At 72.6% G+C, this 57,671-nt stretch carries 49 protein-coding genes (2 of these 49 cut by a window edge); 32 read left to right on the top strand and 17 right to left on the bottom strand.

Annotated features, from left to right (window positions below):
• The 9 genes from purE to BH708_RS06755 form a co-directional block, all read left to right on the top strand.
• Window positions 1-149, top strand: the 3' end of a protein-coding gene (gene purE / locus BH708_RS06795) for a 5-(carboxyamino)imidazole ribonucleotide mutase (RefSeq protein ID WP_076807624.1). It extends 370 nt beyond the left edge of the window; the window shows 149 of its 519 coding nt (coding positions 371-519); its start codon lies beyond the left edge, outside the window; the stop codon is at window positions 147-149.
• Between the two features lie 11 nt (window positions 150-160).
• Window positions 161-1,378 (top strand): acyltransferase, encoded by a 1,218-nt coding sequence (locus tag BH708_RS06790; protein WP_076807622.1) that lies wholly within the window; start codon window positions 161-163, stop codon window positions 1,376-1,378.
• On the top strand, window positions 1,371-2,057 hold the full coding sequence (locus BH708_RS06785; RefSeq protein WP_076807621.1) for an acyltransferase: 687 nt from the start codon (window positions 1,371-1,373) through the stop codon (window positions 2,055-2,057). The genes BH708_RS06790 and BH708_RS06785 overlap by 8 nt, the downstream gene beginning before the upstream one ends.
• Window positions 2,054-3,163 (top strand): DegT/DnrJ/EryC1/StrS aminotransferase family protein, encoded by a 1,110-nt coding sequence (locus BH708_RS06780; RefSeq protein WP_076807619.1) that lies wholly within the window; start codon window positions 2,054-2,056, stop codon window positions 3,161-3,163. Before BH708_RS06785 ends, BH708_RS06780 begins: the two co-directional genes overlap by 4 nt.
• 2 nt (window positions 3,164-3,165) lie before the next feature.
• Entirely contained in the window at window positions 3,166-4,185 is a 1,020-nt protein-coding gene (locus tag BH708_RS06775; protein WP_076807617.1) for a Gfo/Idh/MocA family protein, read from the top strand.
• On the top strand, window positions 4,178-5,668 hold the full coding sequence (locus BH708_RS06770; protein WP_076807616.1) for a glycosyltransferase: 1,491 nt from the start codon (window positions 4,178-4,180) through the stop codon (window positions 5,666-5,668). Before BH708_RS06775 ends, BH708_RS06770 begins: the two co-directional genes overlap by 8 nt.
• Window positions 5,669-5,708: 40 nt before the next feature.
• Window positions 5,709-7,673, top strand: a complete 1,965-nt coding sequence (locus BH708_RS06765; protein ID WP_076807614.1) for a DUF6541 family protein — start codon at window positions 5,709-5,711, stop codon at window positions 7,671-7,673.
• Between the two features lie 73 nt (window positions 7,674-7,746).
• Window positions 7,747-9,648 (top strand): ABC transporter ATP-binding protein, encoded by a 1,902-nt coding sequence (locus BH708_RS06760; RefSeq protein ID WP_083713342.1) that lies wholly within the window; start codon window positions 7,747-7,749, stop codon window positions 9,646-9,648.
• Window positions 9,645-10,772 carry a glycosyltransferase gene (locus BH708_RS06755; protein WP_083713341.1) on the top strand — a complete coding sequence of 376 codons (1,128 nt, stop codon included), beginning with the start codon at window positions 9,645-9,647 and terminating at the stop codon, window positions 10,770-10,772. Before BH708_RS06760 ends, BH708_RS06755 begins: the two co-directional genes overlap by 4 nt.
• A gap of 6 nt (window positions 10,773-10,778) precedes the next feature.
• Here BH708_RS06755 and BH708_RS06750 read toward each other — a convergent pair whose 3' ends face one another.
• From BH708_RS06750 to BH708_RS06740, 3 genes are read right to left on the bottom strand one after another with little or no spacing between them, the layout of a single operon-like run.
• Window positions 10,779-11,879: a glycosyltransferase family 2 protein gene (locus BH708_RS06750; RefSeq protein ID WP_076807612.1), complete on the bottom strand. Its 1,101-nt coding sequence runs from the start codon at window positions 11,877-11,879 to the stop codon at window positions 10,779-10,781.
• Complete coding sequence (locus BH708_RS06745) at window positions 11,876-12,970, bottom strand: glycosyltransferase family 4 protein (protein WP_216639509.1); 1,095 nt, start codon at window positions 12,968-12,970, stop codon at window positions 11,876-11,878. Before BH708_RS06745 ends, BH708_RS06750 begins: the two co-directional genes overlap by 4 nt.
• A gap of 11 nt (window positions 12,971-12,981) precedes the next feature.
• Entirely contained in the window at window positions 12,982-14,352 is a 1,371-nt protein-coding gene (locus tag BH708_RS06740) for a glycosyltransferase (RefSeq protein WP_157235794.1), read from the bottom strand.
• A 171-nt stretch (window positions 14,353-14,523) separates the two neighbouring features.
• Between BH708_RS06740 and wecB the strand changes: the two genes are divergently transcribed.
• Together wecB and BH708_RS06730 are read left to right on the top strand one after the other, a co-directional pair.
• A complete protein-coding gene (gene wecB / locus BH708_RS06735) occupies window positions 14,524-15,588 on the top strand; it encodes a non-hydrolyzing UDP-N-acetylglucosamine 2-epimerase (RefSeq protein ID WP_076807607.1) in 1,065 nt (354 codons plus the stop codon).
• Window positions 15,588-16,790 (top strand): glycosyltransferase, encoded by a 1,203-nt coding sequence (locus BH708_RS06730; RefSeq protein WP_076807605.1) that lies wholly within the window; start codon window positions 15,588-15,590, stop codon window positions 16,788-16,790. The genes wecB and BH708_RS06730 overlap by 1 nt, the downstream gene beginning before the upstream one ends.
• A gap of 176 nt (window positions 16,791-16,966) precedes the next feature.
• On the opposite strand, the gene BH708_RS06725 is transcribed toward BH708_RS06730, so the two are convergent.
• The 4 genes from BH708_RS06725 to BH708_RS06710 are packed head-to-tail and all read right to left on the bottom strand — an operon-like array spanning window position 16,967 to window position 21,761.
• Window positions 16,967-18,055, bottom strand: a complete 1,089-nt coding sequence (locus tag BH708_RS06725; protein ID WP_076807603.1) for an acyltransferase — start codon at window positions 18,053-18,055, stop codon at window positions 16,967-16,969.
• A 25-nt stretch (window positions 18,056-18,080) separates the two neighbouring features.
• Window positions 18,081-20,012 carry a DUF6541 family protein gene (locus tag BH708_RS06720; RefSeq protein WP_076807601.1) on the bottom strand — a complete coding sequence of 644 codons (1,932 nt, stop codon included), beginning with the start codon at window positions 20,010-20,012 and terminating at the stop codon, window positions 18,081-18,083.
• Window positions 20,009-20,431 carry a DUF2304 domain-containing protein gene (locus BH708_RS06715; protein ID WP_076807599.1) on the bottom strand — a complete coding sequence of 141 codons (423 nt, stop codon included), beginning with the start codon at window positions 20,429-20,431 and terminating at the stop codon, window positions 20,009-20,011. The genes BH708_RS06720 and BH708_RS06715 overlap by 4 nt, the downstream gene beginning before the upstream one ends.
• Before the next feature lie 4 nt (window positions 20,432-20,435).
• Window positions 20,436-21,761, bottom strand: a complete 1,326-nt coding sequence (locus tag BH708_RS06710; protein WP_076807597.1) for a nucleotide sugar dehydrogenase — start codon at window positions 21,759-21,761, stop codon at window positions 20,436-20,438.
• 170 nt (window positions 21,762-21,931) lie between these two features.
• On the opposite strand from BH708_RS06710, the gene BH708_RS06705 reads away from it, so the two are divergent.
• The gene (locus BH708_RS06705; RefSeq protein WP_076807595.1) at window positions 21,932-22,651 is read left to right on the top strand and encodes a glycosyltransferase family 2 protein; all 720 of its coding nucleotides are present in this window, start codon (window positions 21,932-21,934) and stop codon (window positions 22,649-22,651) included.
• 60 nt (window positions 22,652-22,711) lie between these two features.
• Here the strand turns inward: BH708_RS06705 and BH708_RS06700 are convergent, their stop codons facing one another.
• Window positions 22,712-23,632 (bottom strand): LCP family protein, encoded by a 921-nt coding sequence (locus BH708_RS06700; RefSeq protein WP_076807593.1) that lies wholly within the window; start codon window positions 23,630-23,632, stop codon window positions 22,712-22,714.
• A 571-nt stretch (window positions 23,633-24,203) separates the two neighbouring features.
• Between BH708_RS06700 and BH708_RS06695 the strand changes: the two genes are divergently transcribed.
• The 6 genes from BH708_RS06695 to BH708_RS06670 all read left to right on the top strand — a co-directional run bounded on the left by BH708_RS06695 (window position 24,204) and on the right by BH708_RS06670 (window position 31,239).
• Window positions 24,204-25,211, top strand: a complete 1,008-nt coding sequence (locus BH708_RS06695; RefSeq protein WP_076807591.1) for a glycosyltransferase — start codon at window positions 24,204-24,206, stop codon at window positions 25,209-25,211.
• On the top strand, window positions 25,208-26,077 hold the full coding sequence (locus tag BH708_RS06690; protein WP_253705498.1) for a glycosyltransferase: 870 nt from the start codon (window positions 25,208-25,210) through the stop codon (window positions 26,075-26,077). Before BH708_RS06695 ends, BH708_RS06690 begins: the two co-directional genes overlap by 4 nt.
• A gap of 111 nt (window positions 26,078-26,188) precedes the next feature.
• The gene (gene glf, locus BH708_RS06685; RefSeq protein WP_076807589.1) at window positions 26,189-27,346 is read left to right on the top strand and encodes a UDP-galactopyranose mutase; all 1,158 of its coding nucleotides are present in this window, start codon (window positions 26,189-26,191) and stop codon (window positions 27,344-27,346) included.
• 59 nt (window positions 27,347-27,405) lie between these two features.
• Complete coding sequence (locus tag BH708_RS06680; protein WP_076807587.1) at window positions 27,406-29,514, top strand: glycosyltransferase; 2,109 nt, start codon at window positions 27,406-27,408, stop codon at window positions 29,512-29,514.
• Complete coding sequence (locus BH708_RS06675; RefSeq protein WP_083713338.1) at window positions 29,511-30,455, top strand: ABC transporter permease; 945 nt, start codon at window positions 29,511-29,513, stop codon at window positions 30,453-30,455. Before BH708_RS06680 ends, BH708_RS06675 begins: the two co-directional genes overlap by 4 nt.
• Window positions 30,456-30,468: 13 nt before the next feature.
• Entirely contained in the window at window positions 30,469-31,239 is a 771-nt protein-coding gene (locus BH708_RS06670) for an ABC transporter ATP-binding protein (RefSeq protein WP_076807585.1), read from the top strand.
• 18 nt (window positions 31,240-31,257) lie between these two features.
• On the opposite strand, the gene BH708_RS06665 is transcribed toward BH708_RS06670, so the two are convergent.
• Entirely contained in the window at window positions 31,258-31,983 is a 726-nt protein-coding gene (locus BH708_RS06665) for a TIGR03089 family protein (protein ID WP_076807583.1), read from the bottom strand.
• A complete protein-coding gene (cofE, locus tag BH708_RS06660) occupies window positions 31,980-33,248 on the bottom strand; it encodes a coenzyme F420-0:L-glutamate ligase (RefSeq protein WP_083713336.1) in 1,269 nt (422 codons plus the stop codon). The genes BH708_RS06665 and cofE overlap by 4 nt, the downstream gene beginning before the upstream one ends.
• A 142-nt stretch (window positions 33,249-33,390) precedes the next feature.
• On the opposite strand from cofE, the gene BH708_RS06655 reads away from it, so the two are divergent.
• From BH708_RS06655 to BH708_RS06645, 3 genes are read left to right on the top strand one after another with little or no spacing between them, the layout of a single operon-like run.
• Window positions 33,391-33,720 carry a WhiB family transcriptional regulator gene (locus BH708_RS06655; protein ID WP_076807581.1) on the top strand — a complete coding sequence of 110 codons (330 nt, stop codon included), beginning with the start codon at window positions 33,391-33,393 and terminating at the stop codon, window positions 33,718-33,720.
• A 12-nt stretch (window positions 33,721-33,732) separates the two neighbouring features.
• A complete protein-coding gene (locus BH708_RS06650) occupies window positions 33,733-37,122 on the top strand; it encodes a hypothetical protein (protein ID WP_076807579.1) in 3,390 nt (1,129 codons plus the stop codon).
• The gene (locus BH708_RS06645; RefSeq protein ID WP_253705497.1) at window positions 37,115-38,752 is read left to right on the top strand and encodes a DUF5719 family protein; all 1,638 of its coding nucleotides are present in this window, start codon (window positions 37,115-37,117) and stop codon (window positions 38,750-38,752) included. Before BH708_RS06650 ends, BH708_RS06645 begins: the two co-directional genes overlap by 8 nt.
• A gap of 42 nt (window positions 38,753-38,794) precedes the next feature.
• On the opposite strand, the gene BH708_RS06640 is transcribed toward BH708_RS06645, so the two are convergent.
• Window positions 38,795-39,250, bottom strand: coding sequence for a metallopeptidase family protein (locus BH708_RS06640; RefSeq protein ID WP_076807577.1), 456 nt, complete (start codon window positions 39,248-39,250; stop codon window positions 38,795-38,797).
• 84 nt (window positions 39,251-39,334) lie between these two features.
• Between BH708_RS06640 and BH708_RS06635 the strand changes: the two genes are divergently transcribed.
• Window positions 39,335-39,736, top strand: coding sequence for a DUF3499 domain-containing protein (locus tag BH708_RS06635; protein WP_216639508.1), 402 nt, complete (start codon window positions 39,335-39,337; stop codon window positions 39,734-39,736).
• Complete coding sequence (locus BH708_RS06630; protein ID WP_076807574.1) at window positions 39,729-41,465, top strand: phosphomannomutase/phosphoglucomutase; 1,737 nt, start codon at window positions 39,729-39,731, stop codon at window positions 41,463-41,465. The genes BH708_RS06635 and BH708_RS06630 overlap by 8 nt, the downstream gene beginning before the upstream one ends.
• Window positions 41,466-41,497: 32 nt before the next feature.
• On the opposite strand, the gene BH708_RS06625 is transcribed toward BH708_RS06630, so the two are convergent.
• Window positions 41,498-42,349: an RDD family protein gene (locus tag BH708_RS06625; RefSeq protein WP_076807572.1), complete on the bottom strand. Its 852-nt coding sequence runs from the start codon at window positions 42,347-42,349 to the stop codon at window positions 41,498-41,500.
• A 116-nt stretch (window positions 42,350-42,465) separates the two neighbouring features.
• On the opposite strand from BH708_RS06625, the gene BH708_RS06620 reads away from it, so the two are divergent.
• Window positions 42,466-43,461, top strand: coding sequence for a stage II sporulation protein M (locus BH708_RS06620; RefSeq protein ID WP_076807570.1), 996 nt, complete (start codon window positions 42,466-42,468; stop codon window positions 43,459-43,461).
• 58 nt (window positions 43,462-43,519) lie between these two features.
• Complete coding sequence (locus BH708_RS06615; RefSeq protein ID WP_157235791.1) at window positions 43,520-43,969, top strand: trans-aconitate 2-methyltransferase; 450 nt, start codon at window positions 43,520-43,522, stop codon at window positions 43,967-43,969.
• Here BH708_RS06615 and BH708_RS06610 read toward each other — a convergent pair.
• From BH708_RS06610 to BH708_RS06590, 5 genes are read right to left on the bottom strand one after another with little or no spacing between them, the layout of a single operon-like run.
• Entirely contained in the window at window positions 43,936-45,234 is a 1,299-nt protein-coding gene (locus BH708_RS06610) for a DUF58 domain-containing protein (RefSeq protein ID WP_076807566.1), read from the bottom strand. The two genes, BH708_RS06615 and BH708_RS06610, sit on opposite strands and share 34 nt — an antisense overlap.
• 11 nt (window positions 45,235-45,245) lie before the next feature.
• Complete coding sequence (locus tag BH708_RS06605; RefSeq protein WP_076807563.1) at window positions 45,246-46,322, bottom strand: MoxR family ATPase; 1,077 nt, start codon at window positions 46,320-46,322, stop codon at window positions 45,246-45,248.
• Window positions 46,319-47,542, bottom strand: a complete 1,224-nt coding sequence (locus BH708_RS06600) for a DUF4350 domain-containing protein (RefSeq protein ID WP_076807561.1) — start codon at window positions 47,540-47,542, stop codon at window positions 46,319-46,321. Before BH708_RS06600 ends, BH708_RS06605 begins: the two co-directional genes overlap by 4 nt.
• Complete coding sequence (locus tag BH708_RS06595; protein WP_076807559.1) at window positions 47,539-48,231, bottom strand: DUF4129 domain-containing protein; 693 nt, start codon at window positions 48,229-48,231, stop codon at window positions 47,539-47,541. Before BH708_RS06595 ends, BH708_RS06600 begins: the two co-directional genes overlap by 4 nt.
• Complete coding sequence (locus BH708_RS06590) at window positions 48,228-49,370, bottom strand: glycerophosphodiester phosphodiesterase (protein WP_076807557.1); 1,143 nt, start codon at window positions 49,368-49,370, stop codon at window positions 48,228-48,230. The genes BH708_RS06595 and BH708_RS06590 overlap by 4 nt, the downstream gene beginning before the upstream one ends.
• A gap of 175 nt (window positions 49,371-49,545) precedes the next feature.
• Here BH708_RS06590 and mtrA point away from each other — a divergent pair, with 175 nt between their 5' ends.
• The 7 genes from mtrA to secA all read left to right on the top strand — a co-directional run.
• Window positions 49,546-50,241, top strand: coding sequence for an MtrAB system response regulator MtrA (gene mtrA, locus BH708_RS06585; protein ID WP_083713335.1), 696 nt, complete (start codon window positions 49,546-49,548; stop codon window positions 50,239-50,241).
• Window positions 50,242-50,257: 16 nt separating this feature from the next.
• On the top strand, window positions 50,258-52,036 hold the full coding sequence (gene mtrB, locus BH708_RS06580; protein WP_083713333.1) for an MtrAB system histidine kinase MtrB: 1,779 nt from the start codon (window positions 50,258-50,260) through the stop codon (window positions 52,034-52,036).
• Window positions 52,033-53,736 (top strand): LpqB family beta-propeller domain-containing protein, encoded by a 1,704-nt coding sequence (locus BH708_RS06575; protein WP_076807553.1) that lies wholly within the window; start codon window positions 52,033-52,035, stop codon window positions 53,734-53,736. Before mtrB ends, BH708_RS06575 begins: the two co-directional genes overlap by 4 nt.
• A gap of 123 nt (window positions 53,737-53,859) precedes the next feature.
• Window positions 53,860-54,708: a ComF family protein gene (locus BH708_RS06570; RefSeq protein WP_253705495.1), complete on the top strand. Its 849-nt coding sequence runs from the start codon at window positions 53,860-53,862 to the stop codon at window positions 54,706-54,708.
• A gap of 153 nt (window positions 54,709-54,861) precedes the next feature.
• Window positions 54,862-55,530, top strand: coding sequence for a ribosome hibernation-promoting factor, HPF/YfiA family (hpf, locus tag BH708_RS06565; protein WP_076807551.1), 669 nt, complete (start codon window positions 54,862-54,864; stop codon window positions 55,528-55,530).
• Between the two features lie 121 nt (window positions 55,531-55,651).
• On the top strand, window positions 55,652-57,007 hold the full coding sequence (locus BH708_RS06560; protein WP_076807550.1) for a winged helix-turn-helix domain-containing protein: 1,356 nt from the start codon (window positions 55,652-55,654) through the stop codon (window positions 57,005-57,007).
• A 99-nt stretch (window positions 57,008-57,106) separates the two neighbouring features.
• On the top strand, window positions 57,107-57,671 hold the 5' end (the start) of the coding sequence (gene secA, locus BH708_RS06555) for a preprotein translocase subunit SecA (protein ID WP_076807548.1). 2,435 nt of this gene lie beyond the right edge of the window; only the first 565 of its 3,000 coding nucleotides appear in the window; its start codon is at window positions 57,107-57,109; its stop codon lies beyond the right edge, outside the window.

Here is a 57,671-nt window from a genome sequence, read left to right as displayed (position 1 = left end):
CCCGCAACGCCGGGCTGCTGGCCGCCCGGATCCTCGCGGCAGGGGGCGATGAGCAGGCGGCCCGACTGCGCGAGCGCATGGTCGCCTTCCAGAACGAGCTGCGGGAGATCGCCGTGGCCAAGGGAGAGTCCCTCCGCGCCCAGCGCTGAGGCAGCCGCCCATGGACGCCTCGCCCGCCGTCCGGACGGGCCGGATCGCCTGGCTGGACCTCGCACGGGCGATCTCGATCCTGCTGGTGGTTCTCTACCACGTGGCGGTCTCGGCCGGACCCGAGCTGCTCGGCGGCAGCGACTCGCCGGCGGCCCGGTGGTGGAACAGGGCGAACGTCGCTCTGATCCCGCTGCGGATGCCTCTGTTCTTCCTCATCGCCGGTGCCCTGGCGACCCGCGCCATCCGGCGCCCCTGGCGGGCCGTGCTGCGCCCCCGGGTGCTCGATCTGCTGTGGCCGTACCTGCTGTGGTGCCTGCTGTTCGCCGTCACCGGCTGGCCCCGCTACGCTCCGGCCGACCCCGGAGGATTCCTGCTCGGCGAGGTCACCGGCATGCTCGTGATCGGCTCCCCGTACTGGTTCATCGCCGTGCTCCCGATCTTCTTCGCCCTCGCGCGGTTGGGCCGGGACCGGCCGACGGCGACGGTCGCCCTTGCGCTGGCGACCTATCTCCTGGCCCCGGTCCTGCACGCGGGGATGCTCGCCGCCGGCGCGGACGGCGACCTCACCTACGGCGTCTTCCAGCTCACCGACAATGCCCTGTGGTACCTCCTCGGCACCGCGCTGCACGGTCCGCTGCTGACGCTCGGGGCCCGGATCCGCGCCGTCCCGGGACTGCTCGCGGGCACGGGCCTGCTGCTCGTCTTCGCCGTGCTCGCCGATGCCGTCCTGCGCAGCGACGCCTCGCTGGCCGTGGTGCGGCTGATCGAGCTCGCGGCCTCGCTGACCGGTCTGGGTGCGGCCGTCGCCCTGGTGCCGCTTCTGGCCCGCTGGGGCGCGACGGTGCGCCTCGGCTCCTACCTCGGCAGCCGCACCCTGGTGATCTACCTCGTCCACCCGGTGCTGCTGAACGTCGGCGTGGTGGCGTGGATCCTGCTCGGGGTCGACGACCATCTCCCGGCGCCGGCCCGGCAGCTGCTGGTCATCCCGGCCGTCACGGCGCTCGCCGTGCTCGGCTCCCTCTGCCTGGACCGGTCGATCGAGCGGTGGGGCCCGGCCTGGCTGCTCGCGGCGCCCGGTGCGCCACCCGCCGCCGGTTCGCCCGCCGCCGGCCCGACCGCCGCAGCGCCGCGCGCGGCCGCACCGCCCACCAGCGATGAGACTCCCGACCCGGCGGCACGCCGGTGCGACCTTCCCGATCCGTCACGGTATCGTCGGAGGCATGAGTGACACACCCGCGTACCGGGTCGCACCCGGGGCCGACATCTCGCAGGACGCGACCATCGGGGACGGCAGCTCGATCTGGCATCTCGCCCAGGTGCGGGAGGGGGCCCACCTCGGCGCGCACTGCGTCGTCGGCCGCGGAGCCTACATCGGCAGCGGGGTGCGGATGGGCGCCGGCTGCAAGATCCAGAACTACGCCCTGGTGTACGAGCCGGCCGAGCTCGCCGAGGGCGTCTTCGTCGGCCCCGCGGCGGTGTTCACCAACGACCACTTCCCGCGCGCCGTCGCTCCCGACCTCACCCCCAAGACCGCCTCTGACTGGGACGCCGTCGGTGTGACCTGCGAGACCGGTGCATCGATCGGCGCCCGCGCCGTCTGCGTGGCGCCGGTGACGATCGGGGCCTGGGCGATGGTCGCCGCCGGTGCCACGGTGGTCAAGGACGTGCCGCCGCACGCCCTCGTCGCCGGGGTCCCCGCCCGCCGCCTGGGTTGGGTGGGCCGGGCCGGGCAGAAGCTCACCCCCGCCGCCGACGGCACCGACGCCTGGGTGTGTCCCACCACCGGCGAGTGGTACGTCCCCGACGACTCCACCGGCGGGCTGCTGCTCGCCTCCTCACCGCAGGCCGGCGCCCCGCGCCCGGCCGAGCTCCTCGATCCCGACGAACAGGATGGAACGTCCGCATGAACAGTGAACGAACGATGATCCCTCCGGCGAAGCCGATCATCGGGCAGGAGGAGCGGGACGCGGTCGATCGTGTGCTGGTCTCGGGCATGGTGGCGCAGGGGCCGGAGGTCGCGGCGTTCGAGCAGGAGTTCTCGAGTGCTCTGGCCGGGGGGCGCGAGGTCGTGGCCGTGAACTCGGGGACCTCGGGTCAGCATCTGGGGATGCTGGGCCTGGGTCTGGGTGCGGGGGATGAGGTGATCGTGCCGTCGTTCACCTTCGCGGCGACCGCGAACACCGTAGCGGTGTGCGGGGCCACGCCGGTGTTCGTGGATGTGGATCCGGAGACGTTCACGATCGATCCGGCCGCGATCGAGGCGGCGATCACGCCGCGGACCGTGGGGATCCAGCCGGTGCATCTGTACGGGCACCCGGCGCCGATGGATCGGATCTGCGCGATCGCTGCGGAGCACGGGTTGTGGGTGTTCGAGGATGCGGCGCAGGCGCACGGGGCGAGGTGGCAGGGGGCGCAGGTGGGCACCTTCGGTCAGGGCGGGATGTTCTCGCTGTATCCGACGAAGAACATGACCTCGGGGGAGGGTGGCATGGTCTCCTGCGGCTCGGGGGAGCTGGCGCGGCAGGTGCGGCTGCTGCGGAACCAGGGGATGGAGACGCAGTACGCGAACGAGGTCGCGGGCTTCAACAACCGCATGACCGATATCCATGCGGCGATCGGTCGGGTCCAGCTGGGCAAGCTGTCGGCGTGGACCGTGACGCGGCAGGCGAACGCGGCGTTCTTCGATGCGCACCTGGAGGGCGTGGTGACGCCGGTGGTGCGTGAGGAGGCCACGCATGTGTATCACCAGTACACGATCCGGATCGAGGGGGCCTCGGCCGCGGAGCGGGATGCGTTCGCGGCCGCGCTGCGGCAGGAGCATCAGGTGGGCTGCGGGGTGTACTACCCCACGCCGGTCCATCGGTTGGCGACGTTCGCCACGGAGGTCGATCTGCCGGTGACGGAGAAGCTGGCGGCCGAGGTGCTCTCGCTGCCGGTGCACCCCTCGCTCACGGACGCGGATCGTGACCGCGTCGTCCGTGCCGTCAACACCGTCGCTGCCGCAGGAGCATGACCATGCATGAGCAGAAGAACCTCCGGGCCGGGCTGATCGGGCTCGGGATGATGGGGCGTCACCATGCCCGCAACCTGCAGGCGCTGGAGGGCGTGGACCTGGTGGCGGTGGCCGATGCCTACGGGGATCCCCACGGGGCGGCTCCGGGCTTCGACGTGTTGCCGGATGTTGAGGCGCTGATCGCGGCGGGCATCGACTACGCGGTGGTGGCGGTGCCCACGCAGTTCCACCGGGACGTGGCGATGCGGCTGGCCGCGGCGGGGGTGCACTGCATCGTGGAGAAGCCGCTGGCCTTCGACATCCACGAGGCCGAGGAGATCACCGCGGCCTTCGAGGAGTCGGGGCTGGTCGGTGCGGTCGGGTACATCGAGCGGTACAACCCGGCGCTGCAGGAGATGCGCCGGCGCATCGCCGACGGGCAGCTGGGAGAGATCTACCAGATCGTCACCCGGCGCCAGGGCGGGTTCCCGGCACGGATCGCGGACGTCGGCGTGGTCAAGGACCTCGCCACCCACGACCTCGACCTCACCGCCTGGGTGGCCCAGTCACCGTTCGCCGACGTGGCCGCGACCTCGACCCGGCGCAGCGGCCGCCGCGACGAGGACATGGTCTCGATCACCGGCCGGCTGGAGGACGGGACGATCACCAATCACCTGGTGAACTGGCTGTCGCCGTTCAAGGAGCGCGTGACCGTGGTGACGGGGGAGAAGGGCGCCCTGATCGCCGATACCGTCAACGCGGACCTCACCTTCCACACCAACGCCGAGGCGACCACCAACCTCTGGGAATCGATGGCATCCTTCCGCGGGGTCAGCGAGGGCGACTCGATCACCTACTCGATCCAGCGTCGGGAGCCGCTGGCCACCGAGCACGAGGCGTTCCGCGACGCGATCGGTGGCGACGCCTCGAACATCGTCACCATGCGCGAGGGCCTGCACACCGTCCGCACCGTCGAGGCCGTGCTGGAATCCGCCGGGAACCGCAGCGTCGTCCACCTGGACGGGTCCGCGCCCGGTGATTGACCTCTCCCGACTCCTCGAGCGCGCGATCCGCGTCGGATCGCGGATCGCGCGCCGCCTGCCCGGGGCCGTCGGGGGGATGGGCATCTACTTCTCGGCGCAGCACCGCCTGGCCGACGACCCCGACCGCACCGATTGGCACGCGGACGTCGACGCCCTGCTGGCCCTCGCCGATCGCAGCCTGGCCCGCGGCAGGATCTCTGCGAGCCTGCGCTGGTACGACAAAGCCCTGCGCATCTGCTACGATCCCTCGCTGCACCAGGCCGGCAGCTCACCGCTGGCCGCCGATCCTGCGGCGTTCCTGCGACCGCTCCAGGACTCGGCCACGGGAACGATCATGCTGCGGAGCGTCGCGCCCGACGCCACCGTGCCCGAGCGGCCCGCGCCCCGCCCCTTGGAGCCGGTCGACACCACCACCCGCCTGCTGGTCATCGCCCAGGAGAACTGGACGTTCATCCGCCCGATCATCGCTGCCCTGCGTGCGACCGGACGGTTCGAGGTCCACGAGATCGAGGTCGACGGGCTCGCCGAGGCCGGCTTCCCGGATCGCGATCGGATCCTGCGCGGACGCTACGACCTCGTCACGACCGGTGAGCGGATGCCGACCCCGCCCGAGATGGCCGAGGAGTTCGAGTGGGCCGACGTGGTCCTGGTGGAGTGGAGCCATCACGTGCTGACCTGGGTCACGCTCCTGGACCGGGCGCCGCGCGCGCTCATGGCCCGACTGCACCGCTTCGAGGCCTTCACCCCCTTCGCCCTGCTGCACGACCACGCGCGCATCGACCGGATGCTGTACGTCTCGCCTCCCGTGTGGAACCTGGCACGGATCGCTGCCCCCGGATTCGTCGACGTCGACGCCGTGCAGGTGGGGAACCTGCTCGCGCGCGGACTCGGCCCGGATCCCGGCACGGATCACGATCCGCGTCTGCTGGTCCAGGTCGGCTGGCGGCGCGAGGTCAAGGACGTGCTGTTCACCCTCGAGGTCCTCACCCGGCTGCGTGCGCACGATACGACCTACCGCCTGCGCCTGATCGGCCCCGGTCCGCCCGCCTCCGCATCCCGGGACAGCACCTACCACCGCCGGGTGCGCGCCCGCCTGGCCGCGCTGGGGCCCGAGGCGGTCGAGCAGCTCGGCCGCCGCGAGGACGTGCCGGAGCTGCTCGCCGGATCCGGGATCATCGTGTCCTCCTCGCGCCACGAGGGCACCCACGAGGCCGTCATGGAGGGCCTGGCCGCAGGATGCCCCGCCGTCATCCGAGACTGGCCGGACGCCGCGGACTACGGCGGACCGGCCACGCTGTACACCCGTGACTGGGTCGTGGCCGACGTCGACGCCGCCGTGCAGCGCGTGCTCGACCTCGCCGCCCCCGAGCGCTATGCGGCGGCCGCCCGGGAGGCCCGGGACTTCGCTCTCACACATCGGGACCCGGAGACGCTGGTCGCCGTCTACGAGCAGGCGCTGACGTCGGACCCCGCCCCGGCATGAGCAGACCCGTCGGCGTCGCGCATCGAGCAGGGGAGCGCGGATGAGCTGGATCCTGCCCGTGCTCGGCGCCTGGGCCCTGCTCGGCCTACCCGGGCTGCTCCTGCTGCGAGCCGTCGGCGCACGGGTGCGGCTGGCCTGGGGATACTCGCCCGTCGTGACGGTCCTGACGATGGTGCTGCTGAGCGGTCTCTTCTCGATGGCCGGCATCGAATGGCAGCTGGGCACCGTGCTGGCGGGCGTCGTCCTCCTGGGCGTCCTCGCCGTCCTCCTGCGACGGTGGCTCGTGCGGTGGGACCGCTCGCGGAGCGGGGCCGGCCGGGACGCCGAGGAGCAGCGCGGCGGCAGGGACGGCGCCCCGCCCTGGCCCGGCGCGGTGGTCACCGCCGTCGGGATTCTCGGCGGACTGCTCGTCGTCGTCGCCGGCACCCGTCGGATGGGCGGGATCAGCACGTTGAACGGCAGCTACGACTCCTTCTTCCACCTCTCCGCGATCGCGACCATCCGCGACGGCGGCGACGCCTTCCTCACCACCGCTCTGGAGGACATCTACGGGGAGCCCACGTACTACCCGGTGACGTTCGACGCCCTCGCCGCGCTGCTGCCGCTGGAGACGATCAGCGCGGCGAACGCCCTGATGCTCGCGCTCCTGGCCGCTCTGCCCTGCGCCGTCGGGGCGATGGTCGCGGCGATCGCGCCCCGAGGACGCGCCGCCGGAGTGCTGGCGGCCCTGGCGGCGCTCGCCTCGACCCTTTTCCTCAGCACGCCTGCGATGGGGCTGGTCATGGGCCTGTGGCCGATCGTGCTCGGGGTCCTCTGCCTGCCGATCGCGATCGCCTCCGCGATCCTCCTGGTCGACCGTCGCCACGGACCGCTCACCCTCCCGGCCGCCGCCGGGTACGGCGCCCTCCTGCTCGGCACGACCCTCGCCCACCCCTCGATGCTCTTCTCGGTCGCGGTCGTGGCTGGACTGCTGGTCCTGGTCTCCGGCCTGTATCGGATCCGGGAGGGGCAGCGGCGGCGCGGGATGATCCAGGTGGGCCTCGCCCTGGCCGCGGCGGTCGCCTTCATGGTCGTCTCCGGGACGCTGCTCGGCGGGATGGACCTCACGCAGCCCGGCGCGCAGGGGATGGGGGAGGTGCTGAGGGAGATCCTGGTCGATTCCCCGCGCATCCCGGTGATCGGCGCACCGCTGTGGCCCCTCGCCGTGATCTGGCTGCTCGCGATCGTCGGCGCGGTCGCCGCCCTGCGGCGCCGCGAGGTGGTCGGGGTGACCGCTGCTCTCGGCGTGCTCGCCGCGATCGTCCTGGGCGTGTCCACCCAGATCGACAGCCCTCTGACCACCACCCTGGTGAACCCCTGGTACGGCGCCCGGGAGCGGATCGCGCCGCTGATGATGTGCCTGCTGGTGCTCCTCATGGCGCGCGGCGTGCTCGCCCTGAGTACGACGGGACGGGGCAGGATGCGCTCGATGCTCGCCCCGGGTGCGGCGGCGCTGGTGCTGATCACGGTCGTCGCCGGCGGCCTCGCCCCCGGACGGCTGCCGCTGCTGGGCTCGCTCGCCTACACGGCCTACGGCCTGCAGCTGTCCCCCTACGTCACCTCCGAGGAGCGGGAGTTCATCGAGCGCACCGCCGCCGCGCTTCCCGAGGACGCGGTCGTCCTCGCCGACCCCCTGGACGGGGCCCCGCTGTACTGGTCCGTGGGCGGGGTGGAGACCGTGTACCCGACCATGTCCCGGCCGCTGACCGAGGACACGGCCCTGATCGCCGGCTACGCCCAGCGCGTCGATCATCCGTCGGCGAATGCGTACGCGGAGATCTGCGCGGCGGTGGATCAGGTGGGCCCCACGCACCTGTACCGGGACACCTCGGAGCATTCCGGTGCCCGGATGAACCCCGAGGTCTCCGCGCGATGGAGTGGCGTCCACGACATCCCGCCGGATCGGCTGACCCTCCTCGCCCGGGAGGGACCGTACGCTCTGTACGAGCTGGATCTCGCATGCTGAGCGGATCCCCTGCCGCGCATCGGCCGGGAGACCGCACCGGCGGGCGGGGACCGACGACCGAGGAGAACACCACGTGAAGCAGACCATCCGGATCGTCCGACGCACCCTGTCGGTGCTGCCCGGGGACTCCCGGCGCTTCCTGGTGACGTTCGGCGTCGTCATGAGCGCCCTCGCGCTGCTGGACGTCGTCGCCCTCGGTGCGATCGCGCTGGTGATCCCCGCTCTCATGTCTCCCGGCTCCGTGGTCACCATCCCGCTGGTCGGATGGCAGCTGCACACCTTCGAGGAGATGATGGTGATGGTCGCGGCCTTCGTCGGCCTGATCATCATCAAGAGCTTCCTGAACCTGTTGACGATCCGCATCGCCACCCAGCGCTTCGCCCAGCACGAGGTCGCGATCGGCCAGACGCTGTTCCGCTCCTACATGTCCGCCTCCTGGGTGGACCGGACCTCGAAGTCGACCCAGGAGATCATCCGGATGGTCGACTCCGGGGTCGCCGCCGTGGTCGCGAACGTGCTCATGCCCTCCATGACCGTCGTCGCCGAGTTCGCCACGATCACCGTGATCAGCGTCGGACTGCTGGTCCTGGACTGGCAGATCGCGCTGGCGACCTTCGCCTACCTGGGCATCATCGCCATGATCCTCTCGCGCGTGATCACCCCGCGGGCGGTGACCAACGGGGCCAGCAACCGGGACAACTCGATCCGGGTCGTGCGCCTGCTGGGCGAGGTCCTCGCCTCCCTCAAGGAGCTGACCCTGAAGGGCAACGAGGGCGAGGTCACCGACATCGTCGCCGACCGCCGTGCGAAGGCCTCCCGCACCCGGGCCTTCGCCCAGTACTACAACCAGATGCCGCGCTTCGTGCTGGATGCCGGCATGGTCGGCGGCTTCGTGGTCGTCGGCGGCGTCGGCTACCTCACCGGTCTCCCGGATGACGGCGCCACCGCGGCGATGACCTCGGTCGCGCTGTTCGCCGTCGCCGGGTTCCGCCTGGTCCCCTCCCTGACCCGATTCCAGTCCACCCAGAACCGGATCCTGACCAACGCCGCCTTCGCCGACTACATCGTCGACGACATCGAGTTCGCCCGGGAGGCCGTCGAGCGCCAGGACGAGCCCGACACCGGCACCCTCGAGCGCGGTCTGCACGACATCGTCCTGCAGGACGTCACCTTCACCTATCCCGGACGGGACGAGCCTGCGGTCGACGGCGTCTCCCTGCGCATCCCGGCGGGATCCTCCGTGGCCGTCGTCGGCACCTCCGGAGCCGGCAAGTCCACCCTCGTGGACCTGCTGCTGGGTCTGCTCACCCCCAGCAGCGGCCGCATCCTGATCGGCGGGACCGACATGACCACCGTGCTGCGCCAATGGCGCTCCTCGGTCGGCTACGTCCCCCAGGAGGTCGCGCTGTTCGACGTCTCCGTCGGCGAGAACGTCGCCCTGACCTGGGACCCGGACCAGGTCGACGAGGACCGGGTGCGCACCGCCCTGGACCGCGCGCAGCTGCTGGAGGTGATCGAGGCGCGGCCCGACGGCATCCAGGGCCGCCTCGGGGAGCGCGGCATGACGCTCTCGGGCGGGCAGCGCCAGCGCATGGGGATCGCCCGCGGGATGTACGCCGAACCCACCGTGCTCGTGCTGGACGAGGCCACCAGCGCTCTGGACACCAAGACGGAGTCCGCGGTGACCGGTTCGATCCAGGACCTCGGCGACGACGTCACCACCATCACCATCGCGCACCGTCTGGCCACCATCCAGCACTGCGACGTCGTCTTCTACCTGTCCGAGGGCCACGTCGCCGCCTCCGGGACGTTCGGCGAGGTGGTCGCCGCCGTGCCGGCCTTCGCCGAGCAGGCGGCGCTGGCCGGACTCGTCTCCGGCGGCATGATCGACGGCCCCGAGGAGACCGGGCAGACGCAGGAGGAGGGTGCCCGGGAGACCCCAGGTGCTGTGGCGACCGAGGAGAGCGGCGCATGACCTCCCTGCTCATCATGTCGTTCTCCACGCTGACCCGCGATCCGCGCGTGCAGCGCCAGATCGATCTGCTGGCCGCGGAGTTCGAGGTCACCACCGTCGGCTTCGGCGCGTCCCCGCACCCCGGGGTCACCCACCTCGAGCTCCCCGAGGGCGCACGCGCCTGGCCCAGCAGCAAGAAATACCTGCTCAGCGGCAGGTACCGCCGGGCCTACTGGGACATGAGCGCCGTGCGCGCGGCCCGGGAAGCGCTCGCGGACCGGGTCGCCGCGGTGGACATCGTCCTGGCCAACGACGTGAACACCCTCCCGCTCGCGCTCTGGCTCGCCCCTCGCCTCGGCGTGCACGCGGACCTGCACGAGTACGCGCCCCGGGAGAAGGAGCACGTGCGCTCCTGGCGCTGGTTCATCGCGCCGTACCAGCGCTGGATCTGCCGCACCTGCCTGCCGGAGGTCGCCTCGATCACCACCGTGTCCCCGGGCCTGGCCGACGAGTACGCGGCCCGGTTCGGGGTCGCCGTCCAGGTGGTGACGAATGCGTCGGCCTACGAGGACCGAGCCCCGCGTCCCACCGGGGAGACGATCCGTCTGCTGCACACCGGCGTGGCCCGGGCCAACCGCCGCCTGGAATCGATGATCGATGCGCTGCGCGGCGCCCCGGCGTCCCTCACGCTCGATCTGATGCTGGTGCCCAGCGAGCCCGGGTACATCGAGGCGCTGCGCGAGCGGGCCGCGGACCTCCCGGCGGTGAGGTTCCGCGACCCGGTGCCGTACACCGAGCTGGTCGGCGCCGTCGCCGAGTACGACGTCTCGATCGTCGTCTTCCCGGCCACCACCTTCAACCTCGAGCACAGCCTGCCCAACAAGCTCTTCGAAGCGGTCCAGGCGCGCACCGCGGTCCTGGTGGGCCCGTCCCCGGACATGGCCGAGCTGGTGCGCGAGCACGGCCTCGGGACGGTGCTCGCGGGCGCCGACGCCGACTCCCTGCGAGCGGCGTTGGAGTCGATGACCCCCGCGGACGTCGACCGGTTCAAGCAGGCCGCCGATGCCGCCGCCGAGGAGCTCTCGGCAGAGCACCAGGTCGACACCTGGCGCCGGGCGCTCACCGCGATCGCCGCCCGGGGCTGAACCGGGTCAGGCGCGCCGGGCGGCGCGCAGTCGGGGGAGGTGGCGGACCGCCAGGGAGGCTGCCATGAAGCGCAGCGGCGCCTCCCGGTCCAGGAGATGCCCGGCCCCGCGGGTGAGGAGCGTCGCCGGACGGCCGTGCCGGCGGCGGTCCCGGGCACGGCGCACCAGCACGTCGGCCCCGAGCGTCGGGTCCAGGCAGGCCTCGACCAGATCGCGGTCGACCCGCGACAGCGGCGCCAGGCAGCCGGGGGCGCGCAGGATCACCTCTGCGGTGATCTCGGCCAGGTCGGCGCGCTCCTGCGCGGTCCAGATCTCGACGTCCTGGCGGTAGTAGACGGCGCCGAAGACGTGGATGCGCAGCAGCTTCACGCCGATCGCCCGCCGCGCCGCCCCGGGGAGGCGCTCGAACCAGTCCGCCTCCAGCAGGTCCGCGAAGAAGGCCAGCTGCTCGCGCATCGGACGCACCACGTAGGTCACGCGGTCCCCGGCGTCCTCCCCGATCACGTACGGCGGCCCGAAACGGTCGTAGGCGGTGGCCTGCGTGGCCATCAGCGCGGTGACCATGCCGACGTCGCCGCCGATCTGCGCTCCCTCGACGAGGTACCGGCCGGTGGATTCGAGCATCTCGCGCCGCAGCAGGCCCAGGGGCGCGGAACGGTAGCTGAGCCGGTCCGCGACCAGGTCGACGAGCCCGCCGCGTGCCATGCGCACCGCGGGGGTGGGCACCCCGGCGGAGGCCGTTCCGAGGGCGAGACGGGTGAGGACGACGTCGGCACCGGTGCGCTCCTGGACGGCCAGCCACGAGGCGACGGTCCCCGGGGCGAGGGTGTCGTCCGAGCCCATGATCGCGACGAAGGGGGCCGTGCTGCTGCGCATCCCGGCGTTGAACGGCCCGGACGCGGAGCGGTGCTCGTCGTGATGCTCGAGGAACCGCACGCGCTCGCGATGCTCCGGGCCGACGACCGCGGCGATCTCCTCGGCGGGCCGGTTGTGACAGACGACGGTCACCCCGGCGTCGTCCCCGTTGTCGTCCAGGACGGAGGCGACGGCGCGGCCGACGGGCCGGGTGGGCGTGTGGCAGGCGATGACGACGTCGACGGGTCTCATCGGCGACCTCGCGTGCGGGCGGGGAGCTGCCGGTACTGGGCGCTGTAGCCGCGGCCGACGGTCGCCGCGGAGAAGCGGTCCCCGATGGTGTCGGCGATCGCCCGGGCCGGCAGGTCGCGGGTGCGGGCGTCGAGGGCGAGGATCGCCTCGACGTACGGCGCGGTCTCCTGGACGTCGACGAGCTCGCCCACCGCGGGCTCGACGTACTCGCCCTGGCCGCCCGTGGCGCCGAGGACGACGGGGCGCCCGGCGACGATCGCTTCGGCGGCCGAGACGAAGAAGTTGTCGGCCCGGGTGGGCCCGAAGAACACGTCGGCGCGCGCGAGCGCGGCGCGGACCCCGGCCCCGTCGACGGTGCCGGGCAGGGACAGGCGCCCCTCGACCCCCCGCTCGGCGGCGCGCCGCAGGGTCTCCTCGCGCAGGGGCCCGTCGCCGAGCCATTCGAGGCGGGCGTCGATCCCGCGCCGGACGAGATCGGCGAGCACGTCCACGGCCAGCAGCGGGTCCTTGCGGGGAATCAGCCCGCCCGTGGAGACCAGGCGCAGGGTCCCGTCGCTGCGATCGCGGCGCGGCACCACCTCACCTGGTTCGACGATGCACGGGACGATGTCGGTGGGCCGGGCGCCGCGGACGGCACGGATCGGGCGAGCGAGGAACTCGCACACCGCCGTGACCCGGTCCGGGCGCGCCAGCAGCCGCGCCAGCAGGGGGAGCCCGGCGCGGGCGGGGGCCGGGAGGGTCCCGGGGGTGGTCAGCGCCGACCAGTGCTCGGTGTGCAGCCACGGGGCGCCCGGACGGCGCAGCACCAGCGGCAGCAGGGCGGAGAAGGCCATGGAGTGCACGATGTCGGCGCCGGCCAGCGCGCGACGCAGCTGCCGGGTGGCGGCGAGGACCTGGTCGGGCCGGCGGGGATCCATCGGGATCCGCAGCACATCCAGGCCCTCGTGGACCAGGCGGCGGGTGCCGTCGTCGTCGGACGGCGGGACGAGATGGACCAGCCGCACCTGATGGGCGGCGGAGATGGACAGCGCGTCCCGGACCACGAACGATCCGCGCGAGGGGGCGAGAGCGGTCGGGAACCAGGTCGTCACGAGCGTGATCCTCATCGGCGGACCCCCGGCCGGGCGGCCAGGACGCGCCGGTAGAGCGCGAGCATCGCCTCCGTCTCGTGCTCCCAGGTGAGCTGTGGGGCCACGGCCCGGGCCCGCTCCCGGTACTCCTCGGGCGCCTCGAGGACGGCCGCCAGCGCCTCGGCGAGATCCTGGGGGCTGGAGCCGCTGAACACCTCGCCGACCCCCAGCTCCTCGACGACCTGGCGCATGTCGGGCAGGTCCGCGGCGGCGATCGGCAGACCGGCCCGGATCGATTCGAAGAGCTTGTTCGGCAGCGCGTAGCGGTAGGAGAGGCAGATCGGCCGCACATGGACCACGGCGACGTCCCCGTCGGCCAGCGAGCGGGAGACGTCGTCGGGGGCGACGGCCCCGACCAGGTGGACCCGGTCGGTCACGCCGTGCCGGGCGGCCTCGGCCCGCACATGGTCCAGCGCGGCCTGCTCCCCGTAGCCGAGCAGCACGAAGTGGACGTCCTCGTCGAGGTGGGGGAGCGCGGCGATCGTCTCCTCGATGCCGCGGGCAGTCGTGATCCGGCCCCCGTAGGCGATCACGCGGTGCTGCTCGGTCAGCCCGGCGCGCTCCCGCAGCACCCCGGTGTCGCGCGAGGGCGGGGCGTCGGCGACGGGGACGTTGCGCACCAGGGTCGGTTCCTCGGCCAGGCGGTAGGTGTCCCGCAGCCAGGTCGCGATCGACGGGGAGACGGTGATCACACCGTCGGCGCGGCGGATGCCGATCGCTTCGGTCACGACCTCCAGCAGCGGGGCCAGCCAGCGGTCGCCCCGCACGTTGCGGTGGCGCCACAGCTCGTGGGAGTCGTACACGACGGCGACGTCGCCGCGGGAGAGCGCCTGGATGAGCAGCGCCGGGACGAGGGTGTTGCCGTCGTTGGCGTGGACCACGTCGGGCGCGGCGCGCACACCTGCCGCGGTCGCGTTCTTCCAGTAGGTGCCGAGCGCGGCCGTGCGGTAGGCGCGTTCGCCGATGCTGCGCAGACCGCGGAGCAGGCCCGCCCTCATCCCCGCCAGCGGGGTGGACGGACGGTGCAGGACCTGCGCGGGAGAGCTCGTCGGGGACCGCTCGGCGGTGTCGGCTCTGCTGATCAGCCGGCGCCAGTGCGGGGCGAGGGCCGGCAGGATCCGCTCGATGGCGAACTCCGGGACCCTCTCGAGGTGGAGCCGCTCGCCGAGGGCGGTCACGTCCGCGACGCGCCCGAGCTCGCGACGCTCGACGGCGAGGATCCGCACGTCGTAGCCCGCATCGCGCAGGGAGGCGGATTCCTTGAGCACCCGCGAGTCGTTGGCGGCGTCGTTGTACACGAGCACAGCGATCTGCGGGGTCGCCACACGCCGTCCTGACGTCATGCGATGTCCATTCCCGAGCGTGCCGCGGGCGGTCCCGCGCGCCCGTCCTCGACGGTGTCGTGATGTGCCGTCCGGTGCCGGCGGATGACTATTGTGGTCAGCGCTCACCATACCGTCGACCCGGTCGGTCCCGCCGCGGCCCGACCGGTGCCGAGAGGAAGAGATCCGTCCATGAAGATCCTGTCCGTCGTGGGCGCCCGCCCGCAGTTCGTCAAGCTCGCGGCCATCTCCGATGCCGCCGCCCAGCGGGATGACGTCGAGCACGTGATCGTCCACACCGGCCAGCACTACGACGCCGCGATGAGCGACGTGTTCTTCGCCGATCTGCGCATCCCGGCCCCGGACGTGAACCTCGCCGTCGGTTCCGGTTCCCACGGCCGCCAGACCGGCGCGATGCTGAGCGGGATGGACGAGGTCCTCGAGCAGCACCGGCCCGACTGGACCCTGGTCTACGGCGACACCAACTCCACCCTCGCCGGAACCCTGTCCGCGGTGAAGATGCATCGGAAGGTCGCCCACCTCGAGGCCGGGCTGCGATCCTTCAACCGCCGCATGCCCGAGGAGCACAACCGTGTGCTCACCGACCACGCCGCCGACCTTCTGCTGGCCCCCACCGAAGTAGCCCGCACCCACCTGGCCGCCGAGGGGCTCGCGGAGCGGACCCTGGTCACCGGCGACGTCATGACCGACGTGTGCCTGCGCGTAGCGGAATCCGTGCGGGACTCGGCGCTCGTGCTGCCGCCCGGCATCGACCCGGCCGAGCCCTTCGCCGTCGCGACCATCCACCGCGCCGACAACACCGACGACCCGGAGCGCCTGGCGGCGATCATCACCGCGCTGCAGGACCTGCCGCTGCCGCTGGCGCTGTTCGCCCATCCCCGGCTGGTCGCCAAGGCGGCCGAGGCCGGCATCACGCTGGCCGGCGGAGCGGTCCACGTGGGAGAGCCCGTCGCCTATCCCGAGCTGATCGGTGCGGTCCAGCGCGCGAGCGCCGTCGTCACCGATTCCGGGGGACTGCAGAAGGAGGCGTACCTGCTGGGCACGCCGTGCTCCACCGTCCGCAGCGAGACCGAATGGGTCGAGACCCTGGACGGCGACTGGAACCGCCTGGTCACCGATCCGCGCGAGCTCGCCGCCGCCGCGGACCGGCCCCGCCCGACGGCCCCGCGCCCACCGCACTACGGCGACGGCCACGCGGCGGCCCGCAGCGTCGACGCCCTGGCGGAGCGCGCCTGATGGCCCGCTCGCGCTCCGCCCGCCGCCGTCCCGGCCGGCCGCCCCACGTCGTCGTCGCCACCCGGCTGTTCACCCCGGAACCGGTCGCCGCCGCGTTCCGGCAGGAGGCCCTGGTGCTCGCCCTCGAACGCGCCGGCGCCGAGGTGACGGTCCTGACCACCCGTGCCCCCGGCGCGGGTCGGGTCCGCTCGAGGTCCCGGAAGGTCTCGCGCTGGCCGGTCAAGCGCGACCACCAGGGGCAGGTGCGCGGGTATCTGTCCTACCTCAGCTTCGACCTGCCGCTCGCGCTGCGGCTGCTGACCCAGCGCCCGATGGACGCCCTGGTGCTCGAACCGCCGCCCACCACGGGCATGGTCGGCATGGTCGCCGCGGCGATCCGGCGGGTGCCGTACACCTTCTATGCGGCCGACGTCTGGTCCGATGCGACCGACAGCGTCGACGGCGTCCCGACGCTCGTGCGCTCGGCGGTCCGTTGGGCGGAGAAGACCGTGTGGAAGCGCGCCGCCTGCGTGCTGACCATCTCGCCGGGGGTCCAGCACCGTCTCGAGGAGCTGATCGGCCCGCGTCCCAGCCTGACCATGGTCGGCAACGGCATCGACACCGAGACCTTCACCACGGCGGGGGAGGACGGCGGCGAGGCGGCGCCGTACTTCGTCTACGCCGGCACCGTCTCCGAATGGCAGGGGGCTGAGGTCTTCGTCGACGCCTTCGCCCGGGTACGGGCCACCCACCCCCGGGCCCGCCTGCTGTTCTTCTCCGAGGGCTCCGGCCGCGACGAGCTGGAGGCGCGGGTGCGCGCCGAGGGCATCGAGGGCATCGAGTTCCGCGACAAGATCCCGCCGTCCCAGGTCGCCGCGCATCTGCGCGGCGCCGTCGCAGGGCTGTCCTCCATCACACCGGGTCAGGGCTACGAGTTCGCCCTGCCTACGAAGATCTACGCCGCGACCGCGACCGGCACTCCCGTGGTCCACGCCGGGGAGGGGGCCGCCCATGACCGCATCCGCGACCATGAGCTGGGATGGGCGTGCGAGCACGACGTCGCGGCGGTGGCCGCGGCGCTGGACCGTTCCCTGCGCGGCGAGGGTCGACCCTCGAGGGAGCATCTGCGCTCGTGGACGCTGCAGAACGCCTCGCTGGCGGGATGCGCGGCCACGGGGGCGGCACAGGTGGTGTCGAGCCTGCGCCGCCGCGGGCAGCGGTGAGAGCAGGGCAGGTGTGCGGACAGCAACCGTTCCGGGACGCCAGCGGCAGGCGCTGACGCCATGCGTCGCGTCGGTCCGCTGGCGTCCCCTTCGTGCTGCTGCCCCGGGAAGCCAGGATGCCGGGACGCCCCGCGACACGGCCCGGGATGCCGCCGTGCCCTGCACAGGATGCACCTTCAGAGGATCGCGCGCAGTCCGGGAACCTTCTTGCCGAGCAGGGAGACGGCGAAGGCACCGAGGGTGACCAGGACGAGCAGTCCGGTCACGGTGAGCACGGACTCCTCGGGGTACCCGAGCTCCCGCAGGCCCACGAGGATCGCGAAGTGCACCAGGAAGACACCGAACGTGGCATCGCCGACGGTGCGAAGGGTCCGCTCGGCGCGCGCGGTCACCGTCCAGTCACGACCCAGCCCCATCAGCGCGACCACCAGTGCCAGGGACAGCAGCATCACCGTCGGCGCCACGTAGGTGGGCAGCAGCACCTGCCCGGGCGGGGTGTCCGTGGTCCGTGACAAGTACGCCCAGACGGTCGCCGCCGTCAGCACCGGCACCCCCACCAGGAGCAGGAGCACCGCTGCTCGTCGGCGCACCGGGGCGGCCCACGCCGCACGGCCCAGCACGTAGTAGCCGATGAATGGCAGGAAGTAGGTCAGGATCCCCATCTGCAGCGGCACCAGCGGCTGCTGGAGCAGTCCCGCGGTCAGCGGAGGGACCGCCATGACGATCAGGGCCCAGCCGGCGGCGACCGCCCCGCAGGTCCAGGCCCTCCGACCCGAGTCGCGTACATAGGCACCGATCACGGGGGTGATCGCGGTCAGCCCGAGGATCAGTGGCAGGAAGTACAGATGCGGGTAGGACGAGGCGGTCAACAGGTCCGCGACCTCCTGACGCCAGTCCAGCGGCTCGCCCGCCAGCAGGACCCCCATCACGCCCGCGTAGAAGGCGGTCCACACCAGGGTGGCCGGCACCAGGCGGCGCAGCCGTCGGCCCAGGAAGCGGCCCGACCCGTGGCGCATCGCCGCCGGGGCCAGGTTCAGCGCGCCCGAGATCATGATGAAGGCGGGCACGGCCGTGGACAGCAGCGAGCGCAGCACGTGCATCGCGACGGTCGAGCCGGAATCCAGATGGTCGGCGATGACGTGCACCGCGATCACCGCGATCACCGCGAGGATCCGGATCACGTCCAGCAACGGGGAGTAGCGCCGCGGCGCCGATGCCGCGCGCCGGTCGCGGGAGTTCGTCCCCGGCGCGGAGCTCGGGTGCATCCGGGGGGTCGACCGCGGCGCGGGGTCAGACCGGGTCATAACTCCCGTCCCCGGGGTCGCAGTCGATCTCGATCATGCGGGAGTGGTCCGTCTGGAACAGCACAGTGCCCAGGCCCGGTCCGGCGAGATTCACCGAGTCGGAGGTCTTGTGCAGGTTGTAGGGCCGCAGCTCCTGGTAGACGTAGGCGATCCCGTTCTCCTCCAGCAGACGGCAGTCGGCGGGATTCGTCGCAGCGTCCTCCGTGGCGTAGATCAGGTCACGGTCCAGATCCGTGTAGGCCATCCCGGCCACCGGCAGCCGCACGTCCTGCCCCTGCAGGGCGTACAGATGCGCCGCCCCGGAGAACGGGCTGGCCAGCACGGTGCCGTCGGGGTCCATCTGCGGCCCGTACTGCTCGAACAGCGCGCGCTCGTCGGCCTGCAGGAAGCGCCCGCGCCCCGGATAGTCCGCGGCGAGGTTCTTGGCGGCGTTGTCGGTGCGGGCCGGGATCGAGGCGAGGGAGACGAGGACGGCGGCGATCACCAGCACCGCCGTCACCATGGAGGGGACCGGGCGGCGCACACGGTCCTGCGCGCGGCGACGCAGCAGCCGAGCCCAGAATTGCAGGCCCGGCACCACCAGCACCGCCGAGAGCATCGCCAGCGGCATCGAGATCCTGTCCTGGCCGCGGTAGTAGAGCGCGGAGAGGTTCACGGGCGAATCCAGCGCCGCGTCGAGATAGATCACGGCGATCACCCCCCAGGCCACCGCGAGCCAGCGCCGCCGGGAGGAGCCGAAGGAGGTGACCAGACCCGGCCACCACAGCACGGCGATCGCCACGCCCAGGGCCATCGGCCAGACCGTGAGCAGTCCCAGCAGGACCTCGCCGAGGGCGAGCCACCACGAGACCTCCAGGCCGCCGTTGAACCCGGTCACGTCCGAGCCCAGCGGCGTGTAGGACAGCAGCGCGACCGGCAGCAGCGCCAGCACGGGCACCGCGATCAGGGCGGGACGACGCCGCCACCGGGACGCCGCCGTGACGGCGGTCAGCACCGCCAGCAGGATCAGGGCCGTGACCGCGACGTTCGGATGCATCAGCCCCAGTCCCAGGCCCGCGACGCCGATGGCGAGCGCGGCGGCGATCGCGGGGCGCACGGCGGTGCCCGGCAGCAGCGCGGCCCACAGGGCGGCGGCGGCGGCCAGCGCTCCTGGCAGCGCGGCGAAGCCGGCGAGGTTCGGAACGGGGGAGAGGTGGATCCACAGGTCCAGCGGCGTGGCCGGGATCAGCGCCGCGGTGAGGGCGGCGGCGAACGGCGCCCACGCCACCTCGGCGAACAGGGTGCGGGCCAGCAGCGCGATGCCGAGGATCCAGGGCGTCACGGCCAGGGCCAGCACGGTCGCGTTCAGCAGGGTGGGGGTGGGGACGCCGGGGACCAGTGCCGCGAGGGCGTGGAATGCAGCCGGGTAGAAGGTCGGATCGCCCTCGGTGTTAGAGACCGCGCCGACCTGGAGGCTCGAGGCGATGCCGGTCTCCCGGATCCGCTGCAGCGCGGAGAGGTGGTACAGCGTGTCCCACCGCTCGAGCACGGCGTCGGGGCGGCCTGCCTGGATCGCGATGGGGGCGAGGGCGATCGCGACCGCTCCGCCGATCCAGGCGGCGCCGCCGGGCACGGCGCGCGGCGGGGACAGGGCGCCGTCGAGCACGGTCGCCGGCAGCGTCACCCCCAGGCGTCGCAGACCGTAGGCGCCGGCGACCAGCAGCGCGGCACCGAGCAGGAACGGCAGCAGGGACCAGGGGATCGAGACCAGGGCGGCGAGGATCGCGCTGACCCCCGCGATCGCGGCGGCCAGCGCCGGGCCCAGAGCGAGGGAGAGCAGGTGCGAGCCGCCGAGCATCCGGACCGCGGCGTACCCGGGCAGGTACGCCGCGGCCAGGACGAGCAGGATCGCCCCGAGGAGGGCGGCCAGGGCGGTCATCCGTCCTGACGGCCCAGCGCCGCGGCGCGGTACTCGGCGGGAGGCGGCGCCTCGTCGAGCGCGAGCCGTCGGGCGAGGTAGGTGGTGCGCTTCTCCGCGGCCTTGGTGCGGGCCTCCTGCAGCGCGAGGAAGCCCAGCAGCACCAGGACGGTCGCGTAGAGCAGCAGATCGGCACCGCGCCCGACGCCCACCAGGTTCGCCCCCTTGGTCAGGACGCTCGGGAACAGCACTGTGGCCACGGCGAACGCGGCGAAGGCGATGATCAGCAGGCGGCGCACCGCCAGCTGCTTCGCACCGCGCTTGGCGAACAGCCACCCGACGATCACGATGATCCCCGCCACCAGCAGCAGCTGGATGATGAAGGTGCGGTTCGAGACCAGGGTGGGGCCCAGGGAAACGATCAGCTCGTGCTCACCCATCGGCTCAGGCGCTCTCGGCCTGCTGGTGGGTGGAGGCGGATCCGTCGCCGAGGACGAGGCGGGGGGTGCCTTTCCAGTTCTCGGCGGTGGTGATGTTGCGGCCGTCGATCAGCAGCTTGATGCCGGGCACGTCGGGCGCGGACAGATCCTTGTACTCCGCGTGGTTGGTCTGGACGATCACCAGGTCCGCGGCCTCGCCGACGTGATACGGGGCCCAGCCGTAGCCGGCCAGCTCCTCGTCGTCGTAGTAGGTGTCGTGGACTGCGACCTCGGCCCCGTGCTCACGCAGGGCCTCGACCACTGGGAACACGCCGGAGAACGCGGTCTCCTTCACCCCGGTGCGGTAGGACGCCCCCAGCACCACGGCCTTCAGGCCGGACAGGTCGCCGAGCAGGTTCGCGGCCCGCTCGACCAGCTTCGCGGGCACCGAGGCGTTCAGGGTGCGGGCGGTGCGGACCGTCTCCGCCCGCGGGTCGGTCGAGAGGTACAGCCGCGGATAGACCGGGATGCAGTGCCCGCCCACGGCGATGCCGGGCTGGTGGATGTGGGAGTAGGGCTGGGAGTTGCTGGCCTCGATCACCTTGTACACGTCGATGCCGTGGTCCTGGGCGAACAGCGCGAACTCGTTCGCGAGGCCGATGTTCACATCCCGGTAGGTGGTCTCGGCCAGCTTGGCCAGCTCCGAGGCCTCCGGCGACCCCAGGTCCCACACCCCGTTCGGACGCTTCAGATCCGGACGTTCGTCGAAGGTCAGCGCCGATTCGTAGAACTCCCGGGCCCGGGCGGTGCCCTCCTCGCTCAGGGCGCCGATCAGCTTGGGGTACTTGCGCAGGTCCTCGAACACGCGTCCGGTCAGCACCCGCTCGGGGGAGAACACGGCGAAGAAGTCACTCGATTCCCGCAGTCCGGAGATCTTCTCGATCATCGGCACGAAACGGGTCCGGAGGGTGCCCACCGGCAGGGTGGTCTCGTAGGAGACCAGGGTGCCGGGGGTGATGTGCTCGGCCAGCGACGTCGTGGCGGCGTCCATCCAGGCGAAGTCCGGCTCCCAGGTGGCGTCGTCGACGAACAGGGGGACCACGATCACGATCGCGTCCGCCTGAGGGATCGCCTCGGCGTAGTCGGTGGTCGCCCGCAGCTTCGCGGCCGGGACCAGCTCGGCGAGCTTGTCCTGGAGATGGGCCTCGCCGGGGAACGGTTCGGTGGCCTGATTGATCAGCTCGACCTGGCGCGGGTTCACATCGAGCCCGACCACCTCATGACCGGCATCCGCGAACTGCACGGCCAGCGGCAGACCGATCTTCCCCAGGGCGACGACAGCAGTCTTCACAGCGAACTTCCTCCTCGTCGGACGCCGGGACCGGCGTCGTGTGCGCGATGATGACCACCAGGGGCGGCCCACCGTGACAGGGTATCCTCAACGGCGGCTCACGAGCGTCGCCCCGCGCCGCTGTGAGGTCGCCCCAGCAGCACGCGGCGGACACCCCAGAAGGAGAGCCCATGAGCACCCCCGAGCCCGTGAGCGACCCCGACGCCGCGGCCGCGTCCCCCGGGGCGGACACCACCTGGTTCGTGGTCCCTCTGTTCAACGAGGGGCCGGTCGTGGGGGACGTCGTCCGCGACCTGCGCACGCGCTACCCGCTGGTGGTCTGCGTCGACGACGGCAGCCAGGACGATTCGGCGGCGATCGCCCAGGAGGCGGGGGCCGCGGTGGTGCGCCACCCCTACAACATGGGTCAGGGGGCCGCCCTGAAGACCGGCATCGACTACGCGCTGCGTGACCCGGAGATGCGCCAGGTGGTGACCTTCGACTCGGATGGCCAGCACCAGGTCGATGACGCGGCCTCGATGATCTCGCTACGGGACGCCGAGGGTGTGGACATTGTGCTGGGCTCGCGCTTCCTCGATGCGCGCACCAAGCCCGGTCTGCTCAAGAGGGCGGTGCTGCGCGGCGCGGTCTGGTACTCCAACATCACCAGCGGCGTGAAGCTCTCCGATGCGCACAACGGGCTGCGGGTGCTGGGCCGCGAGGCCTGCCGGAAGATCGCGATCGAACAGAACCGGATGGCGCACGCCTCCGAGATCGTCGAGGAGATCGGCCGCCACCGTCTGACCGTGCGGGAGCACCCGGTGCACATCCTCTACACCGACTACTCCCGCTCCAAGGGCCAGTCGATGCTGAACTCGGTGAACATCGTCATCGACATGCTGTTCCGCTGACGGTTCCACCGTCGGGGACGTCCCCGCGGGAACGTCCCCAGGTCGGGTCGGACCGTCCGCTCAGCCCGCATCGCCGGTCGTCGGATCGGCCGAGCCGTCCTCGATGGAGTCGAAGAACGCGGCGATGTCCTCGTCGTCGGTGAGGATCGCGACCCCGGAGTTCTCGGTCTGGAACTGAGGATCCTCGATCGGCATGGTCATCGTGCCGTTGCTCATCGCGCTGCGGGCGGCCAGGGCCATGAAGGAGACGTCGACGATCCCGGTGCCGTCGCTGGTGACCAGCGAGTCGGACCCGGCGCCGGCCAGCTTGACCTGGCTGATCGGGTTCAACAGCACGGACGGGGAGGTCACACGTTCCATGAGCGCCCCGATGAACTGCTGCTGGCGCTGCTGACGCCCGAGATCCGCGGTGGGATCGAAGTAGCGGGCGCGCACGAAGGCCAGGGCCTGCTCGCCGCCGACGTCGTGGCAGCCCTCGGTCATGGACAGTCCGGACTTCTCGTCCTCGACGTCCTGGTCGATGCAGAGGTTGACGTGGTCGACCGCGTCGACCATGCCGGAGACGCCGTCGAAGCCGATCTCCACGTAGTGGTCGATCGTCAGCCCGGTGAAGTCCTCGACGGTCTCGACCAGCAGCGGGGCGCCGCCGAAGGAATAGGCGGCGTTGAGCTTGTACCCGCCCTGGCCGGGGATGTCGACGAGCGTGTCGCGGGGTAGGGAGACCAGATAGCTGTTCCCGCCCGGGGCCTTGTGCAGGAGCATGATCGTGTCGGTGCGCGCCCCCTCGGTGCCGTCGTCGGTGACCGCCTCGCCGCCGCGTCGATCGGACCCGGCGATGAGGTAGGTGGTGCCCGGCGTGTTCTCGGCCTCGGTCAGGGCGTCCACGTGCTCGATGCGGCTGTCGGCCCACAGCACCAGACCCGCCCCCCAGCCCACCACGATCACCAGCACCAGGACCAGCAGCGTGGCCCCGAGCCGCACCGGCCGCGGGATGCGGGAGCGACGACGGGGGTGCCGCCCGGGCCCGGTCGGAGAACCGGAGGGCGGTCCGGGCGGGCCGCCGGGGTCCCAACCGTCACCGACGCCTCCGACCTCCCGGTGGTCATCGCGGGGACCGAGGGCGGTGCGCCCTGAGCCGCTCCGGTGCGCGCCGGGCGGGAACTGCTCCTGACGCGGCAGCGCACGGGTGGGAGTGGGGCCCGAGGAGGATCGTCCTCGGGGCGCTCCCACGACCGGGCGCGCGCTGCCTCCGGCGCGCGCTCGATGCCCGGCAGGACGGCGGGGCCCTCCCGGTCGCGGGGAGCGCGGCGGGTGCTGATCGCTCACGGCTGTCTCCTTCCCGGCCTCAGGGTCCGGAGGTGTTTGGGCGAACGACACAGTAGTCCCCCGTGGTCCCTTCCCGGGCACCGCCGGGCCCTGTCCCGGTTTCCTGCGAGGAACCTCCCGCGAACCTTCACACCTCGTCCGGCACCGTCCCGGCGCCCACCTCGACGCCGTCCGTACACTGGGATACGCGCCGCCCCGGCGGCCACGACAATCCGCAGGAGACGCCGTGACCCATTTCGCACCCGCCGGCGGCCCGACGCCGCAGCCCGGGACCGCTCACCCCGACGCCGACTCGGCTCGAGTCGTCGCCGTGGTGGTGACCTACAACCGTGAGGACCTGCTGCGCGAGTGCCTCGATGCCCTCGAGCACCAGCAGCGCCGCCCGGATGCCGTCGTGGTGATCGACAACGCCTCCAGCGACGGCAGCGGTGCGGTCGCCGATGCGCACCCCCTCGGGGCCGACGTGGTCCACCTGCGCCGAAACGTCGGGGGAGCAGGTGGCTTCGCGGCCGGGATGGCCCGGGCCCTGGTGCGCCACGATGCCGACTGGGTATGGCTGATGGACGACGACACCATCGCGCGCCCCGGCGCGCTCGCCGCTCTGCTGGCCGCTCTCGAGGCCTCCCCGGTGCGGCTGAGCGTGCTCAGCTCCCGGGCGGTGTGGATCGACGGGCGGGACCACCCCATGAACACCCAGCGAGTCCGTCTCGGCGTGAGCGCCGCGACGAAGCGGGACGCCTCCCGCGCCGGAGGCCGGCCCATCCGCACCGCGAGCTACGTCTCGGCCCTACTGAACGGTCAGGACGTGAGGCGGTTGGGACTGCCGTACGCGGACTACTTCATCTGGTCCGACGACTTCGAGCACACCGGGCGCCTGTTGCGCCACGGCCGTGGGCTGCAGGTCCCCGCCTCCGTCGTCGAGCATCGCACGAAGGTCTTCAGCAACGCCCAGACCAGTCCCGGATCCCGGTTCTACTACGACGTGCGCAACCGTCTGTGGGCCCTGCTGCGCACGAGGTCCTTCGCCCCGTGGGAGCGGCTGGTGTACGGCGGGCGCACCGCGCTCGGCTGGGGCGGGCAGCTGCTGCGCCACCGCGGCGCCCTCGCGGGCGTCGGGGCGCGGGGCCTGATGGCCGCACTGCGCCGGGGTCCGCGACCCTCGGCCGTCGTGCTCGCGGCCGACGGGGAGGCCGCGGCCGACGTGCGCGCGATCGATCGGGCGGCCGGACGGTGAGCGCCCCGTCGGTCACCCCCGCACCGCAGGGTCCGACCGCGCCGTTCGTCGTCCTGATGCCGCTGTGGAAGCGCGATGTGCCGGAACGGGTCGAGGCGGCCATCGCCTCGGCCACCCGCGAGCAGCAGCTTCGGCCCGACCTGTTCATCCTCACCGTCGACGGACCGCTGACCGCCGACCTGGATGCTCTGGTCGCCCGCGTCGAGGACGGCGAGTTCGGACCGGCCCGGGTGCTCCGCCACGACAGCCACCGAGGCGTCGCCTCCGCGCTGCAGGACGGGTTGGAGGCATCGCCCCACGAGCTGGTCGCCCGCGCCGACGCCGATGATCTCTGCCGGCCGGGTCGCTTCGCCCTGCAGATCCCGGCGATGAGCGGTCCGCCCGTCCTGGACCTGATGGGCGGGTCGATGCGGGAGTTCAGCGACCGTCTCGCGCCCGGGGACGGGCCGCTGCGCACGCGCCCGCTCTCGCACGAGGAGATCGTGGCGTACCTGCCCCACCACAGTCCCTTCCACCACCCCACGATCGTGATGCGTCGCTCCGTGGCCCTGGCCGTCGGGGGGTACCGCGACCTGCCGCTGCTGGAGGACTACTGGCTGTGGGAGCGCATGATGCTCGGCGGCGCGCGGATGGGGAACCTCGCGGAGGTGGTGGTCGACTACCGCGTGGACGAGGAGCTGTTCGCACGTCGCGGCGGCTGGCACCTGTTCGCCAGCGACGTGCGGCTGCAGCGGCATCTGGTGGTGGACCGTGTGACGGGTCCGGGCCTGTTCCTGCGCAATCTCGCCCTGCGCGGCGCGTACCGGATGGCCCCGGGCTGGGTGCGACGGCTGGGATACCGCACGTTCATCGAGACGTCGGCGTGAACACCGCCACACCTGCGGGTCCACCACCGCCTTGTAACCAGGAGTTTCCCTGGCTCCGTTACGGTGACCAGGTTCCCAGCGGACCCTCCGCACCCATCGAAAGGACCCCCTGTGTCGACTCCTGACCTCCTGATCGTGGGCACCGGCCTGTTCGGGCTGACCATCGCCGAGCGCGCGGTCGCCGAGCACGGTGCGAAGGTGACTCTGATCGACCGGCGTCCCCACCTCGGCGGCAATGCGTATTCGGAGGCGGATCCGGTCACCGGGATCGAGGTCCACAAGTACGGCGCCCACCTGTTCCACACCTCGAATCCTCGGGTCTGGGAGTACGTGAAGGGGTTCACGGATTTCACGGGGTACCAGCACAAGGTCTACACCACCCATCAAGGGGTGGTGTACCCGATGCCGATCAACCTCGGCACGGTCAACCAGTTCTTCCGGGCCGCCTACTCCCCGGGCGAGGCGCGGGCGCTGATCACCGAGCAGGCCGGCGAGCTGGCCGGCACGAACCCTGAGAACCTCGACGAGAAGGGGATCTCCCTGATCGGTCGTCCGCTGTACGAGGCGTTCATCAAGAACTACACCGGCAAGCAGTGGCAGACGGATCCCAAGGACCTGCCGGCCTCGATCATCTCGCGGCTGCCGGTGCGATACACCTACGACAACCGGTACTTCAACGACAAGTACGAGGGCCTGCCCACGCAGGGCTACACGGCGTGGCTCGAGCGGATGGCGGACCACCCGAACATCGAGGTGCAGCTCGAGACCGACTACTTCGACACCTCGCAGCCGTTGAACAAGGAGGCCGTGCGCGGGAACATCCCGGTGGTCTACACCGGTCCCATCGACCGGTACTTCGACTATCAGCAGGGGGAGCTGGGCTGGCGCACCATCGATCTGGAGACCGAGCATCACGACGTGGGGGACTTCCAGGGCACCTCGGTGATGAACTACGCCGATGCCGAGGTCCCCTACACGCGGATCATCGAACCGCGCCACTTCCACCCGGAGCGCGATTACCCCACCGACCGCACGGTGATCCAGCGCGAGTACTCCCGCTTCGCCGAATCGGGAGACGAGCCGTACTACCCCATCAATTCCGGCTCGGACCGCGAGACCCTGCTGGCCTACCGCGAGCTCGCCGACGCGGAGCCGCGGACCCTGTTCGGCGGCCGCCTGGGCACCTACCAGTACCTCGACATGCACATGGCGATCGGTTCCGCTCTGTCCATGGCCGACAACAAGCTGCCCGATCTGCTGCGGGCGTGAGACGACGGTCCCGGTCAGGAACCGCCCGGGGCATCCCAGAAGCGCCGACGAGGAGCATCATGAACGCGATCCCTGCCGCATCCGGCGGCACCGACGAGACCCCCGAGGTCCCGCCGCAGCGGCTGCTGCAGCGCCTGATCATGCCCATGGAGGCGTCCCCGGACATCGTCCCGCTGTACATCGAGGCGGAAGACGCGCGCTCCGGCGTCACCGGCGGCTCCTTCGGGCTCGGCGGCACCGACCGCGACGGCGCGGGGGCGACCACGGACGCAGCCCGCCCGGCCCCCCACGTCCACGTCGAGGCGACCGAACTCAACGACCGGTACGCAGTGCAGATCCCGCCGCGCTCGATGCGGTCCTTCGGCACCTACTTCAATGCCTTCCCGGCCAGTTATTGGCGACGCTGGACGCCGGTGCGCTCGATCCGGCTGAGCATCCGCACCGCGGGCCGGGGCCAGCTGGTGGTCATGCGCTCGACGGCGCGCGGGACGTTGCAGCGCCAGACCTCGCGCACCGTCGATTCGGGCCCCGCCGAGCACGTCTTCGACCTGCCCCTGACCGCCTTCGGCGACGGCGGCTGGTACTGGTTCGACGCCTATTCGGGGGAGGAGGATCTCACGATCCTGGGGGCGCGGTGGACGGCTGACGCCGATCTCGCCCGCACCGAGGGCACCTTCTCGATCTCGATGACGACGATGAACAAGGTGCCCTATTGCCTGGAGAACATCCGCACCATCGCCGATGACCCGGACCTGCGGGGGCTGTTGGACGTCATGTACGTGGTCGACCAGGGCTCGGACAGGTTGCGCGACCATATGAGCGAGCTCGCAGAGCTCCAGGAGGAGCTCGACGGCCAGCTGCGGATCATCGAGCAGGGCAACATCGGCGGCAGCGGCGGCTTCTCCCGCGGCATGTACGAGGCTGCCACCGCCGGCGCCTCGACCTACGTCATGAACTGCGACGACGACATCGTCATCGAGCCGGAGTCGTTGATCCGGATGACGACCTTCGCCGACTTCGCCACCCGCCCCACGATCGTCGGCGCGCACATGTTCGACCTCAACAACCGCTCGGTGCTGCACACCTTCGGCGAGGTCGTCGATCCCTGGCGGATCCAGCCCTCGCTGCCGGACCCCGAAGCTGTCCTGGGCCATGACTTCTCGACCTCGCCGCTGCGCTCGACCCCGTGGCTGCACCGGCGGGCGGACGTGGACTACAACGGCTGGTGGAGCTGCCTGATACCGACCGAGACGGTGCGCACGATCGGGCTGAGCCTGCCGGTGTTCATCAAGTGGGACGACGCCGAGTACGGTCTGCGCGCGAAGCGGGCGGGATACCCGACGGTGTCGCTGCCGGGCGCCGGCGTATGGCACATGAGTTGGATCGACAAGGACGATCTGGTGGGCTGGCAGGCCTACTTCCACGAGCGCAATCGGATCATCACGGCACTGCTGCACTCCCCGTACGAGCGGGGTGGCCGCGTCATCAAGGAATCGCAGTTCATGGACGTCAAACACCTGATCTCCATGCAGTACTACACCGAGTCGGGGCGGCTGATGGCCCAGCGGGACGTGCTCGAGGGGCCCGACGCGCTGCATCCGTCGATCGGCACCAAGCTGCCGCAGATCCGGGCGATGGCCGCCGACTTCGACGACGCCTCCGCGAAGAAGGACGTCGACCACTATCCGCCGGTCCGGCTCGACAAGCCGCCGCGCAAGGGCCGGCCCTTCACCGAGCCGGCCCGTCCGCTGCTGCCCGCCTGGACGGCGAAGACCCTGGCCAAGCAGCTGGTGAAGCCGCCGAAGGCCCGCTCCGAGGAATACCCGCAGGCCGCGATCGCGCATATCGACGCCAAGTGGTGGCGCCTGTCGGCCTATGACAGCGCCCTGGTCTCCAACGCGGAGGGCACCCAGGTCTCCTGGTACAAGCGGGACCGCCGCCAGGTGCGATCGATGCTGGCCGGCGCGATCGGCGCGCACGTGGAGCTCCACCGCCGCTGGCCCGAGCTGCAGCGCGCCTACCGGGAGGCCGCCCAGCGCATCACCTCCTTCGAGGCCTGGGAGCGGACGTTCGCCGAGAACCCCGCCCCCGTGCGCGATCGTGACCGGGTCCGTGACGGGGACGGGGGTCCCGCCGTGGGCGCAGGGACCGGGGACGCACCGGCGTGACCGCGGCAGCACGGCCCCCCGCAGCCGCTCGGCCCCCCGCAGGAAGGCGTCCTTCCCGGGCCGAGCAGGCGCAGGGGTGGCGGGCGCCCGGGCAGGACGCAGGATGGCTGAACCCTCTGCACGAGCGGTTCCTGCTGAGGCTGCTGGTGCGCAAGGAGCTGCGGGTCCGCTACCGCGGCAGCGTGCTCGGCATGCTGTGGAGCTACGTGAAGCCCGCGGTGCAGTTCATCGTCTTCTACATCGCCCTGGGCGTCTTCCTGGAGCTGAACAAGGGCACCCCGGCCTATGCGGTGTACCTGTTCAGCGGGATCGTGGTGATCAACCTCTTCGGGGAGGTGTTCGGCAACGCCACCCGGTCGATCACCGGCAACGCCCCGCTGGTCTCGAAGATCTACCTGCCCAGTCAGCTGTTCCCCTGGTCGTCCATGATCGTGGCGCTGGTGCACTTCGTGCCGCAGCTGCTGGTGCTGGTGGTGGGGGCGCTGCTGTTCGGCTGGCTGCCCTCGCCCACCGCGCTGGTCGCGTTCGGGGTGGGCATGATGATCCTGCTGATCTTCACCATGGGGCTGGGCATGCTCGCGGCCGCTCTGAACGCCGCCTTCCGGGACGTCGAGAACTTCGTGGACCTGCTGGTCATGGTCGCCACCTGGCTGTCCCCGGTGCTGTACCGGATCACGATGGTCCAGGAGTCGATCGGCGGGACGATCTGGTGGTGGCTGTACCAGCTGAACCCGCTGACCATCGTCGTCGAGCTGTTCCACGTCGCCTTCTGGCGCTATTCCCCCACGGTCGTCGAGGGGGTCGCGAACGACCCCGCGCTGATGGCTCCCGGGGAGCCGTTCGGCCTGTGGTGGGCCGGTCTGCTGATCGCAGGGGTCACGTTCGTCCTCGGCACCGTCGTCTTCGAGCGCTCCAAGCGGCGCTTCGCGCAGGAACTGTGAGGGCAGCGCCGTGATGAGTCCCCATCCGCAGGACGTCCCGACCTCGGCCGCCGTCCCCACCGAGGTGGAGATGGTGCGCGTCGAGCACGTGACCAAGCAGTTCTCCCTGCGGCATGACCACTCGCTCAAGGAGCTGGTGTTCTCGGCGCTGCAGCGCAAGAAGCTCGCCGACACCTTCCTGGCCCTGGACGACGTGGACCTCACCGTGCACGCGGGGGAGACGGTGGGGCTGATCGGCTTCAACGGCTCGGGGAAGTCGACTCTGCTCAAGACCATCTCCGGGGTGCTGTTCCCCGATCGCGGACGAGTGCAGCTGCGCGGGCGGGTGGCCGGTCTGATCGAGGTCGGGGCCGGCTTCCACCCCGATCTGTCCGGCCGCGAGAACGTCTACCTCAACGGCGCGATCCTCGGCATGGACCGCGAGCAGATCGACGCGAAGTTCGCCGAGATCGTCGCTTTCAGCGAGATCGAGGAGTTCATCGACACCGAGGTGAAGTACTACAGCTCGGGCATGTTCCTGCGGCTGGCCTTCTCGGTGGCGGTGCACACCGATCCGGACATCTTCCTGGTCGACGAGATCCTCTCGGTCGGTGACGAGCCGTTCCAGCGCAAGTGCCTGGAGCGGATCCGGGAGCTCCAGGAGGCCGGGCGGACGATGGTCGTGGTCTCCCATGAGCTGGAGATGCTCGAGAAGCTGTGCACGCGCATCGTCGTGCTGCGTCGGGGCACGATCGTCTTCGACGGGGACCCGGAGCAGGCCGTCGCCACCCTGCGCGCCGACTGAGCAGCCCCGTCGCAGCGGTCAGTCGCCGCCCGCGCGCGCGGTGACCGCTTCCTCCTGGGCGCGGTCCTCGCCGACCGCGACCTCCGGGCCGACGATCCCGCCCCCGGCCAGCAGGGCGGCGAACACCGCGGGGGCCGTGGCCAGCCCGTCGCCCGCGACCAGGAGCCGCGGCACGGTCCCGTCGGCGACCTGCGTCGAGAGGCTGGGCGTCGGACCGCTCCAGGCCGGCAGGTCGACGCCCAGCTGATCCGGGCTCGCGCGCACCTCCGCCACCCAGTCGTGGGCCAGGACGGGCAGTGCGCCCCCGAAACGGGGCGCGAGCGAGACCGCGTCGAGGGCCAGCACCTCGTCCGCGTCCGCGGCCAGGGCGGAGTCTGGGCGGTCGGTCGCCACCACGCGGGGGCCCGCGGGAGCAGACTCGTGCTCGTGCTCGTGCTCGTGCTCGTGCTCGTGTTCGTGCTCGTGCTCTGCGATCCGGTCCAGGACCGTCACGTCCGCGCCGAGCGACCAGGCCGCCAGGGCCAGCGCCAGACGCTTCCAGTGCGCGGGCAGGTCCAGCACCACCGCCTCCCCGGGCTCGAGGGCGAGCTCATCGTGCAGATGCCCGATGGACTTGATCACCCAGTTGGCCAGCACGTGCCCGGACAGCTCGATGCGGGCGGCCTCCCCGTACCAGGCCAGAGCGGGACGGGGCCCGCTGCGCTCGAGCGCCGTGAGCAGCTGGATGGACGTCTGGGAACTCATCGGAGATCCTCCGGGGTCGGGGTCGGGGTCGGGGTCGGGTTCGGGTTCGAGGTCGGGGGCTGGGTGATCTCGATCTGCACGGGCGGCAGGGGGGCGGCGATCGATTCCGCGCCCAGGGCGGTGCGCACCCGTTCGGCGAGCTCCCCGGCGGCGATCCAGTCCGCGGGCTCGGTGCCGAGGGCCTCGATGTCGATGCGCACGGCGGGCGGGGTACTCGGTGCGTCGGGCCCGTCCGGGAGCGGCTCGTCGTCGGTCGCCGAGGCGTCGCCCGGCTGCCCGGGGCCCGGGATCCCGTCCGATCGGTCGGTGAGAGCTGCGTCCCGACCTGCGGGCGGGACGAGGCGTGCCCTCGCGCGGCGGGCCGTGGCCCCGGGGCGGGGGAGCGCAGCCACCTCGAGCGCGCGGCGCAGGCGGTCGGCCGCGGGCTCGGGGGACATCCGCGCGATCGGCTCCTGGGCGGGGGAGAGCCCGAGGGCGACCCATACCGACTCCAGGCTGGGTCGACGGAACCAGTCCTCGCTCCCCGTGCGGGAGAGGTCGCGGGCCGGGACGTCGGCGACGGTCGCCGCCGGCACCCCGCGCACGAGCGCGGCGGGCACGGCGCCGGACTTCCCCTTGACCAGGTCCGCGGCGGCAGCGAGCTCGTCGGCCAGCGCCCGGACCGTCACACTCAGCGGGCGACCGTCGGCGTCGACGTCCCCGCGCAGGTCCTGCAGGGAGGCGACCCCGGCGGCGCCGAGCGCGATGTCCCCCACCCCCACGCGCCAGATCCGGGAGGAGGTGTCCGTCAGCAGCACGCCGAGCTGCAGGTCGAGCTGCTCGGCCAGCGCGTCTCGCAGCTGTCGGGCACAGGCGTCGGGGTCCTCGGGCAGCAGCAGGGGCCCGTCGGGAGCGTTCGAGGAATCCACCCCGGCGGCGGCCATCACCGGCCCGGAGGGGATCTGCATCACCGAGGTGACGACGTGGGTGTGGCGGCGGCGGGCGACGGTCCGCACCGCGCCGGCCTCGACCGCCGCCTCCCGCTCTTCGGGGGCCACCCGCAGCCCGGCAGCCTTCGAGACGATCTTGGTCGAGACGCACAGCACGTCGCCGTCGCGGGCCCCCAGGGCCTCCAGCGCGGGGGAGAGCAGGGTCGCCAGATCATCGCCCTCGCGGATCTCCGGGATACCGTGGACGGGCAGGACCTGGACCGCTCCCGGGGTCGGCGGGCGGCCCGCTGCGGCGCTCGCGGACGGTGCGACCTGCGGACTCTGTGTCGGGGTCACAGGAACCTCCCGGGGATGTGATTCGGCCGGACTCGGGAGGCGTGGCGCGCCGAGCGCGCTTGACGCCCCATAACTACACGGGTGTATTTTAGGGCCGCAACAGGCCTTCGGTGGTCACTCAGCAGTGGAAGGAGAGGTGGCGATGGACGACGAACATGTCAAGGATGACGCACGTGCGGAGCTGTCCCTGCTCGACCTCGCCGGGCAGGGCGCCGACGATGCGGGCATCTCATGGCAGGACGTCGAGGATGTCGAGATGTCGTGGCAGGAGCGAGCCCTGTGCGCGCAGACGGATCCGGAAGCATTCTTCCCGGAGAAGGGCGGTTCGACGCGTGAGGCGAAGAAGGTGTGCGTCTCCTGCGAGGTGCGTGCCGAGTGCCTCGAGTACGCGTTGGAGAATGATGAGCGCTTCGGGATCTGGGGCGGACTCTCGGAGCGTGAGCGTCGCAAGCTCAAGCGCCGGGCGGTCTGACGTCGTCCCCCGGTGAGCCGGTCCCACGTCACCGCCGTCGTCCTGCTGAGCGGGACGACGTCCGAACGGTCCTATCGCGCGTGCATCGCGGCGCTGGTCGGGCAGAGCCGGCCGGCCGACCGGCTGCTGGTCCTCGCCCCTACCGACCTCCCCGACACCGTCCTGGCCGCTCTCGACCAGCAGCTCGGGGACGGCACCGTCGACGACATCCTGATGACGGCCGGTTCCATCGGGCGCTCCGGCGCGATGCGCGAGGCCCTCGACCATCTCTCCCGTAGCCACGAGGCCGCGCCGGAGGAGACCGATGCCGACGGGCACGACGAATCCTCCGGGACGGACGGCGAGGACCGTCGCAGCGGCCGCCGGGCCCGCGCCGTCGACAGCGCCGCCGTCGAGCGACGGCGCACCCAGCAGGCCGAGGACCTCGCGCGCATCCCGCAACGGCTGCGTGAGGAGCGCTCCCGACCCGGACGCCGCGCCGGTCTGACCCCGGGGGCCGACGACGAGAGCTGGCTGTGGTTCGTCGTCGACGGCTCCGCCCCGGCGCTGACGGCGCTCGCGGAGCAGCTCGCGATGGTCGCCGAGGCCCCGACGACCGGCGTGGTCGGTGCCAAGCGCGTCCGGCGCAGCGACCCCGGGCCCGCCGCGGACGCGGCAGACGCCGAGGAGCGGGAGCAGGACCTGACCGCCGACGGGGCCGACGTGCTCGTCGACGTCGGCCTCACCCTCACCCACGGCGGACGCATCATCACCGGTGTCGACCCCGGTGAGATCGATCAGGGACAGGCCGACTGGCGCCAGGACGTGCTCGCCGTCGCCCTGCCCGGGATGCTGATCCGCGAGCAGACGCTGCATGAGGTCGGAGGTCTCGACCCCGACCTCCCCGCCCCATGGGCCGAGATCGACCTGTGCCGACGCGTGTGGCGCTCCGGAGAGCGGGTCGCGGTCCAGTCCGCCGCCCGCGTGCTGTTCCCCCGACCCACCCGGCCCCGCCTCGAACGGCTGCGCGAGCAGGGCACCGGCAGAATGCTGGTCCAGCTCAAGCACCGTTCCCTGGTGATGGCACTGGGACTGCTCCTGCTGCTTCCTCTGCTCACGCTCGCCCGCATGGCCGGGTCCCTCGCCGCCTCCCAGCCCCGTCGGGCCGGGATGGAGCTGCGGGCCTGGGCGGCGGCGATGCCGCGGGTGCGCCGGGTGCTCGCACGGGGGCTGCGCGACCGGCGCCGGGCCCGGGTGCCTGCCGGGCGCCTCGCCCCCCTGTACCTGCCTCGTGGGGAGGGGGCGCGCCGACGTCTCGAGGACGTCTGGACCCGCGTGTTCGCCGACGACGATCGTCGCCGTCGTATCCGCCGCACCACCTGGGGGATCTCCGGGACCCACCACGGCGTGGACGACGCCGACTACGGCCGCCACGTTCTCTGGAGCGTCGTCGTGGCCCTGTCCGCGACCGTGCTGGGCCTGGCTGCGCTGCGCGGTCTCTTCGGCCGGGGCGAGCTGACCGGGCCCGGCCTGCGCGCGCTGCCGGAGAACTGGCCCGCGGCCTGGGAGGCCGCCTGGTCCACGTGGGTCCCGGGCGGTCTGGGGGAGCGCGGACCGGGCGATCCGCTGCTGCGCCTGCTGGGCCATCTGCCGATCACCGGCTCGACCCTGGTGGAGGGCGTCGTCTTCGCGGTGGTGCCGGTCAGCGCGCTCGCGGCCTGGTGGGCGGCCGGGGCGATCACCCGCGCCGTCGGCGCCCGTCTGGTGATCGCGACGGTCTGGGCGCTCGCCCCCTCCCTCATCGCGGCCCTCGTCGTCGGGTCCTGGCCGCTGATGCTGGTCCACGCACTGCTGCCGCTGCTCGCCCTCGCCGTGGGGCGAGCCGTCGGCCTGCCCCACAAGGCATCCCAGGCGAGCGTCTCCGCGGCCGCCGCCGGGGGACTGCTGCTGCTGGTGATCGGGGCGGTCCAGCCCGTTCTGGTGCTGCTGGCGGCCATCGCGCTCGCCCTGATCGCGCTCACGGTGCCGGGGCGGCGGCTGCGCCTGCTGTGGGTGCTGCTGCCCTCGCTCGCCCTTCACGCCCCGTATCTGCCCGTCTACCTCGGCCATCCTGAGACGCTGCTGTCCGTCAGCGGGGTGCCCGCCCGTCCCGGCACAGCGACCACCACCGACCTGCTCGGGCTGTGGCCCGTCGCGCACGGGCTCGAGGGCCAGCTCACCCCGGTGCTCGGGGCGACCGGCGCGCTGCTGCTGCCGATGCTCCCGGTGGCCCCCGTCGTCCTCGGCGCGCTCGTCGCCCCGTGCCTCGCCGGGAACGCCGGCCGGGCGGGCCGCTTCAGCGTGCTGCTGGCCGCCGTGGGCCTGATGACCGTGCTGCTGGTCCGGGAGACCCCTGTGGCCGTCGCCGGCGACCAGCTGGCCCCGGCCCCTCTGCACGCCCTCCTGAGCGCGACGCTGCTGGCCCTGTCCGTCGGCGCCGCGGCGAGCTTCGACGCCCTCGCCCGGCGTGAGGCGGGAGACGGCCCCGGACGACGCGCGATCACCGGGTTGATCGGCGGGCTGGTCGCTGCCGTCTGCGTCGTCACGGTCGTCGGGTGGACGCTGCTGCTGCCCGGTCAGCTCCGCCTGGAGCGCGTCGAGGGCGGTGCGGTCCCCGCGGCCGCCGCCGACCAGGGCCGCACCGATGCCCGCTCCCGGGTGCTGGTGCTGGAGCAGCAGGAGGACGCCTCCGTCACCGCCCGCCTCGTCGTCCACGGCGGGGACACGGTGATCCAGCACGCCGCGATCACCGATGCCCGGGCCGCGGACACCGCCGAGACCGGCGCGGCCATCGACGAGGATCCCGCCGACGCCGCCCTGCGGCAGGCCGTGGCACGGATGCTGTCCACGGGCGCGGACCCGGGCGCCGAGGGCGAGCAGGCCACCTCGGCGCTCGCCATCGCCTACGTCGTCGTCGAGGGGGACCCCGGCGCGCAGGCGAAGCTCATGTCCAGCCTGGACACCTCCACGCTGCTGGAGAAGGTCACCGAGGGAAGCCGCGGCGGCATGTGGCGCGTGATCGATGCGGCGCCGCGCGCCGTCGTGCTCGGCGGTGAGGAGTCCACCGCCCTGTCCAGCGGGGTCATCGGCGCCTCCGGGGACGTCCCGGCCGCCGACGCGGAACGCACCGTGCTGTTGTCCGAACGCCATGACAGCCAGTGGAGGGCGACCCTCGACGGCACCGAGCTCGAACCGGTCGCGGTCGACGACTGGGCCCAGGGCTTCACCGTCCCGGCCGGGGAGAGCGGGCACATCGACATCCATCGCGAGCAGCCTGCCCGGACCCTGTGGCAGATCCTGCTGTACGCCACCACCGCCCTGACCGTGCTGATCTCGATCCCCTGGCGCGTGCGCACCCGTTCCGCGGAGGAGATGTATGGCTGAGAACGATCCCGGCCCCCTGGAGGATGCGGCCGATGTCTCCGGGGACCGGACCCCGCGCCGCGGACGGGCGCGCCCGGTGCTGGCCGTCGCGGCCCTGATCCCCCTGGCCGCGGCTGTCGGTGCGGTCGCCGTGTCGCCCCCGCCCGGGACCACCACGGTGACCCGGGCCGAGACCCAGTCCCAGCCCGGGCCGAGCACGCTGCGCTGCCCGGGACCGCTGCAGGTCCCGGAGGGACTCTTCACCGAGGGGGCCGACGACGAGCTCGCGCTGACCCCGCCGAACGATGCGATCGGCCTGAACAGCGTGGCGCTGGAGACCGACTCCTCGCTGCTGTTCGGCACCGTGAGCGGCTCCGAGACGCTGCAGGAGGCCGACGGCAGCGCCCGCGCTCCGTCCCTGACCACCATGGACGCCGACGGGAGCACCCTCGAGGACGTGACGGCGACCTCGAGCCTGGGGGTGGGCGTCCAGACGCTCGGGCGGAGCGAGCGGACCCCGTCGGTGCGGGCGGCCACCGCCGAGGGCTCCCGTCCCGTCGCTGATGCCGTGCAGTCCAGCGCCACCACCAGCGGGGACTTCCGCTCATTGGCCCTGACCCGCTGCGAGGAGCCCACCACCGACGCCTCCTTCCTTGGCGTCTCGACCGGCACCGGGGACAGCTCCGTCCTCGTCCTGCGCAACCCGACCGAGCGCCCGGCGACCGCCTCGGTGCAGATCTGGACCGAGGACGGCCCCGCCCCGATGGAAGGGCGCAGCCAGGTCGTCGTCGCCCCCGGGGAGGAGAAGCGGGTGCTGCTGGAGTCCGTGGCCGGAGGCCACGACGCCATCGGGGTGCACGCCTCGGTGCTCGGCGCCCCGCTGTCGATGCACGTCCAGACGACCGAACGCGACGGTCTCACCCCCGGCGGTGCCGAGATCCTCTCCCCTCTGCCCTCCGCCTCCGTCGAGCACGTGCTGCCGGGCCTCGAGGTCACCGGGGAGACGCCCACCGCTGTGCTGGCCAACCCCCGCGGCGCGGACACCACGGCGACCATCGAGGTGACCGGGCCGGACGGCCCGATCGCCGACGCCGCCGTCGAGGACGTCGACGTCCCCGCCGGGGCCGTGGTCCCGGTGCCGCTGACCTCCCTGGGCGAGGGGACCTACTCGATCTCGGTCCGCTCCCAGGACCCCGTGCTCGCGGTCGCCCGCACCGCGGCCACCGGCCAGGACCTGCCGGGGGACACCGTCGGGGCACCGATCGACTTCGCACTGGTCAGCCCGGCCCCCGCCCTGAGCACGAGCGGTCTGCTGGCCCTGCCGCAGGAAGGCGCGGTCGGTGCGCTGACCCTGGCCGCCACCCAGGACGCGAGCGTCACCGTGGTGCCGATCGGAGCCGAGGGGAACGCCGGCACCCCCGTCGAGGTCGAGCTCGCCGCAGGCACCTCCCGGGTCATCGATTGGCAGGAGCTGGCGATCGACGGGACGCGCACCCGTGCCGTCACGGTCGTGCCCAGCGTCCCCGGCGCTGTCCACGCCGGATGGATGCAGCGCGAGTCGGACGGGGCCGGCGGAGAGCTCATCTCCTCCCTGCCGGTGCCCTCCGCCCAGCTGGACGCCGAGAACGTGACCGTGCGGCTCGCCGAGTAGGAGAAGGCTCGCCGAGCAGGTGCAGGCTCGCGGCGGGCGGACTCACCCGAGCCAGGCCTCGGGGTCCACGTCCTCCGGGGATATGCTCAGCAGTGAACCGATCTGCTCGGCCAGCACCTGGCGCACCAGCGTCTCCACGTCCAGGTCATCCAGGCAGCGGGTCTGGACGGGGCGCCGATAGACGATCACCCGCGCGGGATGCTCGCGCGTCGGCGGCAGCGCCCGGCCCAGCAGCACGGTCGCGTCCTCCCAGGGGGCGGGATCGGACGGCGGGACCTCTTCGACGAGCACCTGCAGATGCGCGAGCCGACGGGGGAACCGTTCGGTCAGCGCCGCCCCCGCCTCGGCGACGGTGTCGTCGAACTGGTCCCGACGCGTGCGGTACCCCGGCAGGTGCGGGGGGATCAGGTCCCAGCGCCGGCCGCGCCCGTGCCGATCACGGCGCCGCGGCCCGGGGCGAGGGCCCGGTGAGGCGGAGGGGAGCGGTTCGACATCCATGGGTCAACCCTAGCTCTCGCGGCCGGGCCCTCCCCGGTCCGATCCAGTCGCGGATCCTGGTCCGGGCGCGCCGCCGACGAGGCGGTGCGCGGCCTGCGTACACTGCTGGACGTGCCAGCTCGTGAATGCTCCAGAACCGCCTGCTCGCGACCGGCCGTGAGCTCCTTGACCTTCGTGTACGAGGACTCGACGGCGGTGCTGGGGCCGCTGTCGCGCAGCAGCGAACCGCACGCCTACGACCTGTGCCGCGAGCACGCCACGGGCATGACCGCGCCGCGGGGGTGGGAACTGCTGCGCGTACCCGGCAGCGGGAGTGAGGTCAGCGACGATCTGGTCGCCCTCGCCGACGCCGTCAGGCCCCGGGTGGAGCCCACCGCGGAGCCCGGACCCGGTCCCGAGCCGTCGCCCCGGGCACCGCGGGACTCCGCCGATCAGGACGAGCAGCCAGGCCGTCACCTGCATGTCATCAGGAACACGCATGACTGAGCCCACCGGCCCGACCGTCGCGTCCCGGACCGGCCACGCGGATCGCGCAGATCTCTCCGGGATCCTCACGGCCGTCGACGTGCGCGGCATCGCCGGCCAGGAGCTGACCGTCGAGGTGGCCCGCGCCTTCGGCGCCGCCTTCACGGACCACCTCGAAACCCCGGCGCTGATCGTCGCCCACGACATGCGCCTGAGCTCTCCCGAGCTGGCCCGCGCCGTGATCGAGGGGGCCGTCCGCCGCGGGGCGATCGTCGCCGACGCCGGACTGTCCGCGACCGACCAGCTGTACTGCGCCTCCGGACTCCACCACGCGGCCGGCGTGATGGTCACCGCCTCGCACAATCCCGCCGCGGACAATGGTCTGAAGCTGTGCCTGCCCGAGGCCCGCCCGGTCAGTCGCGAGACCGGGCTCGAGGAGATCCGCCGCGGCGCCGAGGCCTACCTGGACGCCGGGGAGATCCCCGTCCGCGGTGAGGGCCGCACCCAGGAGCTGGACACCCTCCCCGATTACGTCCGGACGCTCCTCGAGCTGGTGGCCGTTCCCGATCGGCGCCGACTGCGGGTGGTGGTCGACGCCGCCGATGCCATGGCCGCGCTCACCGCGCCGGCGGTGCTCGGCACGCTGGACCAGGTCGAGCTGATCGGGCTCCACCTCGAGCTCGACGGGACCTTCCCCCACCACCCCGCCGACCCGCTGGACCGCGAGACCCTCCGCGAACTGCAGGAGACCGTGGTGGCCGAGGGAGCCGATCTCGGCCTCGCCTTCGACGGGGATGCCGACCGCTGCGTGGTGCTCGACGAGACCGGCACCCCGATCCCGCCCTCGGCAATGACGGCGCTCATCGCCCGGCGCGAGGTGACCCGCGCCCGCGCCGCCGGCCAGCAGCGCCCCGCCGTGGTCGCGAACCTGGTCTCCTCCCGTCACGTCGGCGAGGCCGTGCGCGACGCCGGTGGGGAGCCGGTGCGCGCCCCGGTGGGTCACTCCTTGATCAAGGCGCTGATGGCCGAGCACGATGCGGTCTTCGGCGGCGAGCATTCGGCGCACTACTACTTCCGGGACTTCTTCTACGCCGACTCCGGCATGCTCGCGGCTCTGCACGTGCTCGCGGCGCTCGCCGAGACGGACGCCCCGGCCTCCGCCCTGTTCGCCGAGCACGACCCCTATCCCTCCAGCGGGGAGATCAACTCCCGGGTGCGGGACGCCGCCGCGGCGCGCGAGCGGGTGCGCGACCACGTGGCCCGGATTCCCGAGGTGAGCACGGACGACCTGGACGGGCTGACGGTCGAGCACTGGCACGAGGAGGCCCGCCCCGAGGACCGCTGGTGGTTCTCACTGCGCTCCTCGAACACCGAGCCGTTGCTGCGGCTGAACGTCGAGGCGGAGCGCGAGACCACGATGATCCGGATCCGGGACGAGATCCTCGCGATCGTGCAGGACGAGGATCTCGCGGGTGCCGAGGGCGGGGTCGCGGCGACGGGGACCAGTGCCGCCCGCCGGGGGGCGCCCGCCGCGGAACTCACGCCGGCCGTCGACGCCGGGACGGCCGGTGGCACGGGCGGTGCCGAGGTGCCCGGCTGGCTGCGGTCGCGGCTGCGGTGCCCCGATTGCGGAGGCCCGCTGGCGAGCGCCGAGGCGGCACTGCGGTGCACACAGTGCGCCCGTCGGCATCCGATCGAGGGCGGGATCCCGGTGCTCATCGCCGGGCGGACGGATCCGCCGGCGCTCTGAGATTCCCCGTCGCCCTGCGCCGCCGCGTCCCGTCAGGCGCTGAAGGGCACCGCGCGGACCTCGGCCGAGAGCTCCACCTGACGGTCCTGGGCACGCCGCAGGCGTGCCTCGTCCCGTCGGGACCGCTCGGCCACCACGGCGGCCAGGAATTCCTCGGGATCCGTGCCCGGCGGCGGCGCGGGCGCGACGTGCGGGAGCGTGCGATGCAGCAGATCGCGGGAGATCTGCCGCCGCGAGGTGGGGTGGATGGACCTCGAGCGCGGCAGGAACGAGCGGATGTCCTGCATCAGCGTCAGCGGAAGCCTGCCGACGTCCGCCGTGGTGGCCCAGGACGTCAGCGCCTCGGGCACCTCGACCCGCTCGGGCTCGAGATCGCGCATGCGCTCCTGGATCACGACAGTGCCCGCGAGCAGATCACCGAGACGGCGGGAGCGGCGATCGATCACGGACGAGGCGAGCGCGAGCGACCCGGCGGTCGACCAGATCTCCAGCATCGCCATCACGGCGCGGATCAGGCTCTGCCGCACGTGCACAGGTCCGCCGTCATCCCGCACCACCCGGGTGCCCATCGCCAGGCGGCCCACGGAACGCCCTCGCAGCAGCAGCTCGCTGAGCACCGGATAGCCGACGTAGGCGAGCACGGAGGCGGACAGGATCGCGGCGGCGACCAGGCCGTCGTCGAGGTCCGCGCGCGCCGCGGCGACGGCGACCGCGACCGTGCCGAGGACGAGGATCCCCAGCTGCAGGGCCCCGTCGATCACGGCAGCAAGCATGCGGGCGGCGAACGAGGCCGTGCGCAGGTCCAGCAGCACCGCATCCCCCGTGATCACCGCCTCGCGGTCGAGGCCGGCCGGGGTGGCCGTCGCGGAGCCCGTCGTCGTCATGGCTCCATCCTGACACCGCGAGGCAGCCGGGGTCAGCGTCGAGCGTCGGCTTCCGACCGAGTCGGCTCCGACTTTCGTCGGCGGTCCGGGCGACGGCGGCGTCCTACGCTGAGACCGTGGACACCGACGCATTCATCGCCGTGCACCGGCCGCAGTGGCAACGGCTCGGGACCCTGACCCGGGCCCGGACCCTCGACGCGGCCGGGACCGACGAGCTGATCTCCCTCTACCAGGAGACCTCCACCCACCTGTCCACGGTGCGGTCGACGAACCCGGACCCGGCGTTGACGGCGCACCTGTCGCTGCTGGTCCACCGCGCGCGACTGCGGATCACCGGCGCCCGCATCCCTCTGTGGAAGCACGCCCGCACCTTCCTGTGGGAGGACCTGCCCGCAGCGCTGTACGCGGCGCGCTGGACCGTCGCGCTCGCCGCGGGGATCTTCCTGCTCTCCGCCGTCGTGACCGGGCTGTACTTCGGCCTGGACCCGGTGGCGAGAGAGCTGGTGGTGCCCGAGGCGGCCCAGCGCTCCCTGGTGCAGCGCGACTTCGTCTCCTACTACTTCGAGGGCGAGGCCTCGGGCTTCGCCGCGCAGGTGTGGACGAACAACGCCTGGATCACCGTCCAGGCCGTCGTGTTCGGCGCGACGGGGATCTGGCCGGTGGTCATGCTGCTGCAGAACGGGCTGAACATCGGATTGTCCGCCGGGGTGATGGGCGCCTACGGCGGCCTGGGGACCTTCTTCGTCTACATCCTTCCGCACGGGCTGCTCGAGATCACCGCCGTGCTGGTCGGCGCCGGCGCCGGCCTGCGCACCTTCTGGGCCTGGGTGCGTCCGGGCCCGCTGCCCCGGATGTGGGCCCTGTCCCAGGCCGCCCGTGCCCTGGTCACCGTCGCGATCGGTCTGGTGCCGGTGCTGCTGATCTCCGGCTTCCTGGAGGCTTTCGTGACGCCCAGCGGCCTGCCGGCCGCGGTGCGCATCGGCCTCGGCGCCGCGGCGTGGCTGGCCTTCATGGTGTTCATGCTCGGTCGCGGCGCTCAGGTGCACCGCCGCGGCATCACCGGCGACCTGTCCGAGGTGATGGTCGGCGACAGCGTCGCCACCGCCGGGTGAGAGGACGCTGGACGTCCTGCGGCGACTCCTGTCGCGTCTCCGTGGCTACTGCTCCGTCATGAGGTCCACCGTCCACGCCGACGACGTGGATCCGAGCGTCAGCGCCGCTATGGCGGAGCTCGCCGCCGAGCAACCGGTGCAGCACATCACCGCGGACCTGGCCGAGGTCACGGAACTCCCGTCGGCCGACCTGGTGCTGGCCTGCGCCTCACTGCCGTTCGTCCCGAGAGCCGAGTTCGACGTCCTCTGGGATGCCGTGAGGCGGGCACTGCGCCGAGGTGGGGTGCTCGCCGTGGACCTGTTCGGCGACCGGGACGACTGGGCGAGCACCGACGGCACCTATCTCGCACGACCGGAGGCGGAGGCGCTCTTCGAAGGGCTCGATCTGCTCTCGATGTCGGAGGTCGAGCGCGACGGGGCCTCCTTCGCCGGCCCCAAGCACTGGCACACCTACCAGGTGATCGCTCGGCGATCTCAGAGCCGCCCGGCGGCCTTCAGCGCCAGATAGGCGTCCGCGAGGGACTGCGGAGCCCGCTCCGGCGGAGAATCGACCACGTGCGCCCCGACGCGCTCCAGCGCACGGGAGACTCCGCCCCGCTCGATGCGGGCCTGCTCGGCGGCCGCCGCCCGGTACACCGTCTCCAGGTCCCCGCGGCCGGCGGCGAGCTCCTCGAGAGCCGGATCGGAGACGGAGGCGACCACCAGCGGATGATCCTTGGCGATGCGCGCTGCCACGGGCAGGAGACCTGTGTGGACCACGGAGGATTCGACGGGGGTCAGCAGCACCACCAGCGAGCCGCGGCGGGCCCGCTGGGAGATCGTGGCGGCGGCGCGCTCCCAGTCGGTCTCCACCAGCGCGGGATGGACGGCCGCGGTCGCGGTCACCATGTCGTTCAGCACCGTGGTGCGGGAGCGGCCCAGCACCGACACGTGCGGGATGCGGTCGATGCACAGCAGATCCACGCGGTCCCCGGCCTGCCCGGCCAGCGCCGTCAGCAGCAGGGCCGCATCGAAGGCGGCATCCAGCCGGGTCGCCTCCCCGAGGCGCCCGGCCGAGGTGCGGGAGGTGTCCACGACGATCAGCACGTGCCGGTCCCGCTCCGGGCGCCACGTCCGCACCACGACGCTGCGGCGCCGCGCGGTGGCCCGCCAGTCGATCGAGCGCACGTCATCGCCGTCCACGAAATCCCGCAGCGAGTCGAACTCGGTGCCCTGGCCGCGCTGGTGGATCGCGGCGAGGCCCTCGATCTCCCGCAGCCGCTGCACCCGGGAGGGCAGGTGGCGGCGGGAGCCGAAGGGGTGCAGGGCGAGCAGGCGGCCGGGCGCCTCGGCCCGGGCGGTGCGGCGGGCGAGGCCCAGCGGCCCGCGGGAGGCGATCAGCAGCACCCGCGAGCGATGCTCCCCGCGCCGGGTGGGGGTGAAGGACTGACCGATCGCTCGTCGTTCGAGCGCCGGGACGTGCAGCGCGGCCCGCTGCTGCGCCAGTCCGGCGGTGGGGTTCCAGGCGTCGCGCACCTCGAGGGAGGCGGCGCGCCGCGTGGGATTGGTCAGCAGCAGCCGACCGCTGACCTCCTGGCCCAGCCGCACCTGGATCGGCGCTTCGCGGCGCACCCGGATCGACCTCGGGTTCGGGGCCGCGAGGGCGTCGGCGAGCACGACCAGCGCCCACGCCGCCAGCAGTGCCGGCAGCACCCACCAGATCGGCCACAGCACGACCACGGGCAGGGCGAGCAGCGCGGCCAGGGCCGCACGCGGGGTCAGCGAGATCCTCATTCCTCGAGGCCTCAGCGAGGCACCGGCACGGAGGCGAGGGTCGCGGCCAGCACCGACTCGACCTGCGTTCCCTCGAGCTCCGACTCGGTGGTCAGGCGCACCCGGTGCGACAGGGTGGCCGGGGCCATCGTCTTGACGTCGTCGGGGGTGATGAAGTCGCGCCCGGACAGGTAAGCCCAGGCGCGGGAGGTGCGCAGCAGAGCGATCGCGCCGCGGGGCGAGACACCGAGCGACAGGCTGGGGGAGCGGCGGGTGGAGCGGCACACGTCCACGATGTACTGCACCACCGGGTCCTCGGCGACGACGCGGGCGACGTCCTCCTGGGCACGATGCAGGGAGGGGACGTCCACCACGGGGCCGAGCCCCATGGCGGCCAGATCGGTGGTGTCGAAGCCGCCGGCGTGGCGGCGCAGCACGTCGACCTCGACCTCGCGGTCGGGCAGCGGCATGACCGCCTTGAGCAGGAAGCGGTCCAGCTGCGCCTCCGGCAGGGTGTACGTGCCGTCGAACTCGATGGGGTTCTGGGTGGCGATCACCAGGAACGGATCGGGCAGCGGGCGGCTCGCGCCGTCGACCGTGACCTGACGCTCCTCCATCGCCTCCAGCAGGGCGGACTGCGTCTTCGGCGGGGTGCGGTTGATCTCGTCGGCCAGCAGCAGGTTGGTGAACACCGGACCCTCGCGGAAGACGAGGTCACTGGTGGTGTTGTCGTAGATCAGCGAGCCGGTGATGTCGCCCGGCATCATGTCGGGTGTGAACTGCACGCGGCGCATCCGCACGTCCAGCCCAGCGGCGAGGGACCGTACCAACAGGGTCTTGGCCACGCCGGGAACGCCCTCGAGCAGCACGTGGCCGCGGCACAGCAGGGCGACGACGAGGCTGGTCACCGCCGCATCCTGACCGACGATGCCCTTATGGATCTCGGCCGAGAGGCTCTGGAGGTCCGTGCGGGTGTCCAGGTCGACCTCGGGGCCGGCGCCGGTGGACGGGCCCGTTGCGGCGGCCGCGGTCCGGGGCGCGGCGGGATCGGCGGCGTCCGCTCCGAACGGGCTCGGGGTGGGGGCGGCACCGTCAGGGGTGTCGGTCATCGGTCGATCTCCTTCTCGAGACGGTCGAGGTCCTGGGCGAGTCGTACGAGGTCCTGGTCGCTGGTGACGGGAGTGGGGCCGAGCAGCGCGCGCAGCTGTTCGGGGGAGTGGTCGACGTGGGGAGCGAGCGCGGCCAGCAGGCCGTCGAGCGCCGATTCGCGACGCAGCCCGAGGCGGTCCGCGAGGCGGGTGGCGGCGGCCGAGCGCAGGGATGCGGCGGCCGCGTCGCGGGAGCCGGACTGCTGCAGCATCCGGGCGCGGCCGAGGACGAGCTCCTGGGGGCGCACGGTGACCGGCAGCGGTTCGACGACGACGGGCCCGAAGCGGCGCCCGAGCGCGAGCAGGGCGATCACCGCGACGGTGAGCAGCCACAGGGCGAGGGGCCCGGCCCAGCTCGGCAGGTAGCTGAGGATGGTCTGCCCGGAGGTGCTCATCGGGTCGGAGGGTGAGGGGACGTACCAGGTCAGCTCGCCGGTACTGCCCAGGGCGTTCAGCGCGAGGGCAGAGTTGTCGGCGGCCGCGACGCCCTCATTGGTCAGCAGGTCCGCGCTGCCGAGGACGAGGATCCCGTCGGCGGCGGCGATCAGGGAGCCCTCACCGGAGCGGAAGCATCCCTGGGCCTGACCCGAGGTGCGGTAGAGGGTGGAGGACCCGTTCAGCCCGTCCTCGCCGGGCACGTGGAGGGTGCGGGCACCGTGGGCGAGGTCCCCGCAGTCCGGGCCGGGGGAGACGTCGGTCGGAACGCGGATGGTCCCGGAAGGGGCGATGTCCGGGGTGATGTAGGACAGGCTGACGAAGTCGGGCTGGATCAGCACCAGGCGGCCGTCCCCGGTCTCCCGGGCGTCGGCCAGCGTCGTCAGCTGCTCGGCCGACAGCGAGCTCGGCGCGGTCACCAGCACCGTGCCGCCGTCGTGCAGCACGTCGGCGGCATCGGCCGTGTGGCGGTCCACGTCCACCTCGACGTCGAGGTCCTCGAGCACCTGCACCACGGCCTTGGAGCCCTGCGCGGTGGGGGCGTCGGGCTCGAGCGGGCCGTCACGGTAGAACCCGCGGGCGATGGAGGCCAGCACGGCGGCGAGGACCGCGAGGGTGACCAGGATGACCAGCCAGGGGCGTCGACGCTCCGCGGCGGGGGCGTCGGGCGGCGGTGGCGCGCCGTTGGTCGAGGCGTAGGCCGTGGCACTCGGCACCGCTCTGCGCGGCGGGGCCGCCGGGCTCATGAATTGTCTCCGGGACGGGCATCGGGGGTGCCGTCGGCGGCCGCGGAGCCTCCCTCGGCCTCGGCCGAGACGAGATCGGGGGCGGATTCGGCGATGTACTCGGCCAGACGCAGCAGGTCATCGGCCTGCTTCTCGCTGGTGGCACGGTGGGAGTAGGCGGCGGTGTCGAAGGCGTCGGCCCCGCGCAACAGGCCGCCACGCAGATCGGGATAGGCGCGGGCGGCGCGGCCGGCGGCCTCGTGGGCCGTCATCCCTGCGGCGACGTCCAGCAGGGTCCGCACCTCGAGGTCGCGCACGAGCGCGCGCAGGGCCAGCACGGTGCCGTCGTCGGTCCGTCCGGCCGCTATCGCGTCCCGGGAGGCGGCGCGCAGCTCGGGGGCGGAGCGGACCGGGTCGGCGTCGAGCTCGGGGGCGACCGCGAGGGAGGGGTTGCGACGGATCAGGCCGGTGCGACGCAACACCAGCACGGCCACGGCCACCAGGACCCCGACCAGCACCACGGCGAGGACGGCATGGGTGGTCGAGGTGCCGTCGATGCCGTCGACGACCTCGACGAGCCACCGCTCGATCACCCCCAGCAGCCACTGGAGGAACCCCGGGGAGTCGTCGTACTCCGACTTCGAGAGCTCATCGAGCAGGCGGGAGCGCGCCTCGTCCGGGTCCACGGGCGGGGGGCCGGCGGTGATCATCGCCCGCCGCCCCCGTCGGCGCCCCAGTTCTGCCGCGCCTGACGCGTCAGCTCGACGTCCCAGGCCTCGTGGCGCATGCGGTTGTCGGCGTAGAGGGCCGCGAACCCGGCCGAGAGGAACGGTGCCAGCAGCACCGTCGCGAGGTAGGTGCCGAGCATCGAGACGACCGTCAGCACCATCATCCCGAGCACGAGGGCCTGCATCGAGCTGGCCAGCAGGATCACGACGTACGCGAGGCCGGCGACGAAGCCGAACACCCCCGCGACCACCTGCACGGCGAGCGTGTAGATGACGTAGAGCAGCACGCCGATGCCCAGCACCCGCCACAGCCTGCGACCGGCGGTCAGGCGGAAAGCGCGAGTGATCGAGCCGGGCACCCCGGTGTCCTCGATGACCAGCGCGGGGATCGCCAGGATGGTGCGGGCCCAGACCCAGATCCCGGCGAGCAGCCCGATCCCCAGGCCGACGAGGAGCGCCCCGATGGTCAGCACGGTCGGATCCTGCAGCACCACCAGCGGCACGAGGCCGAGGGCGGTGGGCAGGGCGATGGCGAGCAGGCTGAGCAGGCCGACCAGGAGGGCGATCCCGATCGCGGGCAGGGCCAGCTGCCGCGTGCGCGAGCGCATCTGCGCCCCGGTGATCGGGTGACCGGTGGCCTCACCGATCGCGACGGCGGTCAGGGCCACGGTGACCAGGGACGCGGCCAGCATGGTGATCACCCCCGAGACCACCGAGGACCCGATCGTCACCAGGGCGTCGGAAGCGGAGAAGGTCCCGGAGGAGGCGGTGGAGGAGGCGGGATCCTCCAGCATCGCCTGCATGTCGCCCATCATCGGGATCATCCCCGCCCCGGTCGCGAGGGTCATGATCACGAAGGCGACCCCGTAGACGGCGGCCGCGAGGGAGAGCACGGTCCGTGCCCGCAGCCGGTAGATGCGCACGGCGGCCCCGAGCACCTCACCGAGAGCGAGGGGACGCAGGGGGAACAGCGGCAGGGACTGGACCAGCTCCCGACGGGGGCCGTCGGCCGGGGCGGGCCCTGCGGGTTCGGGGCCCGAGGCCGCGTCGTCCGCGCGGTGGTCGGTGGCAGGCAGGTCGGAGCTCTCGCGCGATCCCGGTGCGGTCCATCCCGTGCTCATCCGTCCTCCTGCTGCCGTACGGTCCCGCCCTGAGCGGCAGGGCCGGGGCGATGTCCTGGAGGACAACCTACGGAACCGTGGGCCGCGTACCGATCCGACGAACGTCGATGACCGCGCATCTTCCGGACACCCCCGCACCGGCCGTATGCGGGCCCCGGTCTCTCGCGGTGGCACAATGACCTCCATGACGACGCCTTCACGGATCCTCGTGGTTGATGACGACCAGGCGATCGCCGAGATGGTCGGCATCGTTCTGCGCGGCAAGGGCTACGAGGTCGCGACCTCCCCCGACGGCGCCTCCGCGCTGGAGACCTTCCCGCGCCTGCGGCCCGACCTCGTCCTGCTCGACCTGATGCTTCCCGGCATGGACGGCATCGAGGTGTGCCGTCGGCTGCGCCGCGAGTCGGGGGTCCCGATCCTCATGCTCACCGCCCGCACCGACACCGCCGACGTGGTCGAAGGGCTCGAGGCCGGGGCAGACGACTACCTGACCAAGCCTTTCGAGCCCGAGGAGCTGGTGGCGAGGATCAAGGCGCGGGTGCGGCGCGTCGACCCGCCCACCACCGAGCAGCTGGCCATCGGCGATCTGATGATCGACGTCGACGGGCACGAGGTGCGCCGCGGGGACGAGCTGATCTCCCTGACCCCGCTCGAGTTCGACCTGCTCACCCAGCTGGCCCGCAAGCCCTGGCAGGTCTTCACCCGCGACGTGCTGCTGCGCGACGTGTGGGGTTACCGCCACAGCGCGGACACCCGACTGGTCAACGTGCACGTCCAGCGTCTGCGCTCCAAGATCGAGCACGATCCGGAGAATCCCGGGATCGTCGTGACGGTCCGCGGCGTCGGGTATCGCGCCGGAGGCGCATCCTGAGCACGTCGGACCGCCCGTGAGCACCGTCGGGCGCGGCGCGGCACCGGAGACGCGCGCCGCGCTGGTCACCCGGGCCGTCGACCCGCGCAGCTGGCCGCTCGCCCTGCGCGTGGTGCTGGTGACCACGCTGCTGTCGATCGTCTCGATGCTGGCGGTGGGCGCCTATCTCTCCTCCGTCATCGCCGACGGGCTGTACGAGCAGCGGCGGGACCGGGTGCTCGAGGAGACGGTCGAGGTCCGGCGCGAGCTGACCGATTCGCTGACCCAGCTATCGGGTGCCACCAGCACTCAGCAGCAGGATGCGGTCAACGCCTTCGTCCAGTCCGCCGGCGGCCGCGGTGGCGGGGACCGTCGGGAGGTCGCCCTGGTCCCGGTCGAGACCTCCGGGATGGTGTTCCCGGTCGCCTCCTCCGACCGCACCCTGTTCGAGGAGGTCGACGACGAGATCGCCGACGCCGTCTCCGAGAACCCCGAGGCCGTCTCCTGGCGCTCCATCGGCCGCGAGGACTCCGAGGGGCGGACGGTGCCCGCCCTGCTGATCGGTACCCGTGTGATGGTGCCGGGGGTCGGCTCCTACGACCTCTACCTCGTCTACTCTCTGCAGGAGGAGCAGGACACGCTGGCGTTCGTCCAGCGCGTGATCCTCGGCGGCGGCGGTGTGCTCCTGGCGCTGATCGTCGGTATCGCGATCGTGGTCGCCCGCTTGGTGACCACTCCCTTGAAACGCGCAGCGCACGCCGCGGAGCGCATCGCCGGCGGCGATCTCGACAGCCGCGTCGAGGTCGCCGGAGCGGACGAGCTGGCTCGGGTGGGGGATTCCTTCAACGACATGGCGCGCAGCCTCGCCCAGAAGGTCGACGACCTCACCGAGCTCTCCCGGCTCCAGCAGCGGTTCGTCTCCGACGTCTCCCATGAGCTGCGCACTCCGCTGACCACCATCCGCATGGCGTCCTCCGTGCTCGACGGGCGGCGACTCCAGCTGCCCGACGATCTGCAGCGCACCGTCGAGCTGCTCGTGGCGCAGGTGGAGCGGTTCGAGGTGCTGCTCGGTGACCTGCTGGAGATCTCGCGCTTCGACGCCGGGGCCGCCGAGCTGGAGGCGCGTCGGGAGGACCTGGACGCGCTCGTGGTGCGCGCCGTCGACGACGTGCGTCCGCTCGCCGGTGCCCGCGGCTGCCTGCTGGACGTCCACCTCGCCGGCCACGGGATGGACGCCGTGGTCGATGCGCGCCGCGTCGACCGGATCCTGCGGAACCTGCTGACCAATGCGATCGAGCACGGCGCCGGCGGTCCCGTCCTGGTCCAGACCGCCGCGAACGACGACGCCGTCGCGGTCCTCGTCCAGGATCATGGCCATGGCATCTCCCCGGAGGCCGCCCAGCGCGTCTTCGACCGCTTCTGGCGGGCCGACCCCTCCCGTGCCCGTACTCTGGGAGGCACCGGCCTGGGGCTGTCGATCTCGGCCGAGGACGCCCGGTTGCACACCGGATGGCTGCAGGCCTGGGGCCAGGAAGGCCGAGGAGCGGTGTTCCGCCTGACCCTGCCGCGCCGGCCCGGGGGGATGTTCCTCCGCTCTCCCCTGCGGCTGGAGCGCAGCTTCGACCGGGACCTCGATACGGCGGGCACCTACTCGGTGACCGGCACCGGGGAGATCCCGATCGGCCCCGGGCTGCTGCCGGACCTCCCGGACCTGTCCGACCCTGCGCGTTCCGCCGCGAGCCCGGACACAAGCCCTGCTGCACGTCCTGACGCGAGTCCTGACCAGGAGCCGCCGACCGCCGGAGGAGACCGATGACCCCCGCTCGCCGTACCGTGCTGCACGCGGCCGGGGCCGTCACGGTGCTCGGTCTCGGCTCCGCCTGTGCCCGCATCCCGACCTCGTCCCCGGTCTCCAGCCGCCCGCTGGCCGGGCGCGCCCAGCCGGGCGCGCCGTACGTCCAGGCGCTGCCCCCGCCGCAGGACGCCACGGCGCAGGCCGTCGTCGCCGGGTTCGTCCAGGCGGGTGTGGGATCCGAGGAGAACTTCGCCGTGGCCCGCGCCTATCTCACCCCCGAGAAGCGTCAGGACTGGGACCCGAGGGCCGGGATCTCGATCTACTCCAGCAGCCAGGAGCTGGAGGTCCGGGAGATCAGCGACACCGAGATGGTGCTGGTGCTCCAGGTGCTCGCTCTGGTGGACGGGGCCGGGAGCCGCAGTCTGCTCGCCCGTCCCGTCAACCGGGAGGTCGAGGTCGCGATGGAGCTCGTCGACGACCAGTGGCGGATCAGCGAGGTGGCCGACGGGATCTACCTCTCCGAAGCGGCCTTCGAGACCCTGTACGCCCCGGCCCGGCTGTACTTCCTCGACGCCCGCAGCATCCACCTGGTGCCCGACCACCGCTGGTTCTCCCTGCAGCGCGGCGCCTCGGTGGTGCTCGAGGCCCTGACGGCCGGCCCCGCCGCGTTCCTCCAGGGTGCCGTGCACAGCGAGGTGCCGGACACCTCGGGGGTCACCGACGTCGAGGTCGCCACCGGGGCCGACGGCACCCCGGAGATCACCGTGCCCACCGCGGTCGTCGCTCTGCCCGCGCCCGCCCGTGCCGCGGCCCTCGCCCAGCTCGAGTTCTCGCTGCGCTCGGTGCGCACTCTGTCGGGGGTCCGCCTGGTGCGCGACGGCGAGGAGTACTCCTCGACGGCGGAGTCCGGGGTCGACCGGGCGCTGCCCGGGCACCGTCCGATCGCCGCCGGCCCCACCGGCATCATCTCCCTGGCGGATCCCAGCACCGACGAACCCGCGAACCAGCTGGTGCCCGCGCTCGCGGAGCGGGAGCTGACCTCTCCGGTGATCGCCCAGGACGGCGTCCTGGCCGCAGCGCTCGCCGACGGCGCCTCGATCGTGCTGGTGGCATCGACCGACGACTCGGTGCCGCGGCGCGAGGTGGCGACCGGCGGTGTGTTCGTCCCGCCGCGGATCGATGACGCGGGCTATGTATGGACCTCCACGCGGCGCAGCCCCGGCGTGCTGATGGCCCTGGCCGGCAGCGGACCGCAGGACGACGCGCAGGTCGAGGCAGCCTGGCTGAAGGGCCGGGACGTGCTCACCCTGGACCTGGCGGCCGACGCCACCCGGATGGTGGTGCTCTCCGCGGACGCCGCCGGTTCCCGGCTGGATCTGTGCGCGGTCGTGCGCGACGAGGACGGGGTGCCGCTGTCCCTGACCGAGCCGGTGCAGGTGCGCACCTTCCTCACCGACGTCATCCAGGCCAGCTGGTACGACGAGGTCGCCGTCATCGTGCTGGGCTCGGATCCCGGCACCGACGAGCTGCGGGCCCAGGTGGTCGACTTCGCCACCGGCCGCGAGCCGCTGCCCGCCCTGCGGGAGGACGCCGACCGCCTCGCCGGGACCGTCGTCGGGGAGTCGATCTGGGCCGGGACCTCCGACGGAACGCTGCTGCGCAGCGACAGCGGCGGATGGACCACCGTGGACCTCGACGCCCACGACCCCTGGTTCTACTGAGGACGACGGCGGTCGGAGCTCGGCCCCCGAACGGACCGGTGCCCCGTCCTCCCCAGTCCGTGCCCGTCCACACCCGGCTCCCCGCCCGTGCGGCCCAGGGCGACGGCACGATGGGATCGCCCCATGGACGAGTTCCGCGACCCCCGGGAGCCGCGCGACGGGCACGCGGCGGGCACCGCGCACGAGACGCGCACGGGCCTGCTGCCCCTGGCGCGGGAGATCGCCGTGCAGACCTGCTCCCTGGTCGCGCCGCGACGATGCCCCTGCGGGCGCGACGGGGCGTGGCTGTGCCCGCAGTGCACGCAGATGCTCACCGCCCGTCCGATGCGCGTCGAAACCTGCTGTGATGCGCTGCAGGAGCTGACCGCCGCCAGGATCCGCCCGGAGCTGCGCGAGGGCGTCGCGCTGCCGGCCGGGGTGGACCACGCCCCGGTGCTTCCGGTGCTCGCTCTCGGCGAGTACACCGGGGCCCTGCAGCATCTGGTGCTGGCCTGGAAGAACGGAGGCATGGCGCACCTCGGTGCCCGTCTCGCCCCCGCGCTGGCCCCGGCGGTGACGACGCTCGCCGTCGCGGGCGGGGTGCGCCGTCCGCACCTGGTGCCGGTCCCGTCCCGTCGCAGCGCTCGGCTGCGTCGCGGGGAGGACCACACGGCCGAGCTGGTCCATGCGCTCGGGCGCAGCGGCGCAGGGCGCGCGCTGCCGCTGCGGGCCGTGCCCACCACCGCTCAGGAGGGGCGGGGAGCCCGTCAACGCCGCACCCGGCGGATCCGTCTGTCCGGCGGCACCGTCCGACGAGCCGGGGCCGCCGGTGCGAGGGTGGTGATCCTCGACGACGTCGTCACCACCGGGGCGACCCTGAGGGGAATGCACGATGCGCTGACACAGGCGGGGATGCAGGTCCTCGGCGCGGTCGTGGTCGCCTCGGCCCGCGTTCCCGCCGCGGGGACGTCCCGGATTCCTGATCCGTCGTGACCGAGGACCAGGAATCGTGGAGCAAAACGTGGCATGCTGGTGCGACTCGTCACATCGGACGAGCCCCCTCTCGTCAGGAGGTGCCAGCCCCAGCCGATGAGCCACAGCGGCCGGGCTCAGAGCGGCCGCATCCGGATAGGAGGAGAACACCTCATGGAGATCAATGTCGTCGGACGCCACATGGACGTCCCGGACCGATTCCGTCGCCACCTCACCGACAAGCTCGACAAGGTCACCCAGTTCGCGCCCGCTGCGCTGCGCGTGGACGTGGAGGTCTCTCAGGAGAAGAACCCCAGGCAGGCCGAGCTCAGCGACCGCGTCGAGCTCACCGTGCACGACAACGGTTCCGTGATCCGCTCGGAGGCCAGGGCCGATGACCTCTTCGGCGCCCTGGACATCGCCTACGGCAAGCTGCTGGAACGTCTTCGTCGCGCTCGGGACCGGCGCAAGGACCACCGCCGCGGCCGCGACCGCTCCCATCAGGGGCCGGGGGCGAGCGTGCGCACGATGCCCGCCGACCAGGACCTGCCCGCAGCGCTCCAGGAGACCCCGTCGGAGCCCGCTGCCCCGTCGCAGGAACCCGAGACGTCGGCGTCGTCCGAGACGGACCTCGCCGAGGCCGGCAGCCCGGTCGTGATCCGCCAGAAGAAGCATCGGGCCACCCCGATGGGAGTCGACGACGCCCTCTACCAGATGGAGCTCGTCGGCCACGACTTCTTCCTCTTCGTCGACGCGGAGTCCGGAAATCCCAAGGTCGTCTACCGGCGCAAGGGCTGGAACTACGGCGTCATCGAGCTCGACGCGGCCCTCCAGCCGTCCTGATCCCCACCGACATCGCCCGGGCGGGAGGTGCGCGAGAGCGCCCTCCCGCCCGGCGCCGTCCGGCCGTTCGGTCCCGCGGGAGGGTGCCGAGCGCCCGGCCCGACCCGAGAAGAGAGCCCCGGTGACCGACACCGTCAGCTGGACCCGAGCCCGACGCATCGCGCTGCGCGCCCAGGGAATGGGCCGCGCCCGCCGCACCGAGATCCCGGCTCCTGCGGCCAGCAGGCGGGCGCTGCGCCGCACGCTCGAGCACACCCACCTGCTCCAGATCGACTCGGTCAGCGTGTTCGCCCGTGCTCATCACCTGCCCGTGTTCACCCGGACCGGCAGCTGGGACCCGGCGGTGCTGGACCGACTCTCACGTCCGGGTCCCGCCCGGCTGGTCCGCGAAGCACTCGCGCACGAGGCCACCTTCGCCACCCACGAGGTCCATGACCTGCTGGATTTCCGCCGCCGTGCCGCAGCCCGTCGGGACTGGGGCGCCATCCGCGAGGCCGCCGCCTCCAGCCCGCAGCTGCTGGAGGAGATCCTCGACGCGCTCGAGGAGATCGGACCCGCCAGCGCCGCCGCCGTCTCCCGGCACCTCGGCGACACCGAACGGGGGGAGGGCTGGGGGTGGCGCCGCACCCGCAGCCAATGGGCGGTGGAGTACCTCTTCCGCTCCGGCACCCTCGACTGCGTCGGTCGCAGCGCCCAGTTCGAACGGCTCTACGTCGTCGCCGAGGACGCCCCGAGGCCGCTCCGGACGCTCGCTCGGCCCGGTGCCGAGGACACCGCCCCGGCAGCCGGCGCGGAGGACCCCGACCGGGCTGCATCGATTCGGACCCTGATGGCCCTGGCCGCCCGGTCCCTGGGCATCGCCGAGACCGCCTCCCTGGCCGACTACTTCCGGGTGTCGGTCGGCGATGCCCGCCGGGCCGTGGAGGGCCTGGAGGCCACCGGCGAGGTGCGGCCGGTCCGGGTCGACCACCCCGCCGGAGTGCGCGAGATGCTGCTGCACCGTGACGCCCCGACACCGACCCCGCTGCGCACGTCCGCCCTGGTCAGCCCCTTCGACCCGCTCGTCTTCCACCGTCCGCGCCTCTCGCACCTGTTCGACGTCGAGTACCGCATCGGCATCTACACCCCCGAGGCCCGCCGGGACACCGGCTACTACTCGTTGCTGTTCCTGCACGGAGACGTCATCCCCGCCCTCGTCGACCTCAAGGCGGACCGAGCCCGAGGCGTGCTCGAGGTGCGCGGCGCCTTCCGCGAGGACCTCCCGCACCTGCCGGCGCGGCAGCGACCGGCCGATGCAGCGGTGCTCGATGCGCTCGCGGTCGAGCTGCACCGGGCCGCGAGCTGGCAGGGACTGGACCGGGTCCAGGTGTGCACAGGGAAGGGCGCCGGCGACCTGGCCGAGCCGCTGTCCGCAGTGCTGGCGGCCGGGGGCCGAGGGGACGCGGATCCGCCCTCCGGGGCGGGTCCTGCTTCGTGACGATCCGCGCACGTCGTCACCTCTGCGCGACGAGACGCTTACGATGGGTCAGGCATCAGCCGTCCGCGAGGACGCATCCACAGAACTACGGGAGCACGAGTGGTCAACCTCTTCGACAAGATCCTGCGCGCCGGCGAAGGCCGTGAAGTGCGCCGGCTGGAGGTCATCGCCCGGAAGGTGGGGGAGGCCGAAGACGTCTTCACCGAGCTCAGCGACGAGGAGCTGCGGGAGGAGTCGACCCACTTCGCCGAGCGCCTGGAGGACGGCGAGTCCCTCGACGACATCATGGTCGAGGCCTTCGCCGCGGTCCGGGAGGCGGCGCACCGCACGCTCGGCCAGCGCCCCTACGACGTCCAGGTCATGGGCGGCGCCGCGCTGCACCGCGGTCGCATCGCCGAGATGAAGACCGGCGAGGGCAAGACCCTCGTCGCCACGCTGCCGGCATACCTCAACGCACTGGCGGGCAAGGGCGTCCACATCGTCACCGTCAACGACTACCTCGCCGGTTACCAGAGCGACCTGATGGGCCGCGTGTTCCGCGCCCTCGGCCTGACCACCGGCGTGATCAAGTCCGGCATGTCACCGGCCGAGCGCCGCGAGCAGTACGCCGCAGACATCACCTACGGCACCAACAACGAGTTCGGCTTCGACTACCTGCGCGACA

Source organism: Brachybacterium sp. P6-10-X1, from assembly GCF_001969445.1.
Taxonomy (GTDB): Bacteria; Actinomycetota; Actinomycetes; order Actinomycetales; family Dermabacteraceae; genus Brachybacterium.
Note: the sequence above shows the minus strand (reverse complement) of the source record. Positions and strands in the feature narration are given on the sequence as shown.

Bases quoted from the DNA above. Each gene is read 5' to 3' on its own strand.
- BH708_RS06790 (WP_076807622.1), top strand. From the start codon at position 161: ATGGACGCCTCGCCCGCCGTCCGGACGGGCCGGATCGCCTGGCTGGAC.
- BH708_RS06785 (WP_076807621.1), top strand. From the start codon at position 1,371: ATGAGTGACACACCCGCGTACCGGGTCGCACCCGGGGCCGACATCTCG.
- BH708_RS06780 (WP_076807619.1), top strand. From the start codon at position 2,054: ATGAACAGTGAACGAACGATGATCCCTCCGGCGAAGCCGATCATCGGG.
- BH708_RS06775 (WP_076807617.1), top strand. From the start codon at position 3,166: ATGCATGAGCAGAAGAACCTCCGGGCCGGGCTGATCGGGCTCGGGATG.
- BH708_RS06765 (WP_076807614.1), top strand. From the start codon at position 5,709: ATGAGCTGGATCCTGCCCGTGCTCGGCGCCTGGGCCCTGCTCGGCCTA.
- BH708_RS06755 (WP_083713341.1), top strand. From the start codon at position 9,645: ATGACCTCCCTGCTCATCATGTCGTTCTCCACGCTGACCCGCGATCCG.
- BH708_RS06750 (WP_076807612.1), bottom strand. From the start codon at position 11,879: ATGAGACCCGTCGACGTCGTCATCGCCTGCCACACGCCCACCCGGCCC.
- BH708_RS06740 (WP_157235794.1), bottom strand. From the start codon at position 14,352: ATGACGTCAGGACGGCGTGTGGCGACCCCGCAGATCGCTGTGCTCGTG.
- wecB (WP_076807607.1), top strand. From the start codon at position 14,524: ATGAAGATCCTGTCCGTCGTGGGCGCCCGCCCGCAGTTCGTCAAGCTC.
- BH708_RS06730 (WP_076807605.1), top strand. From the start codon at position 15,588: ATGGCCCGCTCGCGCTCCGCCCGCCGCCGTCCCGGCCGGCCGCCCCAC.
- BH708_RS06725 (WP_076807603.1), bottom strand. From the start codon at position 18,055: ATGCACCCGAGCTCCGCGCCGGGGACGAACTCCCGCGACCGGCGCGCG.
- BH708_RS06720 (WP_076807601.1), bottom strand. From the start codon at position 20,012: ATGACCGCCCTGGCCGCCCTCCTCGGGGCGATCCTGCTCGTCCTGGCC.
- BH708_RS06715 (WP_076807599.1), bottom strand. From the start codon at position 20,431: ATGGGTGAGCACGAGCTGATCGTTTCCCTGGGCCCCACCCTGGTCTCG.
- BH708_RS06705 (WP_076807595.1), top strand. From the start codon at position 21,932: ATGAGCACCCCCGAGCCCGTGAGCGACCCCGACGCCGCGGCCGCGTCC.
- BH708_RS06680 (WP_076807587.1), top strand. From the start codon at position 27,406: ATGAACGCGATCCCTGCCGCATCCGGCGGCACCGACGAGACCCCCGAG.
- BH708_RS06670 (WP_076807585.1), top strand. From the start codon at position 30,469: ATGAGTCCCCATCCGCAGGACGTCCCGACCTCGGCCGCCGTCCCCACC.
- BH708_RS06665 (WP_076807583.1), bottom strand. From the start codon at position 31,983: ATGAGTTCCCAGACGTCCATCCAGCTGCTCACGGCGCTCGAGCGCAGC.
- BH708_RS06655 (WP_076807581.1), top strand. From the start codon at position 33,391: ATGGACGACGAACATGTCAAGGATGACGCACGTGCGGAGCTGTCCCTG.
- BH708_RS06645 (WP_253705497.1), top strand. From the start codon at position 37,115: ATGGCTGAGAACGATCCCGGCCCCCTGGAGGATGCGGCCGATGTCTCC.
- BH708_RS06640 (WP_076807577.1), bottom strand. From the start codon at position 39,250: ATGGATGTCGAACCGCTCCCCTCCGCCTCACCGGGCCCTCGCCCCGGG.
- BH708_RS06630 (WP_076807574.1), top strand. From the start codon at position 39,729: ATGACTGAGCCCACCGGCCCGACCGTCGCGTCCCGGACCGGCCACGCG.
- BH708_RS06625 (WP_076807572.1), bottom strand. From the start codon at position 42,349: ATGACGACGACGGGCTCCGCGACGGCCACCCCGGCCGGCCTCGACCGC.
- BH708_RS06615 (WP_157235791.1), top strand. From the start codon at position 43,520: ATGAGGTCCACCGTCCACGCCGACGACGTGGATCCGAGCGTCAGCGCC.
- BH708_RS06610 (WP_076807566.1), bottom strand. From the start codon at position 45,234: ATGAGGATCTCGCTGACCCCGCGTGCGGCCCTGGCCGCGCTGCTCGCC.
- BH708_RS06605 (WP_076807563.1), bottom strand. From the start codon at position 46,322: ATGACCGACACCCCTGACGGTGCCGCCCCCACCCCGAGCCCGTTCGGA.
- BH708_RS06600 (WP_076807561.1), bottom strand. From the start codon at position 47,542: ATGAGCCCGGCGGCCCCGCCGCGCAGAGCGGTGCCGAGTGCCACGGCC.
- BH708_RS06595 (WP_076807559.1), bottom strand. From the start codon at position 48,231: ATGATCACCGCCGGCCCCCCGCCCGTGGACCCGGACGAGGCGCGCTCC.
- BH708_RS06590 (WP_076807557.1), bottom strand. From the start codon at position 49,370: ATGAGCACGGGATGGACCGCACCGGGATCGCGCGAGAGCTCCGACCTG.
- mtrA (WP_083713335.1), top strand. From the start codon at position 49,546: ATGACCTCCATGACGACGCCTTCACGGATCCTCGTGGTTGATGACGAC.
- BH708_RS06575 (WP_076807553.1), top strand. From the start codon at position 52,033: ATGACCCCCGCTCGCCGTACCGTGCTGCACGCGGCCGGGGCCGTCACG.
- BH708_RS06570 (WP_253705495.1), top strand. From the start codon at position 53,860: ATGGACGAGTTCCGCGACCCCCGGGAGCCGCGCGACGGGCACGCGGCG.
- hpf (WP_076807551.1), top strand. From the start codon at position 54,862: ATGGAGATCAATGTCGTCGGACGCCACATGGACGTCCCGGACCGATTC.